A 57,671-nucleotide genomic window follows, 5' to 3' on the forward strand; every position below is an offset into this window, starting at 1 on the left:
GACGATCGTCGGCGACATCGAGGTCGCCATGCGTTTGCCCGGCGCGACGACGTTCGGGCCGTCCTTCGAGAAGCCGCCGAGAGCGTTGCCGAGCAGGACGCCCGTGCCGGGCACGACGACCTTCGCGCCGAACCCGGCCGAGAGCGTGTACGTGCAAGCGACGGCGTTGCCCTCGGCATCGACGACCGAGAAGTGCGTGGTCTCGGGTGACTCCTTCGCGGCCTCGGGCATCGCCGCGGCGAGCGTGGCCGAGGGCGTGGCGCGCGTCGGGTCGATCGCGGGCTTGCGGGTCGCGAGGTGCACGCCGGAGAGGAGCTCGTGGAGCTTCGTGTCGAGGTCCTTTGGCCCGAAGTCCGGGTCGGCCCCGACGAGCCTTCGATCGGCGTAGGCGCGGCGCGCGGCCTCGACGAAGAGGTGGAGCGCGTCGGCCGAGCCGGGCTTCTGCTCGTGTGCGCGCGCGCGTTCGAGCGAGAGCATGATCTGCGCGAACGCGATGCCGCCCATCGACGGCGGAGGCGCGGTCTCCACCGAAAAACCTCGGTACGAGAAGCGCAGCGGCGCGCGCTGCTTCGCGCGGTAGTCGGCCATGTCCTTGGCCGTGATGTACCCGCCGCCCTTCTTCATCCATTCGTCGATCGCGCGCGCGAAAAATCCTTCGTAGAAGGCGCGCGGGCCTTCCTTCGCGATCGACTCGAGCGTGCGCGCGAGGTCCGGCTGACGCACGCGTTCGCCCTCGGCGAGTGGTTTTTTCCCTTTGCCCCAGATCGCGCGGGCCGCGGGGTCGTGCTTGAGCTTGTCCCAGGCCCACGCGAGCGTGAGCGCTTGCCGCGGCCCGAGCGCGTGTCCCTTCTTCGCAAGCTCGATGGCGGGCGCGACGAGCTCCGCGAGCGGGCGCGTGCCGAACCGTTCGAGCGCAAAGGACAAACCCGCGACGGTGCCCGGAACGCCGGCCGAGCGCAGGCCGATGCCGCCGTCGTGATCGAGCATCGCGAGCACCTTCTCGGTCGTCGCGCCGGCCGCGGGCGCGGTCTCGCGGAAGTCGACGAAGTGCGTCTCGCCGCTCTTCAGGCGGATCATCATCACGCCGCCGCCGCCGATGTTTCCCGCTGAGGGATGCGTGACGGCGAGCGCGTACGCGATGGCCACCGCGGCATCGACGGCGTTGCCGCCGCGGCGCAGCACGCTGACGCCGATGCGCGTGGCGTTCTTCTCGACGGAGGTGACGAGGCCGGCCTCGCCCTGCACGGCGCGCTTGCCGCCCGGGCGAAGAGCGACGGGCGGAGCGGGCGGCGGCGGGGCCGGGTAAGGGTCGGGCGCGGGCGCGCTCGCAGCGGCGGAGGTCGCAGGGACGACGGCCGCAGACGCGCTCGTGGAGGCGCTCGGCGCGGCGGACGTCACGGAGGGGGGAGGGGGCGTGGCGTCGTCGCGCGGCGCGGGCGTCTGGGCGACGCAGGCCGAGACGAGCGCCGCCGCGAGGAGGATGGTTCTTCTCGGACGCGCGGGCATCGGCGGGGGGACTCTATCCCAAGCCCCCGGTTGACGCTTGGGGGCTTTGCTCGGACGAGCCGAGCGCCGCCCCCAAACCCCCGAGGTCGGCGACTACTTCTTCTGGTTCTTGCGGCGGCCGAGCGCGAGGCCGAAGGCCGCGATGGCGCCGAGGATGCCGGCCGCGCTGCCCGACGTGTTGCCGGCGCTCTGCGCGCAGGAGACGCCCGCCTCGCCCGAGGCGGTGCAGCGGCCGCCGCTGCAATTCGCGTCACCGCGCACGTAACCCTCGACCTTGATCTCGAGCAGGCTCTCGAGCTGCGCGACGCAATTGTCGATCTGCTCGCCGACGTCGACGTACTGGCCGTCGCAGAAGAGCGCGCCTTCAGGCCTCTGGCAGGCGACCTCGCAGCCGCCCTTGAGCTCGGCCTCGCAGTCGACGAAGCCCTTGGCCTGGCAGTCGATCTGGCAGTCGATGTTGGCCTGCGCGTCGCAGGAGCCGGTGCAGCACGCGGAGCACTGCGCCTTGCAGTCCGCGCTGGGCGGCGTGGCCTCGCAGCGCGCGTCGCACTCGCCGCCGCACGTGGCCTCGCAGGAGGCGCGGCAGCGGGCGCTGTCCGGATCGGCGGCGCAGGAGGCGTCACAGCTCGCGCCGCAGTCCGCGCGGCAGGAAGCGCCGCACTCGAAGCTGCCGGGGTCGACGTTGCACTCGGCCTCGCAGCTCGCCGCGCAGCTCGCGGTGCACGAGGCGCTGATGTTCGCGTTGCACTGGCCGCTGCAGCCGACGTAGAGGTCGGCGGCGCACTGGACCTGGAAGCTCACGGGCTCGCACGCGGCGGTGCAGCCGCCCGAGACGCGCATCTCGCACTGGGCGTTCGCGGCGAGCTCGATGCCGCCGCAAGCGCTGATGGTCTTTGCGTCGGCCGAGGAAGCAAAGCCGAAGGTCGTGGCGGCGGCGAGCGCGGCGGCGGCGAAGATCGGGGCAAGGGAAGTACGCATGAGTTCGTTCTCCTGTGTGGACGAGGGGTCCCTCGATCGCGGCGCCCCCGGTGCAAGGGGGCGACCATCCGCGAGGGTACGTCCTGCGTTTGACGATCCGCCGAGGATTTCGAAACGGTCGAGCTCCGCCGTTCACGCCGCCTCGGGCGGGGCTGTCATACCGGCGGTCGCTCGTCCGACCAGGTCGAGCTCACGGAAGGATTTGACTCGTGATCCTGCCTGGGCCGTACCGCGCCACGATGCCCTCGCGCGCCGCGCCCGGCATGCTGCTCGTCACGAAGTTTCCTCCAACGGCCCAGTACGTGCCAGTGCCATCGGCCCAGGCCGCATGCAGATCGGCATAAGGTGGCACTTCGAACTCGTCCACCCAGGCGCCCGCGTCGAGACGCTGCTTCGAGCCGCCGAAGCCCACGACGACCACCTCGCCGGGCGCGTTGCAAGCCACGCCGTTGACGCCGTTCGTGAGCGCGACGTCGAGCTTCTGCCACGTCGCGCCGTCCGAGCGGAGGACGTCGAACGTGCCGACGGCGTAGACCTCGTTCGAGCCGCAGCCAGCCACCGTGAAGAGTGTGCCACTGGCGAGAGGCGGGTCCGATTCGAGGGCCCATTCCGCGCCTTTTTTATGCCAGATCGTGCCGTACTCGCCGACCACGTAGAGGTCGTCCGAGCTCGTGCCCCAAACCTTGTAGTGCGCGCGTCCGAGCGGCATGCCGGGCAAGGTCACCGGCGTCCAGGTGCTCCCGTCCCAGTGCAGGATCACGTCGTTCGGGGCGTCGACGCCGCCCTCGGGTGTGCCGCCGACGGCCCAGGCGTCCGTCTTCGAGGCCGCCCAGACGCCCCAGAGCGTCGCCGTGGTGCCGGAATCGTGCTCCGTGAAGGTCGCGCCGTCCCAGTGGGTGATGCGGCCCTCCTCGCCGACCATCCAGACGTCGTCCGGGCCGGAGCCCGAGACCCACCAGTACGTCTGGTCGCCGCCGGGATGGAGTTCGCGGAAGGAGGCGCCGTCGAAGTGGACCACGAGCGACTCCAGGCCGTTTCCGAGCGGGCCGCCGACGGCGAAGACGTCCTTCGGGCCGCTGCCCCAGACGCTGAGCACCGCGCGGTCGAGGTCGCCCCCGTCGAGCGCGACTTGCCACGCGGGCGTTTCCGAGGAAGGCGGCTTGTCCGGCGGCGGATCGGAGCAGCCGGTCGTGAGCGCCACGAGCGTGAGCACGAGCGAGAGGCGATGGTGCTTCACGGCGATCCTCCGGACGCGTCCGGAGGGTCTCCGTCTGCGCCCGCGTCGAGGTCCGGATCGATGGGGCCTGCATCGGGATCGCACTGCATGCCGAGGACGTAGTCGCCGGCGCACATGCAGAGGCACTCGGCTTCGTAGCCGGGTTCGTCGCAGCGCGGGGTCACGGTCATGATCTTCGTGACCTTCTTGCCGTCGCGATCCGTGAGCGAGACCGTGAGCTCGTAGGGTTTGTCGAAGAGGTCCTCCTCGGCCCACTGGTTCGGACACGCCGCGATGTTCGAGAACGTGGAGATGTCCGTCGGCGCGCTGCGCCCGTGGCCGTCGTCCGTGGGCTCGAGGTTGATGATGCGTGTGTCCAGACGAACTTGTTTCGTCACCGGGTCGCGCAGGGCGCCCGCGACGCGGACGGCGCACGGGTCGACGTTCGTCGCCCGCACGCCCGCGAACACGACGCGGCCGCCCTGCGGCGGGAAGATGAGCGAGATGCTCGATCCGTCGCTGATCGGCTGCAGTTCGCCCCCGGGACCGAGCGCGATCACTTCCATGATCGGCTCGGCCGAAGGGTCCCCGAGATACGCGAGCTTGCAGCCCCCGATCGGGCCGGCGTCCGGCTCCGGCGGCGGCGAGGGAGAGCTGCAAGCAGCGAGCGCGAGCACGAGGGCGACCGAGCGTTTGTCCACGGCTAGAAGCAGTTGATGTTGTCGGACTTCGGGTAGTAGTAGACGAAGATGTTGCAGTGCTCGTTGGCCTCGACGATCGGGCCGAACGTGTAGCAGCAGTCGTCGGCGCCCTGCTTGTCGAGCGCGTTCAAGCCGTCGCAGCCGAGCGAGGCCTCGGGCATCTGCCACTGGTACGAGCACGTGTAGAACACGCCGCCGCCCGCGGGGACCTCGCGATCGAGCTCGGGCGACGTGAGCATCGGCGGCTCGTCCCAGGCCTGCGAGGCGTAGAAGCGCTCATCCATCGGCGGCTGGTCGATGCTCACGCCGTCCCACGTGAACATGTCGAACTGTTTGCCGCGGCTGTGGAAGTGGCCGTTCGCGCCGATGATGTGCACGGGCACGTCGCTGTTGAACTGGCAGGAGCCGTCGAAGGAGGGCGTCGGGTTCGAGGCACAGACGCGGATCGACTGCTTCGTCGCGAAGAGCGTTCCGAGCTGCGCCTTGACCTTCTCCTTCGGGATCGTCCAGAAGTTCACGTTGACCTTGCCCTCGCCCGAGGGCGTGCCCTGCGTCGACGCGTTGACGTAGTGCGTCTGGAGCATGAGCCACTCGTCGGGCATGAACTCGTTGGCGACGCCCTCGGGGAAGGTCCAGTCGAGCTGGCCGTCGATCTGCGAGTTCGCGACGAGCGGCCAGTCCGCCCAGTTCGAGCTCTTGAAGCACTCGCCGACGTTGTCCTTGCCCTCCTGGATCGCGCCGTTCGCCGGATCGAGGCCCGTGATCGTGCGGACGCGGAAGACGTTCATGTGGTGCGAGCCCTCTTTCTGGGCGATCTGCACGCGGTTCACGTAGACGGGGCTCTCCGGATCGAGGCCGTTCGCGGCCGCGAGGTCACGGACGCGGAAGAAGTAACAGTCCTGCTTCTCGACGCCGGCCGGGACCTCGAAGGTCTTCGTCTCGATCTGGAAGCCCTGACCCGCCGGGGGTGGGTCGATATGTGCCGGGTCTGCCCCCGTTGTCGGGGGGGGATTCGGCTCGCTCGAGCATGCAAAAAAGAGGGGGGCCGCGAACGCAAGCAAGACGAGAGATCGGAATGCAGACATAGGTTCTCCTCCCCGGGGGTGAGAAAAAGGGGACGGTAAGGACGCTACACGAAAGCAAGTCGTCGGCCATCCGGGCCCTGCTGCCCTCCGCGCGTCCTTTCCCGGGGAAGGTGCGCGCGAGGAGGCGCACACAGGGCGCCTTGCTGCTATTGTCGCCGCACGGAGGATTTTCGTCGATGGCTGGCAACAAGCAGTGCGGAGAGCACACCGAGCTCGCGTCGAACAGCGCCGTGCGCGTGACGCGATGCACGTGCGGCACGGTTCACGTCACCATGCTTCAGAACGGCGTGACGGTGCGCATGTCGGCCGACGCCCTCCGCAACGCGTGGGCAGGGATGAAGGCCGCGATCGATCGGATGGACGAGCCCGTGCCGAGCTTCGGCAGCTCGATCATCAACTGACGTTCGCGAGGATGCGGGAGGGGTAGGGCGCGCGGGGGGAGGCGGCCCTCCCCCCACGCATGCGCGAGGCGCGAGCCTTTCAGCCGCGCTCTTCGAGGGAGATGTAGTTGCGCTCGACCTCGCCGGTGTAGATCTGGCGCGGGCGGCCGATCTTCGTCGAGGGGTTCTCGTTCTGCTCTTTCCAGTGCGCGATCCAGCCGGGCAGGCGGCCGAGCGCGAACATGACGGTGAACATGTTCGTGGGGAAGCCGAGGGCCCGGTAGATGATGCCGCTGTAGAAGTCGACGTTCGGATAGAGCTTGCGCTCCACGAAGTACGGGTCGCTGAGCGCCGCCTCTTCGAGCTTGCGGCCGATGTCGAGGAGCGGATCCTTGATGCCGAGCTTCGAGAGAACCTTGTCCGCCGCAGCCTTGATGATGCGCGCGCGCGGGTCGTAGTTCTTGTACACGCGGTGGCCGAAGCCCATGAGCTTGAAGCCCGAGGACTTGTCTTTCGCGAGCTTCACGAACTTCGTGACGTCGCCGCCGTCCTTGCGGATCTCCTCGAGCATTTCGATGACCTCCTGGTTGGCGCCGCCGTGCAGCGGGCCCCAGAGGGCACAGATGCCCGCCGCGATCGAGGCGAAGAGGTTCGCCTTCGCGCTGCCCACGAGCCGCACCGTCGACGTCGAACAGTTCTGCTCGTGGTCGGCGTGCAGGATGAGCAGGAGGTTCAGGACCTTCACGATGTCCTCGTCGATCTCGTACGGCTCCGCCGGGACCGAGAACATCATGTTGAGGAAGTTCGCACAGTACGAGAGCGAGTTCTGCGGGTAGACGAAGGGCTGGCCGATCGACTTCTTGTACGAGAAGGACGCGATCGTGCGGACCTTCGAGAGAAGGCGCGCGATCGTGATGTCGACCTGCTCGCGGTTGTCCGCGTCGATCGCCTCGGGATAGAAGCTCGAGAGCGAACACACCATCGACGACAGGATCGCCATCGGGTGCGCCGTCGAGGGATACCCCTCGTAGAAGTGCTTCATGTCCTCGTGGATCAACGAGTGCCGCGTGAGCAGCGTCGAGAAGCGCGACAGCTCCGCGCGGCTGGGCAGCGAGCCGTAGATCAGGAGGTAAGCGACCTCCACGAACGTAGACTTCTCACCGAGCTGCTCGATCGGAATGCCCCGATACCGCAGGATGCCCTGCTCCCCGTCGATGAAACAGATCGAGCTCGACGTGGACGCGGTGTTCACGAACGCCGGGTCGAGCACCACACAGCCGGTCTTTGCGCGGAGCGTCGAGATGTCGATGCCCTTCTCGTTCTCCGTCCCGGTCACGATCGGAAGCTCGATCGTCTGCTCCTGTCCATCCTTGTTGAGCGTGAGCTTGGCCGTCTCCTGCACGCGTCCTCCTTTCACCACACCCGCCGCAGCGGCGGCATAAGTACCACGGCTGTCCGACATAAGCCGAGCGGAACCACACGTGAAGTGTCCACGTGCACGCAAATATCGTGGGGACGCCGGAAAACACAGGGTTTCGGCTCTAGGAGTGTTGGTCTGGCCACAAGCAGGGGGCGATCGACGGGGGTCTCTCAGGGCAAACCCCGCGGCGGCCAGGGAAAACTTTGGTAGGTACACGAGGATGGCCGCGCTCGAACCGATGGTCCGGGGCAAGCTCGCCTCCCACCCCGATGCGACTGCGTTCGCCGCCGAGGTCCTCCGGGTCCATCGGCGCTACGCGACGGAGATCGTGCAAGCGTACGCGCTCTGCCCGTTCGTCCGAGATGTGGACGTCGCGTTCGGGAAGTTCTGCGTGATGCTCGACCGCGAGCCCGATCTCGACGCGACGCGTGAAGCGGTCGTTGCGGCGCAAAGCAACGTGCTGCACGTGGTCTTTCCGCTCGCGCTGCCGCCGCCGAACGTGTTCGAGCGCTTCGCTTCGACGCTGCTTGCCCGTTTGCAAGGGTTTTTCCCGGAGGCGCCGGTGATGGCGGCGTTCCACCCCGAGCTCGTCGGTGATCGCGACGCGCCGCATCGTCTCATCGGGCTCTTGCGCCGCGCGCCCGACCCGTTCGTGCAGTTCATCCCCGCAGGCGTGCACGAGGGCGGCACGGTGTTCGCGACCTCGATCGAGGAGTTCGAGGCGAGCGCGGTCGACCGTTCGGAGCTCACGTTCCAGAAGCTGCGCGGCGAGCCGATCGAAGCGCTGCTCGCGCGGGCCCAGGAGATCCGCGCGGATCGGGATCGGGCGTACGCGCGGTTTGCCGAGCTCGCCATCGCGGCGGGCTAGACGGGATGCACAAAAAAGAAAACGGGCCGCGCGCCGGCTTCGCACTGCGAAGACCGGCGTTCCGCGACCCGTGGCCCCGCCCTTCGACTCGAGGGACGGGAGCGAAGGCTCAGCCCATCGCGTCCTTGACCGCCTTGATCGGGCGGGCGCGGACCGTCTTGCTCGCCGGCTTGGCCGGGAACGTCATCGGCTGCTTCGTGAAGGGGTTGACGCCCTCACGCGCCTTCGTGGCCGGCTTCTTCACGACGCGGAACTTGGCGAAGCCGGGCACGGTGAAGATGCCGGCCTTCTTGAGCTCGCGGTGGCCGATCTGCGCGAGGTTGTCGAGGACGAGCTTGACCTGCTTGCGCGTGATCTCGCCCCCCGCCTCCTCCGCAATCGCGTTCAGAAGCGCGCTCTTGCTGATCGAGGCCGCCTTCTTCGTCTCCGTCTTCTTGCCAGCCATGATGTGTTTCCTCCGAGGTAAAAGCCCCTCTCGCGGCCCAAACAACCACAAGGAACGCGCTAGGTCGAGCGGGAAATCGTCGTTCGGAGCGACAAAAATAGGCCATTCGACGAGAGCTCCCTCCCGAGGTCGCGGCCTGATGGGGCCCTCGGCGCGGCCACACGAGGGGCCGAAAGAGCCCTGATTTCCAGGGAAAACGCGCGATCTTCCGGAGGAACCCGAGCGGCGCGGAGCGGAGGATCGCGGCGCGGTGGGAGGTTCGGGTACCACGAAAACGGCGGATCCCGAAGGGTCGGCGCCGATCCGGCTCTTCCGGGGGGCGCTCGCGGCGTGCGCCGGTGCGAGGCGAATTTTTCACGGGACGGCCGGGAGACAGGCCTCCGGAGAGGCAAGCGCGCACGGACGAACCCGTTTTTCGGATCAGCGCGCGTGGTCGTCGCGGGGCGCGGCGCGGCTCGGCGCTTGTGACGGGGGTTCGTCGTGGTCGACGCCCCAGCGCCGCGTGGGCGCGATGCCGAGCACGGTGAGGGCCTCGTTCGCCTGCGTGAACTCCAGGAGATCGCCGACGCCGACGTCGATCGTGCGGTTCGGTCCGTCGATGAAGAGCTTCGCGTCCGTCATCTTGCTGCGCACGACGAGCGGCGTCCCCGGCGCGATGAGCGCGTGCCGCAGCCGGTAGCGCTCGCCGTGCGGGGTGTAGGGCTCGCGGACGACGAGCTGCAATCGTTTGGAGGTCAAAGGAATCACGCGGCCGCCGGCGGAACGCTGCGCCGCGGTGGAGCCGGCGGCGGGGCCGATCCAGAAGCCGCTCGACTTCTGCTCCTCCTCGATGTCGCCGAGCCGGACGAGGTAACGCGAGGTGGCGGCCGGCGAGACGTGACAGAAGAGCGCGTCGTTGAGGACGCGGGCCGCGACGACGCGGCCGTTCACGCAGACCTGCATGCGCGTGAGCACGGCGCGGCGGAGCTCGCCGCGGAGCGCGCGGCCGATGGCGAGCGCGGCCTCGCCGCGGCGCGCGCCGCAGAAGAAGCCGACCGAGTACTCGGGCGCGCTGTTGATGCCGAGGATGGGGACATCCGCGACGGAGTGCGAGGCGCTGAGGAGCGTGCCGTCGCCGCCGACGGTGATGACGAGGTCGAGGCCGCGGGCGTCGAAAGCGTCGCCGACGCTGCCCTCGAACGCGACGTCCACGCCGAGCACGGCGAGCGCGGCTTTGACCTCGGCCGCGGTGGCCTCGTGTTCCTCGTGCGCGGCGCGCAGGTGCGCGACCGTGGGGTCGTGGGCGTCGAGGAGGCGCTGAATGCGGCCGTTCTTTCGCTCCTCCACCTGCACCCGGTAGGCCGAGCGCTTGACGATGAGCGCGACCTTGGGCTTCTTCGCCGCGAGGCCGTTCGAGCCCGCGGGCGCCTTTCGTCGCGCGGACGAGGCGCGCTTCACGAGGCGAGCTCCGCGAGGCGGCGGAGCGCGAGCTCGGTCTTTTCGTCCTCGAGGAGGCCGCTCCGCGCGAGCGCGAGGGCCTCGTCGAGGGAGAGCGCCGCAATCGTGGCCTTGCGTTCGAGCACCGAGCCGTCCTCGGTCGGCGTCGTGCGTCGCGCAGGGTCGACTTCGACGTGGAAGAAGAAGTGCCGCTCGCCGACCATGCCGGGCGCCGGGAACGAGGAAGGACCGAGCGGCGCGAGCGCGCGCGGGTCGACTTCGAAGCCGAGCTCTTCCTGGAGCTCACGCGCGGCGCAAAGCAGGAGGCCCTCGGGGCTTCGCTCCTCGACTTCCACGAGGCCCGCGGGCAGCTCCCAGAGGTTGCCGAGGTCGTCGCGCTCTTCGATGGGCGAGGTCGCGCGGTTTCGGAGCGCGACGGGAGGGCGCACCGAGGAGCGGAGGTAGACGTGGCGGACGCCCTTCTCGTCGCGGAAGTGCGCGGCGATGACCACGGCGTCGAGCCGCTGCCGATCGACGATATCGTAGGAGAAGGGCTCGCTCTGTTCGCCGTCCGGGAAGGTGGCGCGGAGCATGACGCGCTCGACGCGCAGGAAGGCGGGCGAGCCCGGTTCTGCGTGCTGTTCCTGCGTGAGCAGGATGCGTGGCAAGGGGGGCAGCGGCATCGCCGGAGCCCGGAGCATACGCCGAACGGTCCGTGCGTTACAGGACTTTTCCAGCCCAGAGCGTGGCGTTGTACGCGAGCTGTTTGCCCCACGTGTAGCCCGAAGCGAGCGAGCAATCGGACGTGAGGTAATGAAAATCGAGATAGACGACGCGGCCGCTTCCATACGGCCACTTCGCGACTGCGTGCCTCGTGAGATCACCGAGCCACACGACCGAGCTCGTGGCACCGGGCTTGAGCGTGAACTGGACCTCCTCCCAGCCGACGAAGTCGTTGGGCTGGAAGTTGACGCCTTGCAGGAGGACGTCGGACGGGTCGAGCACGGTGACCTTGAGCGGGAAGCTCTGGAAGCTGTTGATGACCTGGCCCGTGACGGGCAGGAGATCGACGAGGTTGCCGTAGTTGCTGTACATCCACGGCGTGGCGATGACGCCGCCGCCGCCCTGCGCGTAGGCCTCGAACGTGGACGGGCTGAAGCAGCTCATCTGGCCGTGGGTGATCACGACGTCGAACTTCTGGAGCGTGGCGAGCGAGCAATCGGTGTTCACCACGGCCGAGCCGATGAAGGGCTGCGTGGCGAGGTGGGCGCGCAGGTCGTCGACGTAGAACGGTCCGCCCATCACGGCGACCTTGAGCAGCTTGCAGTCGTCGTCGGTCGAGAGATCACAACCCGCAGGGCAGCAGCCGTCGCCATGGGCGCAGTCGAGGATCGGCGCGCCGCCGCCGCAGGTGCCGGCGGCGCACGTCTCACCCGTCGTGCAGGCCTTGTTGTCGTTGCACGTGGTGCCCACAGGCACGGGCATGCCGCCGCCGCATGCGCCGGCCGCGCAGACCTCGCCCGCGGTGCAGCTGTTTCCGTCTTCGCACGTGGCGCCGTCGTTGCCCGGGACCGCGATGCAGGTCTGCTTGATCTCGTCGCACTGCGGGTTCTTGCAAGGATCGGCCGTCGGTAGGCAGGGGTTCGGCTTGCCGACGCACTGGCCCGAGATGCAGACGTCCTCCACGGTGCAGAAGAGGTTGTCGTCGCAGAAGACGCCGTCGTTCTGCGGGACGGCGATGCAGCCGAGGACCGTGTCGCATTGGCCGATGGAGCAGAGGCCGTTGAGGAAGGAGCAGTCGATCGGCGGGCCCATCTGGCACGCGCCGGCCTTGCACGTGCCGAGATCGGTGCACGGGTCGCCGTCGTCGCAGAAGCCGCCCTCGTTGACGGGCGCGAACTCGCACGCGTCGTTCGCCTCGTTGCAGCTCCCGATCTTGCAGGACTCGCCGTTCGACGGGCAGAGCTTCGAGGTGCCCGCGGTGCACACGCCGCTCAGACAAACGTCGTTGATGGTGCAGAAGAGGCCGTCGTCGCACGGGCCGAAATCGTTCTTCGGCACGAACTGACAGCCGTTCTCCCCCGCGCACACGCCGTCGCTGCAAGGGCCTTCGAGCGCCACGCAATCGAGGTCCGTGGTGCAGGGCGAACCGGGTGTGACGTCGGGGCCAGCGTCGCCATCCGAGCCGCCCGCGCCGCCTACACCCGTCGCGCCGCCCGCGCCTGCATCACCGCCCGAGCCGGTGCCGGCGTCGGGCATTTGAACGGGATTTGCGCAGGCGAACGGGACCGCGGCGAGCGTGAGCAGCGGAAGCAGAAGAAGCGGAGATGTAAGCGAAGAGATACGCATGGTCGCCATACTTACCGTGACGAACGTGCAGCGTCACGGCGGCGGCGACTTCTCGACGAGGGCGTGTCGAGGACGTGTCAGTCCTGTAGACAAGCGTTGAGCTGTTGCCCGCATTTTTGCTGCACGCAGCCGAAACAGGCCTGACTTGGCTGTCCGCCTTGGCAGGAGCTGGCACACTCGGTCGTGCAGTTCTGCTGGCAGGTGCAGTTGAAGAACTCGCTGAGCAGCACATCCGAGCCTTGGCAAGGCGGATCGTTGCCGCCGCCTTGGAGAATCTCGGAACACGTGCTGCACGCGGAACCGCCGCCGCCCGTGCCGCTCGCGCTGCTGCTCGTGGTCGTGCTCGAGCTCGATGTGCTCGCGCCGTCGCAGTAGCTTCCGCACTGCGCGCTGCACGAGCCGCACGTGCAGTCGTAGACCGGCTGGGCCTGGGGGTACTGCGTCAGGCAATCGTCGACGCAGAGTTTGTCGGTGCAGTTCTGCGCGCAGCTGATGAAGCCCGCACACGTCTGGCCGCAGGCGAAGATCTCCGCCTGGCAAGCGCCGTACGCGCATTGACCGCAGACCTGCGGATCGAAGCCGCCGCCGCCCTGTCCGCCCGTGCCGCTAGCGCTGCTCGAGCTCGGACCCGTGCCCGTCGCGGCGCTGCTCGAGTTCGATGCAGCGCCGCCTTGTCCGCCCGCGCCGCCGAGCCCGCCCTGACCGCCTGCTCCACCGAGCCCGCCTTGTCCGCCCGCGCCTCCGACACCACCGGCGCCGCCGTTTCCGCCCGTCGTGCCGCCGCTCGCGAAGAGCGACTCCACCTCCGCGGCACACGCCGCGACGGAGCCGAGACCGAGCACGATCGCCAAAAGTCCAAGATGAAAAGAAGTACGCATGAAGGCACCTCGCGGGCGCATGGTAGCTCTCCCTGCGTCGTATGTCGTCGCCCACGCTGCCCTATCCCCCCGAACCCATTCCGCGTGCTTCCATCGATGCGCTCACCGCCACGAGCACGCTCTTCGCGCAAATTTGCAGTGCGACGTCATCGCGGCTGGTCTCGTACCTCGAACACGTCGTGCTCCCGCCGCAGTCGGTCGTGATGCACGAGGGCGAGGTCGGGCGGGAGATGTATTTCCTCGTGGCGGGCGAAGCGCATCTGCGCCGCGCGGACGTGGACCTCGGTCGCATCGGGCCGGGCGCGCATTTCGGCGAGTTCGCGCTCATCACGAGGCGCATGCGGACGTCGAGCGTGGTGGCGGCGTCGACGCTCACGCTCGCGCGGCTCTCGCACGAGCAGTACGAGCGGATGTCGAAAGAAGACCCGGAGCTCGCGCTCTGCCTGACGCAGGCGCTCGTGGCGTCGCTCGGACAAGAGCTGACGGAGATGACGGAGAGCGTGGGCGTGCTCTTGCGCGAGCGCTCGCTGCCGCGGCGCGTGTTCGTCGACGTCACGGTGAACCGCGCGTGGACACGGGTGCGGACGGGGACGCGGCTCGGCGCGCTCTTGCCGCGCGAGGTCGACGGCGATCCGGTGGTGGCGGCGCTCGTGAACAACAAGGCCGTCGCGCTCGGGATGCCCATCACCTCGGACGCGCACGTCGAGCCGCTCTGCGCGTCGCACTGGGAAGGCAAGCGCGTGTATCGCGCGAGCCTCGGGCTCTTGCTGCTCGAAGCGGCGCGGCGGGCTTTTCCGGACGTCTTCGTGCGGCTCGGGCCCGGCGCGGGCTTTGGTCAGTCGATCGAGCTCTTGCACCCGGGCACGCTCTCGCTCGCGACGTGGGCCCGGCGCGTGACGGGGATGATGCACGAGCTCATCGCGGCGGACGTGCCGTTCCAGCAGGAGCTCTGGACGGTGGACGAGGCGCGCAGCCACTTCGCCGAGGAAGGCGCGCGGGACTTGCTTGCGCTCCTACGCACGTGGCGAACGGGGCACGTGCAGCTCGTCTGCGCGGGGTCCGAGGCGGTGCTGTCGATGACGCCGCTTTTGCCGAGCGCGGGGCACATCGCGCCGTTCCCGTTCCGCATCGAGGTCGACGGCGAGGCGGTGATGCTCCGCTACGGCGACGAATCACGCGTGAAGCCCGAGGGCGGCGCGGCGCCAGCTTCGACGCGCCTGCCCCAGGACATCCAGCCCGAATCCGCGCGGCACGGGGTACGGCAGGACGAGCCATGGCTGACGACGCTGGGGATCACGAGCGTAGGCGCGTTCAACGACGCGTGCGTGCGTGGCAAGACGCCGGAGATCATCCGGGTGAGCGAGGGCCAGCACGAGAAGCGCATCAGCCGCATCGCGGACGCGATCGCGGAGCGCGGGACGATCCGGGTGATCTGCGTGGCGGGTCCGTCGTCGTCGGGCAAGACGACGTTCCTCTCGCGCCTGACGGTGCAGCTCCTCGTGAACGGGATGCACCCGGTGGGTTTGTCGCTGGACGACTACTACGTCGACCGGGAGAAGACAGCGCGCGATGCGCGGGGCGAGTACGACTACGAGTCGCTCGAAGCGCTCGACGTCGGCACGCTGCGTGATCATCTCGCGCGCATCGTCGCCGGGCAGACGGTGAAGACGTCGCGGTACGACTTCGTGACGGGCAAGAGCCATCCGGACGGGGGGCGCGAGGTGACGCTACGCAGCTCGGACGTGCTCTTGATCGAGGGCATCCACGGGCTGAACCCGAAGCTCGTTGATGGAATCCTCCCGCGGGACAAGGTCTTCCGCATCTTCATCCAGCCGATGACGGCGCTGCCGTTCGACCGGGTGAACCGCATCAACGTGTCCGACGTGCGTCTGCTCCGGCGCATCGTGCGCGACCGTCACGGGCGCGGGACGAACGCGGCGGCGAACATCCAGCGCTGGCCGTCGGTGCGCGCGGGCGAACGCACGAACATCTTCCCGTTCCTCGCGCAGGCCGACGCGATCTTCGACTCGTCGCTCGTCTACGAGCTCGGCGTGATCAAGGTGTTCGCGGATCGCTACTTGCTCGAGGTGTCGCAGGAGCATCCCGCGTTCGTGACGGCGTATCGGCTAAGGCAGCTCATCGACAAGGTGGTGACGATCTACCCGGATCACGTGCCGCCGACGTCGATCCTGCGGGAGTTCATCGGGGGGAGCGGGTTCGAGTACTAGGAGGTCAAACGGAGTCGGGATCGACGCCGAGGGCGCGGAGCACGACGAAGAAGTCGGGGGCACCGAACGTCTCGCCAGCGAGGTGCTTGGCGTTGAACTCGAACGACGATGTCCGCCGTGGCAAGCGGGGGCCCTTAAGGCGTCGTGCTTCCGCTCGCGGCGTCCGCGCCGGCTTCGACCGTGTCCTCGGGCTCGGGCAAGCCGGCCCTGCGTCGCGCCGTGGGCCGGACGCGCTCGGCCAGGGCGGGGCGGCCGGCGAGGAGGAAAAAGGCAGAGGCTGCGTCCGCCACGCCCGAATACGACGTTCCCCAGGCGGCCATGGCCTCGTTCTTGGCGGTCTGCGTGAGCTGCGCCTCGCGCTTTTCGCGATCGACATCGCCGAGCGCCGTCTTCAATGCGGAGGCGCTGGCTTTCAGGTCGTCGGCGGCCGCGATGGGGTCGATCTTCAAGCTCTTGTTCTTCGGCGGCTCGGTGAGCGGGCGATTGCGAAGCTGATTCTCGACATTGTCGGCGAGCACGAGGACGGTATGCGGGTCCTCTGGAATGGGGGCGCCGAGACCATAAGCACCGGCGACGACCTGGCCATAGTTGCGACCGAGGCCGGAGCGAAGCGTGCCGAGGAAGTCCCGCGTCTCGGCGGTGCATTCGTCGCGCTTTGCGCGGTAGCCGTCGTCGTCGGAGAGCTCGACCATATGGGTACGGTCGGCAATGACGAGCTGGTCGGCACGCGCGCGGAGGTGGGCGCCGAATGCGGCGAGGACCTTGGCAATCGTGAGGTCCGGGGGGACGCCGTCAGGGAAGAGAATCTTCTCCAGGGTGGGCGCGATCTCGGGGCCGTGGATGTCGATCGCGGCGACCACGGTGTTGGTGATCGAGACGCGGTCGGAGACCATGCGGGAAGCTTTGGCTTCGCTCATGGGATGTTGGTATCCGAACGGAGCCCCGTTGGGAAGGGGGATTGCGGGAGTGTTCGGGACGGGAGCTTCAACTTGAAGATGGGGCTCCAGGGACGAACGGGGTGCGACGCTCGGGCGCGCGGAGGGGGGCAGGGGCGGCGGGAGGCGAGATCGAGCGGCGTGGTGGGCGGGGAAGGAAGGCGGGGAGGGGGTTTGATCGGTGCGGGTGAGGTAGGAAGAGGCGGGGAGGTGGTTTGGTGGGGGAGGGGCGTGGCGGGCGAGCCGGGAGGGCGGTTCCGAAGGAAACGAGGCGCAGCGGCGCGGGGGAGGTGAAGCGTAGGGATGAAAGGTGCTTCGCCGGGGGGCATGATGCGCGCGGGGGACGTGGTAGGTTGCCTCCCATGTCAGCGGCTTGGCCGAAGATGTATCGCACGATGGTTCCGGAGGATCCGTCAGCGAAGCCTGCGGTTCCGGCGGTGGGGACGGCGGCGAACATGCTCGGCGTGCGCGTGCCGCCGCATCCGACTCCGGATGTTCACCCGGATAGCGCGGGGAACGTGGGGCCTTGCGGGGAGGGGCTCTCGGTGGCCCCAAGCCTCGCCGTCCTCCCACAACGGCTCGTGCCCGCGCGGCTCCGTGACAAGCGACGTGGCGCGCGAGGCCCTGACGATCTCCATGTGTTTCGCCTCGGGGAGGCGAGCTTCCGGCGCGCGCCGGTAGGGGGCTCGCTGGAACTCCAGCCGACCTCCGACACGCATGGCGTGCTTCAGCCCCTCCGGCAAACCTCCGTCGCGCAATACCAGCTCGATTTGGGGGCCACGAAGACATCATGGGTCGACGAGGGGTGACGAAGATGTCCCAATCGAACCGAGCCAAGTACGAAGCCCTGCTCGTCGCCCTTCACCAGGAGATGCGCGCCGGGCGACGCGAGGGTCAGCGGGCGGCAGAAATCGAGGGCGAGATGGATGCGCCCTGGTACGCGCTTTCGGATGACGAGCGTGCTCTCTTCGATGACCTCTCGGAGGACCTGTATATCATCGAAGGGAAACGTCGGATCGAACCGCTTGCGGAGGGGGAAACGCCAGTGTCCGTAATGCAGCAACTCCCCGCTGCATTCAAGGCAAAAGACGACCGCCGGACGCTCCAGCTCCTCCGGAAGCTCCCGACGCTCGAAGCCCCGCACGTGTATGTGATGGGGCGCTGCTGGGACCGGCAGGAGTTTTTCTGGGGCGCTGTCTGTTTCTACGACTTCGCCAAGGAGCTTCAACCCAAGGATGTCTACGAGGTTTCAGCGCTCGAAGCGCTGGTGCGTGCCGGTTCAATCGAGCAAGCCGAGGAGCGTGCTCGCGGAATCGAGACCCGCCCCATTGTGTCGGGCACGCTGCTCCTTCAGGCTGCTTCCATCCTTCATCGTGCCGCCACGCGTCTTGAAGAAACCGAGCGTCGTTCGACCCTGGGGCGCGTGACGAAGTTGGTCGAGTGCGCATGGGATGACGCCACGGCGCTGCCTTCGGTTCGTGCTTCGGGACTTCTCGCTGCAGGTTTTGCGTATGAGCACCTGGGCGACAGGGAAAAGGCATTACGCTCGTTCGAGCGGGCTGTGACGGTACATCGCTCTGAAGCTCCGCTGCTCGCGCGCGGCCTCGCGTTGCTGCACTCCGATCGGCCCCGAGCGATGCGCGACTTCATCGAGGCTGCCAGATCCAAGACGAAACTCGACTGGCCCTACCTCTACGCTACGCATCACGCACTCCAGGCAGGCCGCTATGCCGAAGTCGAGCGGTTCTGTGAAGACGGGCTTGCGGTATCCACCCGTAGTGAGGTGCGTGGGCGCCTCCTGGAGTGGTGGGCCATCGCCGCCGCGATGCTCGGTCATCCTGCACAACTGGTGAATGCTCTCTTTGAGCAGGCGATGACAGAGCTACCGCTGGACCCGCAAATCCGTCGCAACGCCGAGCGGTATCGGGAGGCGCTCTACTTCCAGAAAGCCACGCCTGCGAACGACTGGGAGCTGTCGACGGACATCGACGAAGCACAGGCGTGGGAATCCCTGCGGCAGCTCGCCGCCTGATCCCAACCCGCTCTACTTCGGCTGATCGTCGTCCGTCATGATCCGAAACCCCGGATCCTCCTCCGTCGGCCCCTTCGGCTTCTGGCCCGGCGGGTACCGCGGCGGATCACGATCGTCGCCCTTGCGCTCGTCTTCCGGCTCGGGCTCGCGCTTCTTGTCCTTGTCCTTCGATCCGAACAGGATCTCCGTCCCGAGCCGGCTCACCACGTTGTTCGCCGCCCGGTAGATCTCGCGACCCGCGACCTCGACTTGCTTGCCCACATCCGAGCGGTCGAGCTCCTTCTTGATTCCGCTCGCCGCCATCGTGGCCGCGCGGAACAAGTGGCCGAGCCCTTGCACCAGGTGCGTCCTCGCCCGCTCCGACTGCTCGTTGCGGTCGTCCCGATCGTCGTTCGCGCTCATGCCTAGAGTGTATGGGTCGTGTCAGCGCGCTCGCAAGCGTCAGGCAGCGTGTTGCGCTTTCGAGCCGGCCGCGCGGGTAGGCAAGGCCGCGTGGGCGGTCACGCGGTTTCTGCCCCCGCGCTTCGAGGCGTAGAGGGCCTCGTCCGCGGCCTTGAACAGGTCGTCCCAGGTCTCGCCGGCCTCGGGGAAGCTCGCCACGCCGATCGAGCAGGTCACGCGGATCGTCACGGGCTGACCGTCCGGGCCGGGCTTCGGCGCGTGGAAGATCGTCTTGCCGAGCTCCTCGCGCACCCGCTCGGCCAGGAGCATCGCGCCGCGCGCATCCGTCTCCTCGCAGATCACCACGAACTCTTCGCCGCCGAACCGCGCGATGGCGTCGGTCGCGCGCCGCTCGCGACGGAGCACCTCGCCGAGGCCCTTGATGATCACGTCGCCCGCGTCGTGCCCGTAGGTGTCGTTGACCTTCTTGAAGTGGTCGATGTCCGTCACGAGCACGCTGAGCTTGCGGCCGAAGCGCTTGGCCGCCTTGATCTTCTGGTCGGCGATCTCCAGCATCGCGCGCTTGTTGTAGAGGCCCGTCATGCCGTCGAGCGTGGCCATCTCCTCGAGCCTGCGCATCATGCGGGCGTTCGCGAGCGAGACGGCGACGTGGCTCGTGAGCACTTCGAGCGTGCTGCGCGCGGCGTCGCCGAACGCGGCCCGGCGGCGCGAGCCGAGCACGAGCGTGCCGAGGGGTTTGTCGTGCACGAGCATCGGCAGAACGATCATCGAGGGCATGCTCGGCGGCGCGAGCTTCTTCGTGAAGACGATCTGCCGCTTCTCGTCGTACTCGCCGCGGTAGGGCAGCGGGTGCTTGTTTTCGAGCGCCATCGAGACGAGGCCGGCGTTCTTCTTGTACTGCTGGCCGACGAGGTTCGCCTCGTCGCCGCCGCTGACGGCGCGGATCTCGTGCGCCTTCTGCGACTCGTCGTAGAGCGTGACCGCGGCGAAGTCGACGCTCGTGATCTCGCGCGCCGTGCGCAGGCCCGCCTCCACGACCTCGGCCTCGGTCGTCGCGGCGTTGAGGCTCTCGACCGCGCGGTAGAGCCGGCCCTGCTCCACCTTCGCGCGCTCGAGCTGCACGAACACGCGCTCGTTCTGGATGGCCCGCACCGCGTAGCGGCAGGCTTCCATGGCGAGCTCTTGTTCTTTGAGGCCAAAGGGTTCGTCGGCGATGCGGTCGAGGACGAGCACGCCGCGGATGGCGCCGTGCTCGAAGACCGGCAGCGCGAGCGCGGCGCGCACGGGGCAGGGGCCCGTGTAGTAGGGGAGCTTGTGGCGCGGTTCGAGGCCGCGGAGCGCGACGGCCTCGCGCTGCGTGATCGCCGCGCCGAAGATGCCGTCGCCCGCGAGGAAAGGGCCCTCGGCGACGTTCGGATCGTCCGTCGAGAGCTCGCTGATGCGCAGGTGCGTCCCGGCGTCGTTTTGCCAGAGCAGGACGGCCGTGTGCAGGTTCATCGCCTGCCGCAGGAGCCGCAGCGCGAAGAGCACGGACTGGTGGATCTCCTCCACGCCCGAGCGCACGAGCCGCTCCTCGTCGTTCGCCCGCGACGCGTTGCGACCGCCGGCCGGCGCGCCGAGCAGTCGGTAGCTCCGCGCGTCGTCACGAAGTTTTTCCACCTCGGCCTGGATGCGCTCCTTCAGCGCGCTGCGGGCCCGCGCGATCTCGGCGCGAAGGAGCAGCGCGTTGAACGAGGCGAACACGACCATGAACGCGCCCGAGTAAGCGAGCCGCTCGAAGCTCGACGCGACCATGGCCCAGTGCCGCACGGACGCGTCGAGGCCGAGCGCGAAGGCGAGGAGGAGCACGGTGGCGATCGGTCGCGCGAACGCGCTCACGAGGCCCACGCACACGTAGACGAGCGGGTAGAGGCGCCCGTCGAGCGCGCCGTCGCTGCGCGTCACGATCGCGTAGACGAGCACGGTGAAGAGCGCGCCGACCTCGAGGTCGAGGCGGAGCGTGCCCTCGATCGCCCGGGAGCGTCGCGACGCACGCGCCGCGAGCAGGCCGAGCAGGAGCGCCGAGGCAGGCGCTTCGATCCAGAGCGAGAGCGGGCTCGCCGTGGACGCGACCACGACCGCGCCGAGGGCGATCGCAGCGGTGAGCGGCAAGGCCGCGCGGCCAAGGCGCCGAAGCTTGAGCACGAGGACCACGAGCGGAGCCATGCGGGTGCGGGGGTTCGGGGGCGCAGCTCGGCTCGTCCGAGCGAAGCCCCCGAGCGTCGACAACGCCCCGTATCAGAGCTGATCGGACCGGGCCTAGTTTTGGGAGAAGACGGCTACCCTAACGCCTGTGCGCCCCGGCATACGGCTTCAGCTCCTCGTCGCGCTCGGCACGCTCCTCGTCCTCGCTTTCCTGCCTTTGTTCTTCGCCGTCGTCAGCTTGCACCGGGCCAGCATGGCGGGGGTCATTCCCACGGCGCCGCTCATCCGGCTCCTCGCCCTCTACATGGGCATCTTCGCCCTCGCGCTGCTCATCTTCATGTACCTCGCGATGACGCGGCTCGTGGTCGATCCGATCGAGCGCCTCTCGCGCGCCGCGGGCCGTGTGGCAGAGGGCGCGCGGCGACTCGAGTTACCACGCACGGGCGCGCGTGAGCTCGCCGAGCTTGCCGAGAGCGTGTCGCGCATGACCGAGCGCCTGCGCGCCGACGAAGAGAGCCTGCGCGTGAAGATCGAAGAGGCCACGCGGTACGCGAAGGAGCTCGAGCGCGCGCAGGAGCGACTCGTGCGTTCGGAGCGGCTCGCCTCCGTGGGACGTCTCGCGGCCGGGCTCGCGCACGAGATCGGAAACCCCATCGCGGCGCTGCTCGGCTTCGAAGAGCTTCTCCTCGCCGGCGGCCTCGACGAGACCGATGAGCGCGACTTCCTGCAACGCATGAAGCGCGAGACCGAGCGCATCCACCGCATCCTGCGCGACTTGCTCGACTTCGCGCGCCCCGCCACGAGCGTGCGTGACGGACGACCCCCCGAGGCCTTTGGCTCCTTCACGCAAGCGCTCGACGCCGCGCTCGCCCTCGTCAAACCGCAGAAGGCCCTGCGCGACGTGGACATCACGATCGACGTCGAGAAAGACCTGCCGCTCGTCGCGCTCTCCGAACCGCGCCTCGTGCAGGTCCTTCTGAACCTGCTCTTCAACGCGGCCGACGCCGTCCCCAAGCCCGGAGGCCGCATCGAGCTCCTCGCGCGCCGCGCGCCCGAGGGCTTGCGTGTCGAGGTCCGCGACAACGGCCCCGGCGTCGCGCCTGCGATCCGCGATCACCTCTTCGAACCCTTCACCACGACGAAGGACGTCGGCAAAGGCACGGGCCTCGGGCTCGCGGTCTGTCGCGGCCTGCTCGAATCCGTGGGCGGATCGATCGGCGTCGAGCACGGCGAGGAGGGCGCGGGCGCGCGCTTCTCCTTCACGGTCCCGCTCGCGGCGAAGGACCTCAGTTGAACGAGCGGTGCGCGCTTGGCCGGGCGAGGATCGCGCGGCTGCCGCCGAGACGCTCGAGCTCGCGGGTGAGCTCCGGCGACGGCGCGATCGCCACGAGATGCTCGAGCACGTTGCGCAGCCGCTCGTCGTCCCCCCGCGACGCGTGGATGCTGCGGAGGTTCGAGAGCATGCGGGCCAGGATCTGACGCTTGCTACACGGTTCGAGCAGGCGCGGATCGACCCGCGGGCCCGCGCCCGTCACGCGCGCGTGCAGCGCTTCGAGCTCCGTGTTGCCGAGGATCCGACCGTGGAACGGATCGATCACCAGGTTGACGTTCGGGGCTCCGAGCCGCCTGACGGCGCGGTTCTCCAACGCCAATCGCGACGCTTCCTTCTCCCGCTCCCCCGCGCCGACCAGGAAATGCCCCGGGAACGAGATCCCTTTCGCGTCGATCCCCGCGCGTGTCGCCACGTCGAGGAGGATCACCGCCAGCGTGATCGGGATGCCCTTCTTCCGATCGAGCACCTCGTTCAGGTAGCTGTTGCGCGGGTCGTAATACTCCTCGGCGTTCCCACGGAAGCCTTGCGAGCCGTAGAGCCATTCGAGCACCACGCGCACTCGCTCCTCCGTCGTCCCGTGCGGCGCGGCTTGCGCGATGCGACGGGCGGCGGCGCGGCCGAGCCCTTCGAGCGTCGCCACGTACCGCGCGACGTCGAGCGACGGGTACTCGCTTTCGGCGAAGACGAGCGCGGCTTGGACGAGGTCGATCTCCGACTCGGGACGCGAGACGAGGTGGGCGAAGAGGGTCAGGCTCGGACGAGAAGGCACCATGACGATCCGTCTTCGTTCGTAGCGCTCTTCGGGGCCCTAGGCCGCACCTTCCTCGCGGCTTCCTTCCACGAAATCCGTGACCGCCACGCCGACGAGGTTCCTCGCCCGCATGCCTTCGAGGATCGCGGGCAGCGCGCCGAGGCTCGCCGGCACGTGATCGTCACGCTCGGCCGCGTCGTGCAGAAGCACGATCGCCCCGTCTTCCAGGCCTCGCACGACGCGCGCCGCCACCTTCGTCGCGTCCGCCGAGGCGAGCCCGTCGATCGCACGAACCGACCAGCCGACCACCGTCAGGCCAAGCTCGGTAACGACCTTCGCGATGCGCGGGTTCGTGTGCCCGATCGGCGGCCGGAACAGGGTCGGCTTGCTCCCCGTGATCTTTTCCAGCACCACGAGCGAGCGCTCGATGTCCGCGCGCACGGCGGCCGTGGACAGCATGGCGAACGTTCGCGGATGCGCGTAGCCGTGCGAGCCGAGCGTGTGACCTCGCGCCACGATGTCGCGCACGAGCTCCGGATGCGCCTCGGCCTTCTTGCCGATCACGAAGAACGTCGCCTTGATCTTCGCCCGATCGAGCGCGTCGAGCACCTTCGGCGTGTGCGTGCGATTCGGCCCGTCGTCGAAGGTCAGGGCCACGCCGCGCGCGTCGTCGGGCCCGCGGCAGACCGCGTCGACGAACATGCGGAGGCGCAAGAAGAGCACGCCGGAGAAGACGATCGCCGTGTACGCGGCGAGCGCGGTGAGCGTGATCCACGTAGGCACGGGCCCGATGAGGAGCGAACGCGCGACGAGCGCGAGGGCTCCGAACGTCGCCATGTAGAACAGGATCCGCGCGGGCGGCACTGCTCTACTTCTTCGCCTTTTTCTCGTCCGCCGACGTGTCGAAATCCTCGTCGAGCTCGTCCTCGGCCGGCTGCGCGATGCGCTTTTGCGGCCCAGCCTTCGCCGGCGGAGCTTTTGTCTCTTCTTTTGCTTCTGCTTCGCCCTCGGGCCCGGGCGTGTTGTCGGCGTCGTAGAAGCCGCCGAGCACCGCGGCGATGGTCGCGAGCGAGGTGATGGGGAAGTAGCCGAACCGGATCGCCTCGCTCTTCGTCATCACGCCGATCTGGCTCAGCGGCTCGGTCGGGAGGTACATCGTCAGCCACTTGCGCGCGGCGAACATGAGCCCGGCTCCGAGCAGCGCGCCGACGACGGCCTTCATCCCGGCCTCGATCTTCGCGTCCTTCGCCCAGATGGGTTTGCCCGCGATGAGGCCGATCACGACGCCGGTGATCGCGGCGGCGATGTACGCCAGCCAGGCAGGTAGTAGGGCAAATCCGAGCTTCACGAGCCCGAACCCGATGAGCCCGCCCACGATGAGGCCTTTGAGGATCCCTACGATCAGGCGCCCGAGCATCACCGTAATCCTTGGCACGGCAGCCCGCGCCGTTCAACATGCGGCCCGCTCGTGAACTTCATCAGCATCGAGTACGCGGTTTTCTTCGCCGTTGCGTTCGTCGGTTGGTGGGGCCTTTCGACCCTCAAACCGTCGTTCGCCACGTCCGGCGGGCGCCTCCTCGCCTCATGGCCGCGCATCGTCTTCCTCCTTGCGATGAGTTACGGCTTCTACGCCGCCTGGGACTGGCGGTATCTGCCGCTCATCTTCGGCTCGTCGACGGTCGATTTTTTCCTCGCCCGCATCATCGCGAACGAGACGAGCCCCTCGCGCCGCAAGGCGCTCCTGACGATCACCGTCGTCCTGAACCTCGGCTTCCTGGGCTTCTTCAAGTACTGGAACTTCGGCGTCGAGAACGTCGAGCTCCTCCGCGCGTGGCTCACGGGCACCACGCCGAAGACGAGCGACGCGATGCGGGTCCTGCTCCCGCCCGTCGGCATCTCGTTCTTCACGTTCGAGTCGATGAGCTACGTCATCGACGTCTACCGCGGCGATCTCCCGGCCCACCGGAGCTACCTCCGCTACCTGCTCTTCGTCTCGTTTTTCCCGCACCTCGTTGCGGGCCCGATCGTTCGCCCGCGTGACCTTCTGCCGCAGCTCGAAGCCGTCCCTTCGCTGCCGAGCCGCGTGGGCGCCGAGGCCATGTTCCTCATCGCGACAGGCCTCCTGAAGAAGGTCGTCTTCGCCGATCAGCTCGCGATCCACCTCGTCGATCGGGTCTTCGAGCGACCGGAGAACTACTCCGCGGTCGAGGTGCTCGCGGGCGTCTACGGCTACGCCGTCCAGATCTACTGCGACTTCTCGGGCTACAGCGACATCGCGATCGGCTCGGCGCTCCTGCTCGGCGTGCGCTTCCCGCCGAACTTCGACGCGCCCTACACCTCGTCGAACCTCGCCGAGTTCTGGCGCCGCTGGCACATCTCGCTGTCGAGCTGGCTGCGCGACTACCTGTACATCCCGCTCGGCGGAAACCGAGGTTCGAACCTCGCGACGTACCGCAACCTCATGCTCACGATGCTCCTCGGCGGCCTCTGGCACGGCGCGTCGTGGACGTTCGTCTTCTGGGGCTTCCTCCACGGGCTCGGCCTCGCCGTCACACGCGCCTTCGAGCGCGCCGGGGGCAAGAGCGCGGGCAAGTCGAAGCGCTTCCTCCCGAAGCCGATCGGCGTGATCCTCACGTTCCACTACGTCTGCCTCGCGTGGATCTTCTTCCGCGCCCCGACCTTCGACATCGGCACGCGTGTCCTCAAGCAGATCTCGACCGGGACGACCTTCCACCCGAACTTGCCGCCGATCGTCGCCGCTTTGCTCGCCCTCGGGATCGCCGTGCACCACACGCCGCGTGTGATCTACGATCAGCTGCGCGCCGCGTTCACGGCCCTGCCGGCCCCCGCGCAAGGCGCCATGCTCTTCCTCGTCGCCGTCGTGCTGCACGAGGCGGCGAGCGTGAAGGCCGTGCCGTTCGTGTACTTCCAGTTCTAGCCATGCGCCCTTTCGCCCGGATACTTCCCTTCCTCGTCCTCGTCGGCTGCCTCGACAACGTCAACGGGCGTGGCGCGGCCAGGCCGGTCGTGCTGATGCACGCGGAGAAGGACCTCGACTGCCCCAGCGAGGACATCCGCGTGAGCGAGGAGTTCGGCGGGGTCTACAAGGCCGTCGGCTGCGGCCGGAAGGCGTACTATCAGACGCTCTGCGAGCACCTCTCCTGCGAGGTGAAAGGCGAGGGCGACGGGCCCGTCGGCTGGAAGGATCGGCCCGATCAGAACACGCCCGTCCTTCCGAGGTAGACATCGAACCTTCGCATTGCGACAGGACCGAACGATGAGCGAGACGAACGAGGGCGCGGATCCGCAGGGCGAGGCCGAAGAGCCGAGCGAGGCCGCGCGCCCCAAGAAGAAGCGCAAGAAGAAGGCGAAGGCGCCGCGCGAAGGCGTGCCCTCGTTCGCGCAGCGGTTCCCGCGCGACGAGAGCCTCGACGCGTTGCTCGCCGCCTTCGACCGCGGCGACTACGCCCGCGTCCGCGAGGACGGCGCGCGCCTCGTGAAGAGCACGGACGACCCGGCCGTGCGCCGCGCCGCCGAGGAGCTCCTGCGTCGCATCGAGCCCGATCCGCTCGCGAAGTACATGCTCTTGGCCGCGTGCTTGCTCCTCGTCTTTTTCACGGTCTGGTACTTCTCTCACCGGCTCTCGCCCACCCCATGACGTCGAGGCCGAGCGCCCTCGCCCTCGTCCTTTCGGGCCTCGCGCTCGCCGCGTGCGGGTCTTCTGCGCCCGAGCCGCGGCCTTCGTTCACCACGCCCGGCGAGGGCATGGTCGACGCGTCGTCCGGCATGCCGATCGAGCGGTATTTTCCGCTCGTGCACGGAAACCTCTGGCACTACGAGACGACGAGCGACGATGGCGAGCGAGGCCTCTTGCTCGTCCGCGCCCGCCGCACGAGTGCGATCGAGGGCGAGCTCGTCACGCCCACGGGCGCGCGCCGCGTCGCGTTCACGAGCGAGGGCGTCGCGCTGCTCGGCCGTTCGGTCTACGTGCTGCGCGCGCCGATCGCCGTCGGCATGAGCTGGACCGGCGAGCATGGCGGCTGGACGCGGATCGAAGCGGTCGGACAGAGCGTGACCGTGCCGGCGGGGCGCTTCGACGGATGTGTCGTCACGGTCGAAGAGCGCGGCGGCGATGTACCCATCCGGTACACGACCACGTTTTGTCCCGATGTCGGCATCACCGTTCTCGACGTCGAGGCGCGTATGGGCCACGAGCGCGCTGAACTCCGGAGTTACGGGCCACCCGTGAACATCGGACCCGAGGGCACGAGCTTCACCACGACGCCCTGATCCCGAGGCCGACGTTACGTTAGCGGCGGCCGTGGGCGCTCTTCGAGCGCGCGCCTCGTGACTTCCGTTTTCGCGCGTGGGCAGTAGACTCGCCTCGCGTCAAGGAGCCGAGGCATGCGCAACTACTGGGACTACATCAAGGTCGAAGAGCTCCTTTCGCTGCAGGGCGGCTTCGACAACGACGAGAGCAAGCTTTCGAACGACGAGGTCGTCTTCATCGTCGTCCACCAGGTCTACGAGCTCTGGTTCAAGCTCATCCTGCGCGAGCTCGAGACGGCGCGCGATCTCTTCCGGCAGAACCCCGTGCCCGACATGAAGCTCGCGAACGCGGCGACCTCGCTCCGCCGCGTCGTGGCGCTCTTCGAGCAGGCCGTGCCGCATTTCCGCGTGATGGAGACGCTCACCACGCGCGACTACCTCGACTTCCGCGACCGGTTGATCCCGGCGAGCGGCTTCCAGTCGGCGCAGATGCGCGAGATCGAGATCCTGCTCGGGCTCGACGACACCCTGCGCATCCCGCTCGGTCGCGAGGGCAGCTACATGGCGGCGCTCCGCTCCTCGGACGGTTCTCCTTCGGCGGCGCTCGCCCGCGTCGAGCAACGCAGGCAGAGCGGGCCGAGCTTGAAGAGCGTGCTCTACGAGTGGCTCGCGCGCACGCCGATCGACGGCCCTGCGACGCAGGAGTCGGCCGATCGGTTCGCGAAGGCGTTCATCGCGGGGCACGAGAAGGAGATCGAGAACCGCGTTCGCCTCGCCAAGCAGAACGCGCTCACGGCGGACGACATCACGCGGCTCGAGGAGCGTTACCGCGCCGAGATCCGGTTCGCCGAGCGGTTCCTCCGGGCCGAGGACGAAGAGGGGCTCGACGACGAGGCGCGCGCCTTCCGCCGGCGCGTGCGGGCGGCGATCGTGTTCCTGGAGAGCTACCGCGAGCTGCCGCGGCTCGCGTGGCCGCGCGAGGTCATCGACCTCGTGATCGCGGTCGAGCAGCAGATGATCATCTGGCGCCAGCGCCACGCGCGCATGGTCGAGCGTGTGATCGGGCGGCGTACGGGAACGGGGGGGTCTGCGGGCGTCGATTATCTCGATCAGACGGCGCTTCGGTATCGCATTTTCAACGACCTCTGGGCCGTGCGGACGATCTTGCTCCGCAAGCCGAGCGTCCCGTTGCTCTCGCACGAGGACGAGTACCGATTCCGTGTCGAGGATTGACGTGGGCAAACGAATTCTGTCGAGCTTCCTTACAATCGACGCCCGCTCCCTGGGGCTCTTTCGCATCGCGATGGCCCTCGTCCTTCTGGGCGACCTCTTTCGTCGCTGGCCGTGGGTGCGCGCGTTTTATTCGAACGAAGGCGTCCTTCCGAATCACAACCACATCTTCAACCTGCGCGACAAAGGCCAGGTCTGGAGCATCCTCCACGCCTTTTCGAGTGTCGGGGAGAACCACCTCGCGTTCGTCCTGATCCTCCTCGTCTATCTCGGCTTTCTCCTCGGCTGGAAGACGCGCATCTTCCACGCGCTCTCGCTGATCTGTCTGGTCAGCCTCGGCTCGCGGAACATCCTGCTCGAAAACCAGGGCAACTACGCGGCCGTCGCGCTCCTCTTCTTCACGCTCTTCTTGCCGCTCGGCAGCCGCTTCTCCGTCGACGCCCTCGCCCGCTCGTTCGCGGATCGCGACGAAAAGACCGACGCGGATTTGAACGATCGCCCGCGGCCCACGGAGGCCGAGCTTTCGGTCACGCGCGGGCCCGGCTGGTCGCCGCTCTCGTTCGCGGCGCTCGCCGTCACGCTGCAGATCGTGATCATCCTCGTCGCGTCGGCGGCCTGGCATTTCGCTGGGTCGTGGCGGGACGGCAGCGGCCTTTATTATGCGCTCCACGTCGAGCGCTGGGTGAGCGATTTCGGGGTGCGGCTCCAGCACGCGCCGGCCGGCGTCTTGAAGGGCCTCTCGTATTTGCTCCTCGCGGCGGAATGCGCCGTCCCGCTCCTCGTGCTCGTCCCCGTGGCGCGAAGGCCGCTCCGCGGCATCGCCGTCGGGCTCCTCGTCGTGTATTCGCTCGCGCTCGGCCTCCTGTTCTCGCTCGGCCTTTATGCCTGGACGCTGCTCGCCGCCGCGGCGCTGCTCCTACCGGAGGAGAGCTGGGACGCCTTCGAGCGCCGTTTTTCCCCGGAGCGCGCGCGCAGCGTCGTCTACGACGAGGATTGCGGCGTTTGCTTGTGGCTTGCGCGCCTCGCCAAGCGCCTCGACGCCCAGCACCACCTCACGTTCCAGGGCAATGGCGACCTCTCGGGGCTCCTCCGCGGCAAGGCCGACGGCACGGTCGAAAAGGTCGACCTGCCGGCGGACATCACCGAGGAGCTCGTGCAGAACACGATCGTCGTCGTGGACGCAAAAGGCACCGTCCTCACGCGGAGCCGCGGCATCGCGGAGATCGTGCGGGCCTTGCCGTTCGGGCGTCCTCTCGCCTTCGTCATGCGCCTGCCGGGCATCTCGAACCTGCTCGACGTCTTCTATGACGCCTTCGCCAAGCGGCGCGCCGACGTCAGCGTCCTCCTCGGCATGGACGCGTGCGGCGTCCCCGCGCCGAAAGACGAGGCCGAACCCGATGCCGCCGAGGCCCTCGACGTCCCGTCCGCCGTACGCACCCAGCGTTTCTTGACGGGTGGCCTTCGCGAGGCGTTCGTCTTCGTGCTTTTCGTCGCGGCGCTCGCGCAGGCGACCAAGGAAAACCCGCTTCGGTTCTCGATTCCCCAGGGAAAACTCCTCTCGGCGGCCGTCGCGTGGCCGCGCATGATGGAGCGCTGGGACGTGCTCGCCGTGAACGGGGATGAGGACGGAGTCTTCGTGATCGACGGTCAGAACCGCAAGGGCGCGAGCATCGACCCGCTCACGGGCGCCCCGCCCGCGATCACCCCCGAGGCCTTCAACGCGCGCAAGCTCGGCCAGCTCTGGAACGATTACCTGAACCGCGTCCGCCTGCGCGAGTACGAGCCGTTCCAGAAGGCCCTGCGTGATTACCTCAGCAAGGGCGGCCCCGCGCTCGAGGGCCGCACGCCGGACGAGCAGCTCTCGGGCTACGACGCGTACTGGGTGAAGTATTCGATCGCGAAGCCTGGCGAGAGCCCGGCGCGCGTCGAGAAGGATCGCGAAAAACTCTTCACGCATTCGCGCGGCGGGCGCATGGCGGCCGACCGGCTCCCGATCATCAAGCCCGACGTCCGCCGGCAGGAGTAGGGTCGTGGCCGAGATAGCCGCCGAGGGCGAGGTCACGGCCGGACGGCCCGAGGACGCGCCGCGAGAGGACAAACCCGCCAAACCGCGGTTTTCAGGCCTCCGCGCCGCGTTCGCCTGGCTGCGTGACCATTACATGACGATGGACCCGCGCACGCTCGGGTTTTTCCGGCTCGTCATCGGGTTCCTCGTCACCGCCGATTGCATCAGGCACTGGAAGGATGCGCGCTGGTTCTACTCGAACGAGGGCGTCCTCACGAACCATTACCACCTCTTCCGTCCGAGCAGCGGCTTCAACTTCAGCCTCTTCCACGCGTTCTCCTCGCTCGAAGAAGTCCACGTCGCTTTCGCGATCGCGACGTTCTGCCATTTCTGCTTCTTCATCGGCTGGCATACCCGCATCTTTTCGGTCCTCTCGTTCCTCTTCGTGACGAGCCTCGACAACCGGCTCGTCATGGTCGAGAACGGCGGGTACGTCGTGGAAAACCTGCTCATCGGCTGGGCGATGTTCATGCCCACCGGCCAGCGATTCTCCGTCGACGCGCTTTTGCGCTCGTTCCGCGAGCGCAAGGAGCGTTCGTCCGCGGAGCTCAACGCGCGCGCGCCCTTCGCCTGGGCCACGAAGCCCTACGTCTCGTTGATCGGGCTCCTCACGACCCTGAACATCGCGGTCATTTATTATTTCAACGTCGTCAACAAATCGGGAAATATCTGGCGCAAGGGCGACACGGTCCATTACGTGCTCCACCTCGATCGCATGATCACGGGGTTCGCCGTGCCGTTTCGCGAGTACATGCCGATCTGGATGATGCGGCCTGTCGCCTGGAGCGTGCTCGTCGTCGAGGCGATCCTCGTGCCGCTCATCCTCGCGCCCGCCGGCCGCCGCGTCACGCGGCCGCTCGCGATGCTCCTGATGACCGGCCTGCACGGGAGCTTCGGCGTGATGATGCGCCTCGGCCCGTTCTCCTGGTTCATGATTGCCTGGAGCTTCCTGTTCCCCCAGCCCGTGCACTGGGAGATCCTCGACCGTTGGTACACGAAGAAAGCCCGCGCGTGGGTCGTCGTGTACGACCGGCGCTCGCCGCTCGCGTTTTTCCTCTGTCGCCTCTTCGCGCGCCTCGACCACTGCGAGCGCCTCACGTTCGAGGAGAGCCCCGAGGACGAAGCCACGCCGAAGCTCCTCCGCGTCCGCGATCCCGCGACGAACGAGGTCCACGACGATCACGCGGCCCTCGCAGCCCTCGCGCGCTCGCTCCCCGCGGGCCGCTTTCTCTGGCCCGTCTTCCGCGTCCTCACGCTGGGCCTTTCGGGGCCGCTCTTCGGCTACGTCGCGCGCCGTCGCGACGCCGTCGCGCGCGCCTTCGGCCTCGGCACGAAGCCCCGCGGCCGCTCGGCGAGCGCTGTGCCGTCCCCGCTCGCCGAGCGCGCCTCACGCGTGCGCGCGGGCCTGCGGGAGGCGCTCGTGGCCTGGTTCTTCCTCTGCGCGGTGAGCCAGACGATCAACGAGAACAAGTCCGTCCCTGCGCCCCTCAAGCACACGCAGCCGTGGCTCATGCAGGCGACCCTCGGCTACCCGCGCCTGTACCAGGGCTGGGGTATGTTCGCGCCGAACCCGATCAGCGACGACGGTTCGATCACGATCGACGCGATCACGATCAGCGGCCGCCACGTCGATCCTTTCACTGGCAAGGAGCCCGACCTCAATCTCTCGGACGCGCGTGGTCTCGGCCTGAACCAGATCTGGCAGGATTACTTCAACCGCATCCGGCTCGATCGGAACAAGGTGTTCCGTCATGGTCTCAAGGAGTACCTCCTGCACTGGCACGAAGAGACCGGTCGCCCCGAAGACGAGCTCGTCGCGTTCGACGTGTACTGGCTGCGAGACCAGTGTCCGCTGCCTGGACAAACGCAGCCATACAAGCATGAAAAGATTGCGATCTTGACATATCGCAAGCCTGGATACAGGCCGCCGCCAGGCAATCCGCCGCTTCCGCCCGAACCCAAGGTCGAGAGCGCAGGCAACTGAGCGGAGCGGGCGCAACATCCCGGCGTCGCGTGATTCTGTGTGCGACACGCGTGGGCCGTCCGGAGCGCTCTCGTTTTCGTGTTGCCGGTGTGTCCGTGCGGGCTGGCTTGCATCGCAGCCGTCGAGCACCGAACGTGCGATGGGCAAACGGTTCGGCTTCGTTTAGGATTCTCTGGACTGTATGCGCGACGTCCTCCCTGCTTCGGTCGAGCTTCGGCGGGGATCCGAGGGCCACGGGCGCCGATGCCCTCGCCGCGGGGAGGCTCGCCGCCATGGTGCTCGCGAGGCGCGCTCGTCTGGGTGGGCGAGAAACACGCGATGCGGGCTACCTCGTGCGTCGCTTCGCCACCTCGGGGTATATGCTGCTCCCGGGAGCGCGCCGCGAGGCGTGCTTCGACCGTTGGAGCAAGGTTTCAAACTTTCCGTGGCACGTGAGCACGACGGGCCGCGACGAGGTCGAGGGGCTTTCAGGAGACGAGGTCGGGTTACGCGTCGATGACTCCACCCAACGCAGAGAACCTTTCGGCCTGGCTGGTCTCCCGCCTCGCCGAGCTTCGGGGGATCGATCCGCGGACCATCGACCCACGCGAGCGGTTCCATCGCTACGGGCTCGACTCCCTCGGCGCGACGAAGCTCCTCGCGGATCTGGGCAAGCACCTCGGTCGTAGCCTCTCACCGACCCTCGTCTGGGAGTACGCGACCCCCGCGTCGCTGGCGAAGTTCCTGGCGTCGAACGCGGGTTCGTCCACGTCGTCTGGGTCGTCGTTGCGCCCCCCGCCCGTGCCTTCGCCGGCCCATCGCGCGTCTGCGGGAAACGAGCCCATCGCGATCGTGGGCATGGCGTGCCGCTTCCCCAAGGCGCCGGACCTCGACGCGTTCTGGCGGCTCCTGCGCGACGGCATCGACGCGATCACCGAGGTGCCGAGGGATCGCTGGGACGCATCGGCGCTCTACGATCCGGACAACGCCGCCGTGGGCAAGGTGAACACGCGCTGGGGCGGGTTTCTCGACCACGTCGAGGCCTTCGACCCGCAGTTCTTCGGCATCTCGCCGCGCGAGGCGGTGCAGATGGATCCGCAGCAACGGCTCACGCTCGAGCTCGCGGTGGAGGCGCTCGAAGACGCCGGGATTCCGCCGTCCGCGCTGAAGGGCAGCCGCACGGGCGTCTTCGTCGGCGCGCTTTTCCTCGACCACGCGCTCCTCCAGGATCGCGCGGGGCGCGAGTCGATCTCCGCGCACACGAGCACGGGCGGCGCGTCGTGCATCATCGCGAACCGGCTCTCGTACGCCTTCGGCCTCGAGGGCCCGAGCATGACCGTGGACACGGCGTGCTCGTCGTCGCTCGTCGCCATGCACCTCGCCAGCCAGAGCTTGCGCAGCGGCGAGTCGAACGTCGCGATCGCGGGCGGCGTGAGCTTGATGCTCGTGCCCGAGACGACGATGGGCTTCACGAAGCTCAATGCGATGAGCCCCGACGGTCGCTGCCGCGCCTTCGACGCGCGCGGCAACGGCTACGTGCGCAGCGAAGGCGCGGGGCTCGTGATCCTGAAGCGCCTTTCGGACGCGCTGCGCGACGGCGACCGCATCTACGCGGTCATGCGCGGCAGCGCCGTGAACAACGACGGCGCGAGCAACGGCCTCACCGCGCCGAACCCGCTCGCCCAGCAGTCGATGCTGCGGGACGCTTGCCGCTCGGCAGGCGTCTCGCCCGCGGACATCCAGTACGTCGAGGCGCACGGCACGGGCACGCCGCTCGGCGATCCGATCGAGGCGGGCGCGCTCGGGGCCGTGATCGGGCTGGAGCACTCGCCCGATCAGCCGCTTTGCATCGGTTCCGTCAAGACGAACATCGGGCACCTCGAAGCGGCCGCGGGGATGGCGGGGCTCTTGAAGGTCGCGCTCGCGATGCAGCACGACGCGTTGCCGCCGACCCTGCATTACGAATCGCCGAACCCGAACATCAACTTCGAAGCGCTCAACCTGCGCGTCGTCACCAAGGTCGAGCCCTGGCCCGCGCCTGAGGGCGCGCTGCGCCGCGCGGGCGTGAGCTCGTTCGGCTATGGCGGCACGAACGCGCACGTGATCCTGGAGAGCATGGCCCGCTCGACGGCGAGCGTCGCCCTGCTCGAAGCGGGCGCGCCGGAGGCGATGGGCGCCTCGATCGGGCTCGCGCTCGAATCGATCCGAGGCGAGGAGGTGATCGCCGGGCGGGTCTTGCGCGGCCCTTCGGCCGGCGTGGGCCAGAGGCTCGCGGTCGTGGCGAGCACGAAGAGTGGCCTCGAAGCGCGGCTCGCCGAGGCGCGCAGCGGCGCCGAGGGGCGAGGCATCTTCCGCGGCGTGGCCCGCGGATCCCGCCGCGTCGTGTGGGTGTTTTCGGGGCAAGGATCGCAGTGGGTGGGGATGGGCCGATCGCTCGTGCTCTCGGAGCCGAGCTTCCGCGCGGCGCTCACGCGTTGTGATCGTGTGCTCGCGCCGCTGCTTGGCTGGTCGGTGCTCGACGAGATCATGGCCGGCTCACCGCGCGTCGCCGCCGATCGCATCGACGTCATGTGGCCCGTGCTCTTCGCGTTCCAGGTCGCGCTCGCGGAGCTCTTGCACGACCTCGGCCTCGAGCCGGGCGCGGTGATCGGCCACAGCATTGGCGAGGTCGCGGCGGCGCACGTCGCGGGTGTTCTCTCGCTCGAGGACGCGGCGCGCGTCATCGCGCATCAGGCCACGCTCGTGCAGCGCTCGGCGGGCCAGGGGATGATGCTCCTCGCGGGTGTCGGCTGGGACGAGGCGCAATCGATCGCGGCGTCCTCGGGCGGCCGCATCCACCGGGCCATCGCGGCGAGCCCGACCTCCACGGTCTTCTCCGGGGACGGCGGCGCGCTCGCGGGCATCGCGGCGTCGTTCGCCTCCCGCGGCGTCTTCGCGCGCCCGGTCAACACCGGCGCCGCCGTGCATGGGCCGCAGATGGCTTATCTCGTGGACGAGCTCCCGTCGCTGCTCGGGGATCTCCACCCCATGAGCGCGCGGGTCCCCGTCGTCTCGGCGCTGACGGGCGAGCGCATTCGCGGCGAGGACCTCGACGTCGCCTACTGGTCGCGCCAGCTCTCCGAGCCGGTCCGGTTCGCGAATGGGATCCAGCGCCTGCTCGACGACGGGCTCGCGGTGTTCCTGGAGATCGCGCCGCACCCCATCGTCAAGCATTCCATCGAGGAGTGCATTCGCCACGTGGACAAGCAGGCGACGGCGGCGGCCGTGGCGGCGCTCTGGCGAAACGAGGACGAGGGCCGCTCGATCCGCGAGGCCGTGGGTCAGCTCTTCGTGCACGGCGCGAGCGTGATCGATCGCCGCACCGAGTCCGACGCGACCGAGACGGGCCACGTGCACCTCTTGCCCGTCTCGGGCCAGACCGAGACGGCGATGCGGGACGCGGCGCGGCGCCTCGTCCGGTTCATCGACACGTCGAGCGAAACCGCGCTGCGGGACGTCTGCTTCACGATGAGCGTCCGCCGCGCGCACCACCGCACGTGTGGGGTCGTCGCGGCGCGGAGCCGGGCGGAGGTGCTCGATGGGCTGCGCGCGATCGCCGACGGGCGTGATCATCCCCTCTCGCGGGTCGGCGCGGTGCCGATCGGCGGCCGGCGCGGCCTCGTCTTCGTGTTCCCCGGGCAGGGCTCGCAGTGGGTCGGCATGGGCCGCGCGCTCTTCGTGCAGAAGCCGGTCTTCCGCGAGTCCATCGAGGATTGCGACGCGGTCATCCGGCGCGAGGCGGGTTTCTCCGTCATCGAGGAGCTCCTCGCGGACGAGACGCGCTCGCAGCTCGGCCGCATCGACGTCGTGCAGCCCATGCTCTTCGCGATCGAGGTCGCGCTCGCCGCGCTCTGGCGCGCGTGGGGCGTCGAGCCCGACGCCGTGATTGGCCACAGCATGGGTGAGATCGCGGCGGCGCACGTCGCGGGCGTGCTCTCGCTCGACGATGCGGCGAAGGTCATCTGCCGCCGCAGCAAGCTCCTTCGGCGTGTGGCGGGGCTCGGCGGGATGGCGCTCGTCGAGCTGGCGATGTCCGAGGCCGAGCGCGCGCTCGTGGGGTACGAGGACAGGCTCAGCGTCGCGGTGAGCAATGGCCCGCGCTCGACCGTGATCGCGGGCGAGCCGGCCGCGCTCGACGAGGTCGTCGCGATGCTCGAAGGGCGCGGGGTCTTTTGCCGCCGGGTGAAGGTCGACGTCGCCTCGCACAGCCCGCAGATGGACGTGCTCAAGCAGGACCTCTCGACCGTGCTCGCCGATCTCCGGCCGCGGGCGACCAAGGTCGCGATGCGCTCGACTGTCACGGGCGAGCTCGTCTCGGGCGCGGAGCTCGACGCCTCGTACTGGGTGAAGAACCTCCGCGCGCCCGTCCTGTTTGGCAGGGCCGTCGCGAAGGCCGTCGAGGAGGGACAAACCCTCTTCGTGGAGATCAGCCCCCACCCGATCTTGCTCCATTCGATCGAAGAGACGTTGCGTGCCCTCTCGAAGGAGGGGGCGGCCATTGCGTCGCTCCGGCGCAACGAGGACGAGCGCCATTGCCTCGTCGACGCGCTCGGCGCGCTCCACGTGAAGGGCCACGAGCTCGCGTGGGGCAGGCTCTTTCCGCGCGGCGGCCGTTGCATCTCGCTCCCCACGTATCCGTGGCAGCGGGATCGGTATTGGCTGCCGGACGAGGTGAAGTCGCGGATGCCGCAGTCGCGACCGTGGCTCTCGCAGGCTTCTCACCACGAGCCCGACGTGCACCCGCTGCTCGGCCCGCCGGTCCACCTCTCCGTCGAGCCCACGCTCCATTTCTGGGAGCAATCGCTGAACATGACGGCGCTCCCCTACCTCGCGCACCACCGCGTGCAGAACGATCCCATCTTCCCTGGCGCGGGGTACGTGGAGATGGCCCTTTCCGCCGTCGCCGAGGTGCACGGCAAGGTCTCCGTCGCGCTCGAGGAGGTCACCTTCGACCGGATGCTCCCGGTCGGCAAGGACCCGGAGCGCCGTGTCCAGTTCGTCCTCGTGGACGAGGAGGCGGGGCGCGCGTCCTTTCAGGTTTCGAGCCGCGAGGCGGGCGCGAAATCGTGGACGCGGCACGCGGCGGGCAAGGTGCGGACGGGCGTGGGCGCGCCGGGGGCGCGGATCTCGCGCGAGCGTCCTCGCGTGCTCCAGGCGCGTTGCCCGACGGTGGTCGACGCGGAAGCATTTTATCGCCGCATGGAGGAGGGCGGGCTCTTTTATGGCAGGAGCTTCCGCGGCCTCGAGCAGATGTGGCTCGGCAACGAGGAAGGGCTCGCCCGCGTCTTCTTGCCGGCCGACGTCGCGGTGAACGCGGACCAGTATCAAGTGCACCCGGCGCTGCTCGACGCCTGTTTCCAGACCCTCGTGCAGGTCCACGTCGCGTCGGAGACCGAGCCGCTCGGCACGTACGTGCTCTCCGGCATCGATCGAATTCGGCTCCATCGCTCGCTCGGGCAAGAGGTATGGGTCCACGCGCAGCTCCACGCGAGCGACGACAAGACGAACCCCGCGGGCGACGTCTACGTCATCGACGCGGACGGCCGGGTGCAGGCGGAGGTGCAGGGGCTGCGCATCAAGCGGCTGGAGAGCGGGAAGTCGGCGTCGGCGAACGCGCTCGACGACGCCATTTACGCGATCGAGTGGCGCAAGAAGGACCTCGACGGCGAGTCCATGCGGCTCAAACACGCGGGGAACCCGGGCGCGTGGCTGCTCTTCGTGGACGAGGGCGGCACGGCCGCGTCGATGGCGTTCCTCTTGCTCGCGCGCGGCGAGGCGTGCGTGCGCGTGCGCGCCGGGTCGCGGTTCTCCCGCCTCGAAGCGGGGCTCTTCGAGATTGACCCGACGAACCCGGAGCATTACCAGCGCGTCCTGCGCGAGGCGTTTGGCCGCGAGGTCCATTGCCGTGGGATCGTGCATCTTTATGCGCTCGACGCGACTCCGTGGGAGCGGATCACGAACGACACGATCGAGCGTGACATCGCGCACGGCTGCCTGAGCGCGCTTTACCTCGTCCAGGCCGTGATCCGCCAGGGCTGGCGCGACATGCCGCGGCTCTGGCTCGTCACGCGCGGCGCGCAGGCCGTGCTCGCGACCGGGACGCCGCTCTCGATCGCGCAATCGACCCTCTGGGGGCTCGGCCGCACGATCGCGCTCGAGCACCCGGAGCTCGAATGCACGCGCATCGACGTCGATCCGAGCCGCAGTGTCGACGAGGCTTCGGCCCTGCTCCGCGAGATCTCGGTGCGCGACCGCGAGGATCAGGTCGCGTATCGCAAGGAGGGCCGGTTCGTCGCCCGGCTCGTACATAGCTCGTTCGACGCGGCCGAGGCGGCCGGGGGCAATGCGCCCCCCGAGCCCGCCAATGGCAGGGCGTTCCAGCTCGAGAGCCAGGAGCTCGGCGTCCTCGATCGGCTCGTTTTGCGGGAGATCCCGCGGCGTCCTCCCGGTCCGGGCGAGGTGGAGATCCAGGTCGAGGCGGCGGGCCTCAACTTCATCGACGTCATGAAGGCCATGGGCGTTTACCCCGGCATGACGCCTGGGCCTTTGCAGCTCGGCCTCGAATGCGCCGGCCGCGTGGTCGCCGTGGGGGCGGGTGTCGAGCAGGTCCGGGTCGGGCAGGAAGTCGTCGCGTTCGCCGCGGGCTCGTTCGGCTCGCACGTCACCACGCACGTCGAGTTTGTCGCGCCGAAGCCCTCGAAGCTGAGCTTCGCCGAGGCGGCCTCGGTGCCCGTCGTCTTCATGACCGTCTATTACGCGCTGAACAAGCTCGCGCGCCTCGGCCATGACGAGCGGGTCCTGGTCCACACCGCGACCGGCGGCACGGGGCTCGCGGCCATTCAGCTCGCGCGCTTTCTCGGGGCCCAGATCTTCGCGACGGCGGGCAGCGAGGACAAACGCGCGTACCTGCGCTCGCTCGGCGTCGAGCACGTCATGGATTCCCGGACGCTCGATTTTGCCGGGCAGGTCCTCGAGCAGACCGGCGGCCAGGGCGTCGACGTCGTCCTCAATACCCTCACGGGCGATGGGCGCACGCGCAGCCTGGAGATCCTCGCGCCTTATGGTCGATTCGTCGAGCTCAGCAAGCGCGACATCTACGACAACGGCCAGCTCGCGATGACGCCCTTCCGCAAGAGCCTTTCGTATGCGGCCGTGGACCTCGCCGGGATGTCGGTCGAGCGTCCGGCGCTGCTCGGCGCCCTGCTCCAGGAGGTCATGCAGCTCTTCGACATGGGCGTCTTCCAGCCGCTCCCGGTGAAGGAATTCCCGGTGGAAGAGGTCCGCGACGCCTACCGCCTCATGGCCCAGGCCAAGCACGTCGGGAAGATCGTCGTCAAGATGAACGACCCGACGGTCCGCATCCTGCCCGTGGAGGAGCCGAAGCCGACCATCCTCGCGAATGCGACGTATCTGGTCACCGGTGGCCTTGGGGGCCTCGGTTTGTCCCTCTCCCGGTGGATGGTCGATCGGGGGGCGCGCCACCTCGCGCTCGTCTCGCGCGGCGCCCCCTCCGCGGCTGCGCGGGAGGCCATTTCGGCCATGGAGAAGGCCGGGGCCGAGGTGGCCGTGCTCGCGGCGGACGTGACGCGCGAGGACCAGGTCGACGCCATGCTCGCGGAGATCAAGAAACGAATGCCGCCCCTGCGCGGCATCGTTCACGCCGCCGGCTTGCTCGACGACAGGACCCTCCTCGAAATGGACGAGGAGCGGTTCACGCGGGTGATGGCGCCGAAGGTCCGCGGGGCCTTCAACCTGCACACGCGTACCCTCGATCAGAAGCTCGATTTCTTCGTGCTGTATTCGTCTTCCGCGTCGCTGCTCGGCGCCCCTGGGCAGGGCAATTACGCGGCGGCCAATGCGTTCCTCGACGCGCTCTCCCACGCGCGCAGGCGCACGGGCCGCCCGGCGACGAGCATTCACTGGGGGCCGTTCGCCGACATCGGCCTCGCGGCGGCCCAGGACAACCGCGGCAACCGTCTCTCGCACCGCGGGATCGAGAGCCTCTCGCCTGCGCACGGGCTCCTCGCGTTCGGCAAGCTGCTCGAACGCCCGCGCGCCGAGATCGGCGTCTTGCGCCTCTCCGTGCGCCAGTGGGTCGAGTATTACCCGCAGGTCGGCGACATCCCCTTCTGGTCCGAGCTCCAGCGCGATCAAAAGGCCACGGACCGGCCGCCCTCGAGCCGGATCTCGTTCCGGAGCCTGCTCGAGCGCAGGCCGCCGCAGGAGCGGCTCCCCATGCTGGAGAAGCACATTCTCGAGCACGTGGGCCAGGTGCTCCGGCTCGATATCGGGCGGATCGACCGGCTCGCCTCGTTCACGAGCCTCGGCATGGATTCGCTCTTGAGCCTGGAGCTCCGCAATCGGCTCGAATTGAGCCTCGGCGTGCGGCTCTCGGCGACGCTCCTCTTCACCTATCCGAACCCCGCGTCGCTCGCCGATCACCTGCTCGACCGGATGAGCCTTGCGCAGGGCAAGCGCTCGACGGACACGTCGCCCCCGTCGATGGCGGCGCCGCGGGCGGAGCGCTCGTCGGCCCTTCCCGCGAGGCCGAGTGAACCCATAAGGGTGCAGTCGCCCAGGCACATAACGCAGTCGGAAGCCGAGATCCTGCTCGAACTCGAGGAGGAGCTGGCCCGCTCGGAGGACTACCTGTCGTGAGCACGAGACGCCCCGACCCTCCCGCGACCATGACGACGCAGCACGAGGAAGAGGCCCCGCCCGCGTCGGGGCTCTCGTCGATGCAGCGCGCGATCATGACGATCCAGAAGATGCGCGCCAAGATCGAGAACCTCGAGCGCGCGCGCGTCGAGCCCATTGCCATCATCGGCATGGGTTGCCGTTTTCCGGGGGGCGCGAATACACCGGAGGCTTTTTTCCGGTTGCTCGAGGACGGCGTCGACACCATTCGCGAGGTCCCGCCCGAGCGATGGAGCCTGGAGCAGGCGGGGCCCGAGCAGGACGCCGAGGCGCGGGCGCTCCGGTGGGGCTCGTTTCTCGACGACGTCGATCGGTTCGACGCGGCCTTTTTCAACATCTCGCCGCGCGAGGCGGAAAGCCTCGATCCGCAGCAGCGGCTCTTGCTCGAGGTCTCGTGGGAGGCGCTCGAGCGCGCGGGGCAAATGCCCGAGCGGCTCATGGGCAGCCGGACGGGCGTGTACATCGGGATCTGGGCGCTCGATTATCAGCAGCGCGTCCTCGCATTGAGCCCCGATCAGCTCGACGCCTATTGTTTTACCGGGAACGTCATCAGCACGGCGGCGGGTCGCCTCTCGTACGTCTTTGGACTGCAGGGGCCGGCCGTGTCCGTGGAGACGGCGTGCTCCTCATCGCTCACCGCGATTCACCTCGCCTGCCAGAGCCTGCGGAGCGGCGAGACCAACCTCGCGCTGGCGGGCGGCGTCAATTTGATGCTCTCGCCCGCGACGACGAAGCTGCTCAGCAAGACGCAGGCCCTCTCGCCGGACGGGCGATGCAAGAGTTTCGACGCCCGCGCGAATGGGTTTGTCCGGGGCGAGGGGTGCGGCGTCGTGGTGCTGAAGCGCCTTTCGGACGCCGAGCGCGATGGGGATCCGATCATCGCGGTGATCCGCGGCTCGGCCGTGAACCAGGACGGTCGATCGACGGGCCTGACGGCGCCGAACGTGCTCTCGCAGCAGGCCTTGCTGCGGCAGGCGCTCGAGAGCGCGCGCGTCGCGCCGTCCGACGTCGGGTACGTCGAGGCGCACGGGACGGGGACCTCGCTCGGCGATCCGATCGAGGTCGAGGCGCTGAAGGCCGTGCTCGGCGGGCCCCGCGAGAGGGGGTCGAGCTGCGTGCTCGGCGCGGTCAAGACGAACATCGGGCACCTCGAGGCCGCGGCCGGCGTGGCGGGGCTCATGAAGGTGGCGCTCTCGATGCAGAACGATCGCATCCCGGGCAACCTGCATTTCCGCTCGCTGAACCCGCGGATCGATCTCCGCGGGACGTCGCTCGAAATCGCGCAGCATGCAATGCCCTGGAAGGCAGGATTGCGGCCTCGCATCGGCGGCGTCAGCTCCTTCGGCATCAGCGGGACGAACGCCCACGTCGTCCTCGAGGAAGCGCCGCGGAACCTCGAGGAGCAGCTCGCGAAGGATCCGAGCGCGTATCTCTTGCCCCTCTCGGCGAAGACCCCCGAGGCGCTGCTCGACCTCGCCCGATCGTACCAGCGAACGCTCGCGAGCGCCGACGGGCCGCGCCTGCTCGACATCGCGTACACGGCGAGCGCGCGGCGCAGCCATTTCGAGCACCGCCTCGCGGTCGTGGGCGGCAGTAAGGACGAGCTCGCCGGGCTGCTCGGCGGATTCTTGCGCGGGGAGCAACCCAGCGGCGTCGTGCAAGGAAAAGCCACGCCCGCGCGGGCGAAAGTCGTCTTCGTTTTTTCGGGCCAGGGATCGCAATGGCTCGGCATGGGGCGCAAGCTTTACGACGAGGAGTCGGCATTTCGATCGGTCATCGACTCCTGCGACGCGCTCCTCACGGGGCGGCTCGGGTGGAGCATCCTCGACGAGCTTTATGCGATCGAGCCGATGTCGCGCCTCGCGGAGACGCAGGTGGCGCAGCCGATGCTGTTCGCCATTCAGATCGCGCTCGTGGAGCTGCTCCGTTCGTGGGGGATCGCGCCGGACGCGGTGATCGGGCACAGCGTCGGCGAGATCGCGGCGGCGCACATCGCCGGGATCCTCTCCCTCGACGAGGCCATTCGTCTCGTCGCCATTCGTGGTCGTATCATGCAGAAGGCCACCGGCGCCGGAAAGATGGTCTCCGTCGCGGCCTCGCCGGACGCGGCGAGGACGTTCCTCGCGGGGTACGAGGATCGCATCTCGATCGCCGCCGTGAACGACCCGAATTCCATCGTCCTGGCGGGACAAACCCAGGCGATGGACGAGGTCGTGGCGCGGATCGAGCGCGAAGGGATCTCCTGCCGACCCTTGCGGGTCAACTATGCGTTCCACAGCCCGCAGATGGCGCCGTTCGCCGCGGAGCTCGTCGAGCGACTCGTGCGGGTCGACGCGCGGCGGGCGACCCTCGCGATGTACAGCACGGTGCTTTCGGAGTGCGTCGAAGGCAAGGAACTCGATGCGCGATACTGGGGGCGCAACGTGCGCGAGACCGTGAATCTGGCCGGCGCCGTCGGCGCGGCCATTCATGACGGGTATCAGCTCTTCCTGGAGGTCGGGCCCCATCCGGTGCTCGCGAGCAACGTCGACCAGTGCCTCGCCGCCAAGGAGGCGGGCGGGCTCGCCGTATATTCGATGCGGCGAGGCCAGGACGAGCGTCGCGCGCTGCTCGAAGCGATCGGCGGGCTTTACACGCGCGGCTGCTTCCCGGAATGGGCGCGGCTCGTGCCGACCGGGGGGCGGTGCGTGCCGCTGCCGACGTACCCATGGCAGAAAAAGGTGTACTGGATTCCGGAGCCGGGGCATCGCGCTCCGGCCGCCCCGCGTGTGGTGGCGGGTCGGGACGTCACCTACGAGGCGCAATGGCAAAACAAACCCCGGGCCCGCGCGGGGGACGGCAAGCCGCGGCCGCGCGGCGCGGGGGCGTGGCTCGTCTTTTCGGACCAGCTCGGCACCGGCGCCGCCCTCTGTGAGGCTTTTCGCGCGCGTGGCGAGACGTGCGTCCGCGTCGTCGCCGGGGACCGATACGAATCGGTGAGCCCCGATCTCTACCGGATCGATCCGGCCGATCGCAGCCATTACACCGAGGTCCTCGGCGCGGCGCGCCCGAAGGGAATGGAATGGGCAGGGATCGTGCATTTGCAATGCGCCGACGATCCCGCCTGGGGCAAGGAGCAGGAAACGGCGCTCGCGCGATCGACGGGGGCCGAGAGCCTGCTCCATCTCGCGGGCGCGCTCGCCACGCAGGGGCTCCGGACGAACCCTCGCATCTGGCTCGTGACGCGTGGCGCGCAGGCCGTCGGCGCGTGGCAGGAGTATATCGCGCCCGTGCAGGCCGCGGCCTGGGGTTTGTCGCGGACCCTCGTGCTGGAGCACCCCGAGATCGAGATCTTCAACGTGGACCTCGATCCCGGCGCCGCCGTGGGGGACGTCGAGGCGTTGCTCGAGGAGCTCGGCGCCGGCGAGGAGGAGGATCGGGTCGCCCTGCGGAAGGACGGTCGATTCGTCTCGCGCCTCGCCCGCAGCGCCCTGGAGAATGCCCCCGGCCGCGGGGAGAAGGTGCGCGCGGACGCGCGTTATCTCGTGACCGGCGCGTTCGAGGGACTCGGCCTCTTGACCGCGCAATCGCTCGTCGGCTGGGGCGCACGCCACCTCGTCCTCGTCGGGCGCAAGGAGCCCTCGGAGGCGACGAAAACAGCCATTCAGGCCCTGGAGGAGGCCGGCGCCGAGGTCGTGGTGACAGTGGCCGACCTCCGGCAGCGCGCGGGCGTGGACAAGGTCCTCACCCAGATGAAGGAACACGAAGCGCCTCCGCTCCGCGGGGTCTTTCATGCGGCATTGGTGGCCGAGGAGCCCACGCGCGACGCGGATCTCGAGAGCCAAAGGTTCGGCGACGAGCTCTCGTCGGGGCTCGTCGAAGCCCGGCACCTCCTCGAGATCGCGCAGGGCTCGACGCTCGACGCAATGGTCCTTTATTCGTCGGTGTCGGCGATTCTCGGGTACGTCGGCCGCGCGAGTTATGCCGCGACGAGCGCCTTTCTCGATACGCTCGCGGGATGGCTCCGTTCGCGGGGCGTGCCTGCGACCGCGGTCGAGTGGGGGGCGATCACCGGGATCGGGCTCGCCTCCGGGGCGCGGAGCAGCGCCGCCGCCGGGCTCGAAGGGCTCTCGCAGGAGGAGGCGATGGCCGCGCTCTCGGCGCTGGTCGGGCAACACCGCGTGGTGGCCGCGCTCATGCGGCTCGATGTCCGGCAATGGCTCGATATCTTCCCCCAGCTCGCGTCGAGCCCCTTCTGGGCGGATTTGCGTCAGGCTCGCGCGGCGTCGAAGGGCGCCGCCCCGGAGGGCAAGCAATTCCGGCAAACGCTCGAAACCACGCCCGCCGCCAAGCGTCTCGGGCTCCTGGAGACGCACGTCGCGGAGCGCGTGGCGCGCGCGCTGCGCATGGATCCGACCCAGATCGGGCGCGCGGAGCCGTTCCGTTCGCTCGGCGTGGACTCGCTGATGAGCATCGAAGTGCGGAACGTGCTCGAGCGTGACCTCGGCAAGCGATTGCCAGCGACCCTGCTCTTCACGTATCCCCACGTCGCGGCGCTCGCGGAGCATCTGCTCGGCGAGCTCGATCTCCCCGTCGAGCAAGAGCGAATCGTGGAGCCGGCGCCGCCGACCCCGCGGACGGGCGAGCTGCCGGCGAGCCTCGCGGGCGTCGAGGGCGACGAGCTTCTCGCGATGCTCGACGAAGAGCTGGCCAACGCGCGCAAGGGATCGCCTGGATGAGCGGCAACGCACCCGATTATCTTTCGAAGCTCCGGGAAACCCTCGTCGTTTTGAAGACGGTCCGCGCCGAGCGCGACGCGCTCCTGCGCGAGAAGACCGAGCCGATTGCCATCGTCGGCGTGGGCTGTCGATTCCCCGGGGGCGGCCAGGGGCCGGACGCGTTTTTCCGCGTATTGCAGGACGGCGTCGATGCCGTGCAGGAGGTCCCGCCGTCGCGGTGGCCGAAGGACGCGATTCCCGGACAGCGGCCCGACGTACGCTGGGCCGCGCTCTTGCCGGACATTCACGGCTTCGACGCGAGCTTCTTTCGGATCTCGCCGCGCGAGGCGCATAGTCTCGATCCGCAGCAACGTATGTTGCTGGAGGTCACGTGGGAGGCCCTGGAGGACGGCGGTCAAGATGTCGATCGCCTCGTCGGGACGCGCACGGGCGTCTTCGTCGGCATTGCCATCATCGATTACGAGCACCAGCTCGTTTCGTGCGGCATCGACGCCGTGGACGCTTATTCGGCCACGGGCAACATCGGCAGCACCGCGGCGGGCAGGCTCTCCTACGTGTTCGGGTTCCAGGGCCCGGCCGTCACGGTCGATACCGCGTGCTCGTCCTCGCTCGTATCCGTGCACCTCGCGTGTCAAAGCCTGCGCAGCGGTGAGAGTGATCTCGCGGTCGCGGGCGGCGCGAGCGCGATCGTGTCGCCTTTCACCATGCAGATGATGGCGCAGACGAACGCGCTTTCGCCGGATGGCCGGTGCAAGAGCTTCGACGCGCGGGCCAATGGATACGTGCGGGGCGAGGGGTGCGGCCTTTTGATCCTGAAGCGGCTTTCGGACGCGCTCCGCGACGGCGACCGCATTCGAGGCCTGATCCGCGGCTCCGCGGTGAACCAGGACGGCCGCTCCACGGGCCTCACGACGCCGAACGTGCTCTCGCAAAAAGCGGTGCTGCGGCAGGCCCTTGCGAGCGCGCGCGTGCTGCCCGAGCAGATCGGTTACGTCGAGGCGCACGGGACGGGCACGCCGCTCGGCGATCCCATCGAGATGGACGCGCTGAAGGCCGTCCTGGGAAAACCCCGCGAGGATGGCGCGAAATGCGTCGTCGGCGCCGTCAAGACGAACATCGGGCACCTCGAAGGGGCCGCGGGCGTGTCGGGCTTGATCAAGACCATGCTCGCGCTGGAGCACGAGGAGATCCCGCGAAACCTCCATTTTCGCGCGCTGAACCCGCGCATCGAAATCGAGGACACGCCCTTCGTGATTCCCCGGGAGAACAGGCCGTGGCCGCGCGGGGCGACGCCTCGCCTCGCGGGCGTGAGCTCGTTCGGGATCAGCGGGACGAACGCGCACGTCATCCTGGAGGAGGCGCCGCCCCCGGAGGCGAAGCCGCGCGCGAAAGAGGCCTCGAGCTACCTCCTGTCGCTGTCGGCGAGGAGCGCCGAGGCCCTCTCGGCGCTCTCGCGTTCGTATGCGGAATGGTTGTCCGCGACAAACGATATTTCCCTTCCCGACGTCATTTATACCGCGAGCGTGCGCCGGTCGCACCACGAGCACCGGCTCGCGGCCGTTGGTGCGACGCGGGAGGAGCTCGCGGAAGTCCTTTCGTCGTGGGGGCGCGGGGAAGGGCCTGCGCAGGTGGTCGCGGGGAAGGCTTCGGGGCGTCCGAAGGTCGTTTTCGTGTTCCCGGGGCAAGGATCCCAATGGCTCGGGATGGGGCGGCAGCTCCTCGCCGAGGAGCCGGCATTCCGGGCCGCGCTCGAGGCGGCGAGTGAGGCCATCGCGCGCGAGGCGGGTTTTTCGGTGCTCGCCGAGCTCGCGGCCGACGAGGCGCATTCACGGCTCGCCGAGATCGACGTCGTGCAGCCCGTGCTTTTCGCGATCGAGGTGGCGCTCGCGGCGCTCTGGCGGTCCTTTCGAATCCAGCCCGATTGTGTCGTCGGGCATAGCATGGGCGAGGTCGCGGCGGCGCACGTGGCCGGGATGCTCGGCCTCGAGGACGCGGCGAAGGTCATCTGTCGCCGGAGCCGGCTGCTCCGGCGCATTCGTGGCAAGGGCGCGATGGCCCTCGTCGAGCTGACGATGGCGGAGGCGGAGCAGGCCATCGTGGGGCGCGAGGATCGGCTAGGCGTGGCGGTGAGCAATGGTCCGAGGTCCACGGTGCTCTCCGGGGACCCGGCGGCGCTCGAAGAGGTGCTCGCGAGCCTGGAAGCGAGGGGTGTGTTCTGCCGCCGCGTGAAGGTCGACGTCGCCTCGCACAGCCCGCAGGTGGAGCCGCTGCTCGCCGAGCTCGTGGCCACGCTCGGGGACGTCCGCCCCTCGCCCGGCGCGCTCGCGATGCGCTCGACGGTGACTGGGGAGGCGCTCCGCGGCGACGAGCTCGTGGCTTCGTATTGGTCCGACAACCTCCGCCGCCCGGTGCGATTCTCGTCCGTCACGGATGCGCTGTTGAAGGAGGGGCACCACCTTTTCGTGGAGATGAGCCCGCATCCGATTCTGCTGCCGTCGATCGAGGAGAACCTGAAGGAGGCGAAGATCGACGGAGCCGCGATCGCGTCTTTGCGACGGCACGCGGACGAACGCCGGTCGATGCTGGAAGCGCTGGGATCGCTGTACGTGCGCGGCTGCGGCGTGGCGTGGGGAAAGCTTTCCCCCGACGGCGGGAGCATCGTCACACTTCCCGCGTATCCGTGGCAGCGGGAGGATTACTGGCTCGAAGCGAGCACGCGCAAGCCGCGGGCAGCGCGACGCGAGGGGGGCCACCCGCTGCTCGGCGCCGGGCTCGTCCCTGCGGCGCAGCCGGAGCTCCACGTATGGGAGCAATGGGTGAGTGTCGAGGGATTCCCTTACCTCGAGGACCATCGCGTCCAGGGAGAGGTGGTGTTTCCGGGCGCTGGATACGTGGAGCTCGGGCTCGCGGCGGCGGCAGAGGTCTACGGGGAGCGCGCGACGCGCCTCGAAGAAATGTCGTTCGAGCGAATGCTCGCCTTGCCCCGCGGCGGCGAGCGGCTCGTGCAGGTCTCGCTCGTGGAGGAGGGCGGCGGGCGCGCGGCCTTGACGATCGCGAGCCGCGAGGCGGACGCGAAGGAATGGGTGACGCACGCGAGGGGCAAGCTGCGCGTGGCGGCGCCGAAGGCCGCGGCGCGGGCGGGGATCGATTTCGGCGAGGTGGAGGCGCGTTGCCCCGAGGTCGTCGAGTCGCGCGCGCATTACGCGCGTATGGAAGCGCGTGGCCTCTCGTATGGCGCGCATTTCCAGGGCATCGAGCGGCTGCGGCTCGGGGAGGGCGCGGTCCTCGCGCGTGTTCGATTGCCGGACGATCTCGGCGACGACGTATCCGCGTATCATGTGCATCCGGTCCTGATGGACGCCTGTTTCCAGGCGGGAGGCGCGGCGTTGCAATCGTCGCTGGGGGAAGGCACGTTCGTCCCGGTCGAGGTGCGAGGCTTGCGTTTGTCCGGGCGGCCCGGCGGGACGGCGTGGGTCCACGGCCGGGTCGTGAAGACGGAGGGGGGCGCCGATCCCATTCTATCCCTCGCCATCCTCGACGACGCGGGCCATGCCTGGGTCGAGATCGACGATCTCCGGGTGCAGAGGCTTGCGGAGGTCGAAGAGCCCGCCATCGATCCGTTCGCTGATTGTGTCTTCGAGGTCGCGTGGCAATCGAAGCCGCTCGCGGCGGCGGCGTCCACGGGAAACCCGGGGGCGTGGCTCGTGCTCGCCGACGAGCGGGGGCTCGGCGCGGCGCTCGCGGAGCGAATTCGAGCGCGCGGCGGGTCGTGCGTGGAGGTGCGGGCCGGCGACGGATATGCGCGCCTCGGCGAGGGGCGATTCCGGCTGGACGTGACGAATGCGGCGCACTGGGACGAGGTCTTGCGGGGAGCCTTCGGCAAGAACGGTTGTCGTGGCGTGATTCATTGCGGGGCGCTCGACGGCGCGGGCTTCCACGACACCACCGAAGCCACGCTCTCCGCAGACCTCGGGCGCGGCCTCGCGAGCGCGATGCGCCTCGCCCAGGCGCTCTTGCGTCAAGGTTTTCGGGACGTCCCCCGCCTGTACCTCGTGACGCGCGGCGCGCAGGCGGCCGGTACGGGCGCGGGGCCGCTTTCGGTCGCGCAATCGACGTTGTGGGGGTTCGGGCGAGCGATCGCGACCGAGCAGCCCGATCTCGGGTGCGTCCGGATCGACCTCGCGCTGGAAGAACAGCCGGACGAACTCGAACATCTTTGGGGCGAGATTCTCTCCGGAGACGACGAGGATCAGGTCGCGTTGCGGCCCGACGGCAGGTACGTGGCGCGCCTCGTGCGAGGCAGCCTCGGCCATGGGAGCGCGGCGGAGCGCAGGGAGCGGGCGGCGGGTCGTTCCTTCCGGCTGGACATTCGTGAGCCCGGGATGCTCGAAAAGCTCTCGCTCCGCGCCATGACGCGCAGGCCCCCGGGTCCCGGCGAGGTGGAAATCGAGGTCGAGGCGGCGGGGTTGAATTTCCTCGACGTGATGAAGGCGATGGGCATCTACCCTGGAATGGATCCGAGCGCGATCCTGCTCGGCGGGGAATGCGCGGGCACGATCGCCGCAATCGGCGAGGGGGTCACGGGGTTTGCCGTGGGGGATGCGGTCGTCGCGTCGGCGCCCGGGAGCTTCGCGAGCCACGTGGTGACGCGCGTGGAGTTCGTCAAGCCAAAGCCACGGCGCCTCTCCTTCGAGCAGGCTGCGGGCATTCCTGCCGTTTTCATGACGGTCGCGTGGTCGCTCGACCACGTGGCGCGACTCCGGCGCGGCGAGCGCATCTTGATTCACGCGGCGACAGGCGGCATCGGGCTCGCGGCCATCCAGTATGCGCGGGCCGTGGGGGCCGAGGTGTTCGCGACCGCAGGCAGCGAAGAAAAGCGCTCCTACCTCCGCGCGATGGGCATCGAGCACGTCATGGATTCGCGTTCGCTCGCGTTCGCGGACGAGGTGCTGGGACGCACGGGGGGGCGGGGCGTGGACGTGGTGCTGAACTCGCTTTCGGGGGAGGCGCTCGATAGAAGCCTGGAGGTCGTCGCGCCCTACGGGCGGTTCGTCGAGCTCGGCAAAAAGGATATTTATCAAAATACGCGCCTCGGCCTCTTGCCATTTCGCAAGAGCCTGTCGTACACGGCGGTCGATCTCGCCGGGATGGCCGAGGAGAAGCCGGAGATGTACGGCGCTCTGCTCGACGAGGTCATGGCGCGCTTCGAGGACGGCACGTTCCAGCCGGAGCCGGTGCAGGTCTTCGCGGCGAGCGCCGCCGCGGATGCCTTTCGGCTCATGGCAAAGGCAGGGCACATCGGCAAGATCGTGGTGCGCATGGAGGACGACGCCGCAGAGGTCACGGTGTCGGAGGAGCCTGGGCGCGCGCGGATCCGCGCCGACGGGACGTACCTGATCACCGGCGGCCTCGGGGGCCTCGGTTTGTCCCTGGCGACGTCGCTGGTCGAGCAGGGGGCGCGGCACCTCGCGCTCCTCGGGCGAAGCGCCCCGGGCGACGCGGCGCGAGCGGCGATCGGGGCCATGGAGGCATCCGGGGCGCGGGTCCAGGCATTGCGTGGTGACGTCTCCAAGCGGGCCGACGTGGACGCCGTCGTCCAGGAGATCGAGCGTACGATGCCGCCACTCTGCGGGGTCGTGCACGCGGCGGGGCTCCTCGACGATGCGACGCTGCCGAACATGAGCGAAGCGCAGCTCTACCGGCCGATCGAGCCCAAGGTGTTCGGCGGATGGAACCTGCACGCGGCGACGCGGGGGCGCGCGCTCGATTTCTTCGTGGCGTACTCCTCGGTCGCGGGGCTCCTCGGATCGCCGGGACAAACGAATTACGCGGCCGCCAATACGTTTCTCGACGCGCTTTGCCAGGCGCGCGCGGCGGAGGGTTTGCCCGGGCTCAGCATCCAGTGGGGCGCGTTCGCGGACGTCGGGCTCGCGGCGGCGTCGGACCTCCGCGGCAAGCGGGTCGCCTCGCGCGGCGTCGACGGGATGACGGCGGAGGAAGGGAGCCTGCTTTTCGGCCGCGCGCTCGCGCATCCACGGCCCGAGGTCGCGCTCATGCGCTTCGCCCTGCGGCAATGGGTCGAGTTTTACCCGCAGATGGCGGGCGCGCCCTTCCTGCGCGAGCTCGAAGCCGAGAAGAATGCGGCTCCGGGCGCGCCCGACAAGAAGGGGACCTTCCGGGACGTCCTCGAGCGCGCGAGCGCCGCCGAGCGGCTCGGGCTCGTCGAGTCCCACCTGGCCGAGCAGCTCGGCCGGGTGCTCCGGATGGAGCCGGAGCGGATCGACAGGCGCGCGCCATTCACGAATTACGGGATGGATTCCTTGCTGAGCCTGGAGCTACGCAATCGGCTGGAGGTGAGCCTCGCGCTCAAGCTCTCGGCGGCCATTCTCTTCACGTACCCGACGGCGTCGGCGCTCGCGGCGCACCTCGCCGAACGAATGTTCCCCCCAAAGGCCCCCACCGAGGCCGCCGAGGTCGCGCCTCCGGGGCCGGCGGAGGTCGACGACGCCCTGATCGCGCCGGCCGAGGGCGAATCGACCTCGGAGGAGGACGAAGCGAGCCTCGTGGACAAACTCCAAGCGTTCGAGGAGTATCTCGGATGAGCAACGCAGACGAATCTGCGAAACTCCCGCGACCCGCGGCCGGTGAGCCGAGCGCTCTCCAGCGGGCGATCACGGCGCTCGAAAAAATGAAAGCGCGCCTCGACGCGGTCGAGCGCGCGGCGAGCGAGCCCATTGCGATCGTGGGCGCCGGATGCCGTTTTCCCGGCGGCGGAAACGGGCCCGAGGCATTCTGGCGTTTGCTCGAAGAGGGCGTCGACGCCGTCCGCGAGATCCCGCCCGATCGATGGCCGCCGGACGCGATTTCCGGCAATCACCCGGAGGCGCGCTGGGCCGCGCTGCTCGACGACCTCCGCGGCTTCGACGCGGCCTTTTTCGGCATCTCGCCGCGGGAGGCCGAGACGCTGGATCCGCAGCAGCGGATGCTCCTCGAGGTGACGTGGGAGGCCCTGGAGGACGCGGGGCAGCGGCAGGATCTGCTCGCGGGCGGCAAGGTCGGCGTCTTCGTGGGGCTTTGCGGCAACGATTACCAGCAGATCGTGGGGGACGCGCTGCTTGGCCGTTACGACGCCTATTGCGCCACGGGGAACCTGTTCAGCACCGCGGCCGGACGCATTTCGTTCGCGTTCGGCTTTCAGGGGCCGGCCCTTTCGATCGATACGGCTTGCTCGTCGTCTCTCGTGGCCGTGGCGCAGGCATGCCAGAGCTTGCGGGAGCGTGACAGCGATCTCGTCGTGGCGGGCGGCGTGAACGCCATTCTCTCCCCGCGGATCATGGCCATGGCCGTGGAGACGCGGGCGCTCTCGTCGGACGGGCGGTGCAAGACGTTCGACGCGCGCGCGAATGGCTTCGTGCGCGGCGAAGGGTGCGGCGTGGTGGTGCTGAAGCGCCTCTCCGATGCCTTGCGCGACGGCGATCGTATTCGAGGGCTGCTTCGCGGCTTCTGCGTGAACCAGGACGGGCGTTCGACGGGCCTCACGACCCCGAACGTGCTCGCCCAGCAGGCCATGCTGCGGCAAGCGATTGCGCGGGCCCGGGTCTCGCCGTCGGACATCGGGTACGTCGAAATGCACGGGACCGGGACGTCGCTCGGCGACCCCATCGAGGCCGAGGCGCTGCGGGAGGTGCTCGGGGCGCCGCGGTCGGACGGATCGACGTGCGTGCTCGGGGCGGTCAAGACGAACATCGGGCACCTGGAGGGCGCGGCGGGCATGGCGGGCCTGCTCAAGGTTTTGCTCTCGCTCGAGCACGGCAGGATCCCGAAGAACCTTCATTTCCGCCGATTGAACCCGCGCATCGTGCTGGACGGGACGCCGTTCGTCGTCCCGACGGAGGCCGTACCGTGGCCGCGCCGGGACAAACCCCGCTTCGCCGGCGTGAGCTCGTTCGGCATCAGTGGGACGAATGCGCACGTGATCGTGGAGGAGGCGCCGGTCGAGAAGGCGAATGCGGCGCGGGCGGCCTCGAGCCATCTGCTACCGCTCTCGGCGAAGAGCGCTCCCGCATTGCGGGCGCTCTGTCGTTCGTATGCGGAATGGCTCTCGGCGGCGAACGACGTTCCGCTCCATGACCTTTCGTACACGGCGAGCGTGCGTCGGGTGCACCACGAGCATCGGCTCTCGGCGGCATTCGGGACGAGGGAGGAGCTCGCCACGCTCCTTTCGTCGTACGGGAAAGGCGAGCAGGCCTCGGGGGCGCTGCACGCGCACGGGCCCGTGAAGGATCGGCTGAAGGTCGTGTTCGTGTTTCCCGGTCAGGGTTCGCAATGGCTGGGGATGGGGCGGCGATTGCTGGTCGAAGAGCCGGCGTTCCGCGCGGCGATCGAGGCCTGCAACGAGGCCATCGAGCGGGAGGCCGGCTTCTCCGTCCTCGCGGAGCTCGGCGCGGACGAGGTCGCTTCGAGGCTCGCCGAGATCGATGTGGTGCAGCCCGTGCTCTTCGCGATCGAGGTCGCGCTCGCGGCATTGTGGCGATCCTGGGGCGTGGAACCCGATTGCGTGGTCGGCCATAGCATGGGCGAGGTGGCCGCGGCGCACGTGGCGGGGATGCTCGGCCTCGAGGACGCGGTCCGGGTGATATGCCGTCGCAGCCGGCTGCTCCGGAGGATCAGCGGCAAGGGCGCGATGGCGCTCGTCGAGCTGCCGATGACGGAGGCCGCGCGTGCCCTCGCGGGATACGAGGATCGCCTGGACGTGGCGGTCAGCAATGGCCCGCGCGCGACGGTGCTCTCGGGGGATCCGGGGGCCCTCGAGGAGGTGCTCGCCGCGCTCGAAAAGCAGGGCGTGTTCTGCCGGCGCGTCAAGGTGGACGTGGCGTCCCACAGCCCGCAGGTGGATCCGCTGCGCGACGAGCTCCTCGCGGCGCTGCGTGACGTGCGTCCGTCGCCCGGCAAGGTGGCGATGCGCTCGACGGTGACGGGGAGGGCGCTCCGCGGCGACGAGCTCGTCGCATCGTATTGGGCGGACAACCTGCGGCAACCGGTGCGGTTTTCGCAGGTGACGCAGGAGCTCTTGAAGGAAGGACATGGGCTCTTCGTGGAGGTGAGCCCTCACCCGATTCTGCTTCCGTCGGTCGAGGAGAACCTGAAGGAGGCGAAGAGCGCAGGCGTGGCGATCCCGTCGATGCGGCGGCAGGCGGACGAGCGTCGTTCGATGCTGGACGCGCTCGGCGCGCTTTATACGCACGGATACGAGGTGGCCTGGGACAAACTCTACCCCGAGGGCGGCCGCGTCGTCTCCTTGCCCGCATACCCCTGGCAGCGGGAGCGGTACTGGGTGGAAGGCGTGACGTACGCCCGGCCCACGGTCGAGGCCACGAAGGAGCCGCTGGACGAGCAGGTTTACGAGGTGCAATGGAAGCTCGCGCCACGCGCGGGATCCGCCGGGAGGCCGAGGTCCGCCGGGGGCGCGTGGCTGGTGTTCGGCGATCGCGGCGGCGTCGGCGCCGAGCTCGCGGCGCGGCTGCGTGCGCGAGGAGATGGCTGCGTGTTCGTCGAGGCAGGAAGCGAATACGCGCGTACGGCCGACGACGCATACCGACTCTGCCCATTTCACCGCGACGCGTACGGCCGGTTGCTGGAGGATGCCTTCGGCCCAGGGGAGCCATGCCGCGGCGTGATTCACCTGTGGAGCCTGGACACGACGCCGTGGGACGAGACCACCGCGGAGACGGTCACGACCGATCAGCGAATCAGCTCGATCTCGGCGCTGTACCTGTCGCAGGCCTTGCTGCGGAAGAACTTTCGCGAGCGGCCGCGGCTCCACCTCGTCACGCGCGGCGCGCAGGCGGCCGGGAATGCGCGCGCGCACGTCTCGCCCGCGCAGGCGCCGCTCTGGGGGCTCGGGCGCACGCTTTCGCTGGAGCTGCCGGAGCTCGAATGCGTGCGGATCGACCTGGATCCCGTGGACACGTCGGCCGGCGCGCCGGCGCTCCTCGCAGAGATCGATGCGACGGACGGCGAGGACCAGGTCGCGCTGCGGAAGGACGGTCGGTACGTGGCGCGGTTCGTGCGAAGTCGCTTCGACGCGGCGCCTGCGCGCGCTTTCCAGATCCGGCCGGACGCGACGTACCTGGTCACGGGCGGCCTCGGCGGGCTCGGTCTCGCGGTCGCGGCGTGGGTCGTGGAGCAGGGCGCGCGTCACGTCGTGCTGGTCGGGCGCCGGGCCCCGACGGGCGCCGCGCAGGAGCAAATCGCGTCGATGCAAGCCGCGGGCGCGAAGGTGCTCGTGCTCTCCGGCGACGTCGCGCGCATGGACCACGTCGACGCGATCTGGGCCGAGCTCGACCAGAAGATGCCGCCGCTCGCGGGGATCTTCCATGCAGCCGGCGTCGTCGGCGAGCTGATCCCGACAATGCACGCGGAGGAGAAGGCGTTTCAGGAGGTCCTCGCGCCGAAGGTCGCCGGCACCTGGAACCTCCACGCGAAGACGAAAGACCGGCCGCTCGACTTCTTCGTCGCGTATTCGTCGATCTCGGCCGTGCTCGGGCTCTCGCTCGCGGCTGCGTACGCGGCCGCCAATGCGTTCCTCGATGCCATGGCCCAGCGCGTGTTCGGCGCTGGGACGGCCATGATCAGCATTCAATGGGGCACGATCGGGGACGTGGGCATGGCCGCGCGGCACGCGGCGCTCGGCGGAGCCGCGAACCCCTTCTCGCGCGAAATCGCGCCCCGGGTCGCACACGCGGCGCTGTCGAGGCTGCTCGCGCGGCCGCGCCCCTGCGTCGCCATGGTGGATTTCTCGGTCGATCGATTCCTTCAATATTTCCGCGAGCAGGAAAAACTCGCGTTCTGGTCCGAGCTCACCTCACGACGAGCGGGCGGGGCCTCGGCGCAGGTCTCGAGCATCCGAGAGACGCTCGAAGCCGCGCCCCTCATGGAACGGGGGCGGCTCCTGGAGGAGTATGTCATTGGCCAGGTCGGCAAGGTGCTCCGCCTGGACAGCGCGCGGATCGACCCGAGCGCGACGTTCTCCAGCCTCGGGATGGATTCGCTCATGGGCGTCGAGCTGCGCAATCGATTGGAGCCGGAGCTCGACCTGAAGCTCTCGGCGACCTTGATCTTCTCGTATTCGTCGCCCGCCGCGCTCGCCGAATACCTGCTCGAGCGGATCTCGGGCCCCGGGGACGATGCCCCGCGAAACGAGCCGTCCCCCGAGCCCCACCCCGAAGCCGAGCCCGTCGCCGCGGCCCTCTTCGCCGAGGACGATGTGGAGGCGCGCCTGGCGGCGAAGCTCGCGTCCCTCGACAAACTCCTCGATTGAGGGGAGCGCCCGCTCAGCGCCCGTCGAGCTCGTCGAGCACCTGCCGCAGCGCCCGCGCGGTCTCCGTGACACACGGCGCGAGGAACATCGTGTAATGGTCGCCCGGGACATCCAGGACGCGCACCGTCTGCGTGCAGACGGTCTGCCAGCCGAGCGACGGGTCGTCGGGCGAGACGCCCGTGCGCGCCTGCGATCGGGCGCTCTCCTGCGCCCGGAGCAACGTGACCGGGCCGTCGTACGGCGAGGGCACATAGGCTGCGACA

General features: G+C 68.9%; 35 protein-coding genes (2 of these 35 only partly in view). 17 read left to right on the forward strand and 18 right to left on the reverse strand.

All coding sequences use genetic code 11. The annotated features are described in order from the left end of the window. The 5 genes from ggt to KEG57_RS09945 all read right to left on the reverse strand — a co-directional run. Window positions 1–1,506, reverse strand: the 5' portion of a protein-coding gene (gene ggt / locus KEG57_RS09925) for a gamma-glutamyltransferase (RefSeq protein ID WP_272419421.1). It extends 384 nt beyond the left edge of the window; the window shows 1,506 of its 1,890 coding nt (coding positions 1–1,506); the start codon lies at window positions 1,504–1,506; its stop codon lies beyond the left edge, outside the window. Between the two features lie 93 nt (window positions 1,507–1,599). Continuing rightward, entirely contained in the window at window positions 1,600–2,484 is an 885-nt protein-coding gene (locus tag KEG57_RS09930; protein ID WP_272458403.1) for a hypothetical protein, read from the reverse strand. A 190-nt stretch (window positions 2,485–2,674) separates the two neighbouring features. Next, complete coding sequence (locus KEG57_RS09935; protein WP_272458404.1) at window positions 2,675–3,721, reverse strand: beta propeller repeat protein; 1,047 nt, start codon at window positions 3,719–3,721, stop codon at window positions 2,675–2,677. Then, the gene (locus tag KEG57_RS09940) at window positions 3,718–4,401 is read right to left on the reverse strand and encodes a hypothetical protein (RefSeq protein WP_272458405.1); all 684 of its coding nucleotides are present in this window, start codon (window positions 4,399–4,401) and stop codon (window positions 3,718–3,720) included. Before KEG57_RS09940 ends, KEG57_RS09935 begins: the two co-directional genes overlap by 4 nt. Window positions 4,402–4,403: 2 nt before the next feature. Beyond that, a complete protein-coding gene (locus KEG57_RS09945; RefSeq protein WP_272419426.1) occupies window positions 4,404–5,486 on the reverse strand; it encodes a hypothetical protein in 1,083 nt (360 codons plus the stop codon). A gap of 176 nt (window positions 5,487–5,662) precedes the next feature. Between KEG57_RS09945 and KEG57_RS09950 the strand changes: the two genes are divergently transcribed. After that, the gene (locus KEG57_RS09950) at window positions 5,663–5,887 is read left to right on the forward strand and encodes a hypothetical protein (protein ID WP_272419427.1); all 225 of its coding nucleotides are present in this window, start codon (window positions 5,663–5,665) and stop codon (window positions 5,885–5,887) included. A 79-nt stretch (window positions 5,888–5,966) separates the two neighbouring features. Here KEG57_RS09950 and KEG57_RS09955 read toward each other — a convergent pair whose 3' ends face one another. Beyond that, the gene (locus KEG57_RS09955) at window positions 5,967–7,328 is read right to left on the reverse strand and encodes a citrate synthase (protein WP_272458406.1); all 1,362 of its coding nucleotides are present in this window, start codon (window positions 7,326–7,328) and stop codon (window positions 5,967–5,969) included. Window positions 7,329–7,506: 178 nt separating this feature from the next. Between KEG57_RS09955 and KEG57_RS09960 the strand changes: the two genes are divergently transcribed. Then, on the forward strand, window positions 7,507–8,154 hold the full coding sequence (locus KEG57_RS09960; protein ID WP_272419430.1) for a hypothetical protein: 648 nt from the start codon (window positions 7,507–7,509) through the stop codon (window positions 8,152–8,154). Between the two features lie 109 nt (window positions 8,155–8,263). Here the strand turns inward: KEG57_RS09960 and KEG57_RS09965 are convergent, their stop codons facing one another. The 5 genes from KEG57_RS09965 to KEG57_RS09985 all read right to left on the reverse strand — a co-directional run bounded on the left by KEG57_RS09965 (window position 8,264) and on the right by KEG57_RS09985 (window position 13,242). Then, the gene (locus KEG57_RS09965; RefSeq protein WP_272419432.1) at window positions 8,264–8,599 is read right to left on the reverse strand and encodes an HU family DNA-binding protein; all 336 of its coding nucleotides are present in this window, start codon (window positions 8,597–8,599) and stop codon (window positions 8,264–8,266) included. Between the two features lie 420 nt (window positions 8,600–9,019). Next, entirely contained in the window at window positions 9,020–10,036 is a 1,017-nt protein-coding gene (locus KEG57_RS09970; protein ID WP_272419433.1) for an NAD(+)/NADH kinase, read from the reverse strand. After that, window positions 10,033–10,716, reverse strand: a complete 684-nt coding sequence (locus KEG57_RS09975) for an NUDIX hydrolase (RefSeq protein WP_272458407.1) — start codon at window positions 10,714–10,716, stop codon at window positions 10,033–10,035. The genes KEG57_RS09970 and KEG57_RS09975 overlap by 4 nt, the downstream gene beginning before the upstream one ends. 19 nt (window positions 10,717–10,735) lie before the next feature. Beyond that, complete coding sequence (locus KEG57_RS09980) at window positions 10,736–12,364, reverse strand: hypothetical protein (RefSeq protein ID WP_272419436.1); 1,629 nt, start codon at window positions 12,362–12,364, stop codon at window positions 10,736–10,738. A gap of 77 nt (window positions 12,365–12,441) precedes the next feature. Next, window positions 12,442–13,242, reverse strand: a complete 801-nt coding sequence (locus KEG57_RS09985) for a hypothetical protein (RefSeq protein ID WP_272419438.1) — start codon at window positions 13,240–13,242, stop codon at window positions 12,442–12,444. 41 nt (window positions 13,243–13,283) lie between these two features. Between KEG57_RS09985 and KEG57_RS09990 the strand changes: the two genes are divergently transcribed. Then, window positions 13,284–15,470, forward strand: a complete 2,187-nt coding sequence (locus KEG57_RS09990) for a cyclic nucleotide-binding domain-containing protein (protein ID WP_272419440.1) — start codon at window positions 13,284–13,286, stop codon at window positions 15,468–15,470. A gap of 134 nt (window positions 15,471–15,604) precedes the next feature. On the opposite strand, the gene KEG57_RS09995 is transcribed toward KEG57_RS09990, so the two are convergent. After that, complete coding sequence (locus KEG57_RS09995; RefSeq protein WP_272419442.1) at window positions 15,605–16,387, reverse strand: hypothetical protein; 783 nt, start codon at window positions 16,385–16,387, stop codon at window positions 15,605–15,607. A 380-nt stretch (window positions 16,388–16,767) separates the two neighbouring features. Here KEG57_RS09995 and KEG57_RS10000 point away from each other — a divergent pair, with 380 nt between their 5' ends. Together KEG57_RS10000 and KEG57_RS10005 are read left to right on the forward strand one after the other, a co-directional pair. Continuing rightward, a complete protein-coding gene (locus tag KEG57_RS10000; protein ID WP_272419443.1) occupies window positions 16,768–17,214 on the forward strand; it encodes a hypothetical protein in 447 nt (148 codons plus the stop codon). 5 nt (window positions 17,215–17,219) lie between these two features. Next, window positions 17,220–18,437 carry a hypothetical protein gene (locus KEG57_RS10005; RefSeq protein ID WP_272419444.1) on the forward strand — a complete coding sequence of 406 codons (1,218 nt, stop codon included), beginning with the start codon at window positions 17,220–17,222 and terminating at the stop codon, window positions 18,435–18,437. Between the two features lie 12 nt (window positions 18,438–18,449). Here KEG57_RS10005 and KEG57_RS10010 read toward each other — a convergent pair whose 3' ends face one another. Next, complete coding sequence (locus tag KEG57_RS10010; protein ID WP_272419445.1) at window positions 18,450–18,839, reverse strand: hypothetical protein; 390 nt, start codon at window positions 18,837–18,839, stop codon at window positions 18,450–18,452. Window positions 18,840–18,878: 39 nt separating this feature from the next. Beyond that, window positions 18,879–21,044 carry a sensor domain-containing diguanylate cyclase gene (locus tag KEG57_RS10015; protein WP_272419446.1) on the reverse strand — a complete coding sequence of 722 codons (2,166 nt, stop codon included), beginning with the start codon at window positions 21,042–21,044 and terminating at the stop codon, window positions 18,879–18,881. A gap of 127 nt (window positions 21,045–21,171) precedes the next feature. Between KEG57_RS10015 and KEG57_RS10020 the strand changes: the two genes are divergently transcribed. Next, the gene (locus tag KEG57_RS10020) at window positions 21,172–22,317 is read left to right on the forward strand and encodes a sensor histidine kinase (protein ID WP_272419447.1); all 1,146 of its coding nucleotides are present in this window, start codon (window positions 21,172–21,174) and stop codon (window positions 22,315–22,317) included. On the opposite strand, the gene KEG57_RS10025 is transcribed toward KEG57_RS10020, so the two are convergent. From KEG57_RS10025 to KEG57_RS10035, 3 genes are read right to left on the reverse strand one after another with little or no spacing between them, the layout of a single operon-like run. Next, the gene (locus KEG57_RS10025) at window positions 22,310–23,128 is read right to left on the reverse strand and encodes a SirB1 family protein (protein WP_272419449.1); all 819 of its coding nucleotides are present in this window, start codon (window positions 23,126–23,128) and stop codon (window positions 22,310–22,312) included. The genes KEG57_RS10020 and KEG57_RS10025 overlap by 8 nt on opposite strands. 36 nt (window positions 23,129–23,164) lie before the next feature. Continuing rightward, entirely contained in the window at window positions 23,165–23,971 is an 807-nt protein-coding gene (locus KEG57_RS10030; protein ID WP_272419450.1) for a polysaccharide deacetylase family protein, read from the reverse strand. A 4-nt stretch (window positions 23,972–23,975) separates the two neighbouring features. After that, complete coding sequence (locus KEG57_RS10035) at window positions 23,976–24,524, reverse strand: hypothetical protein (RefSeq protein ID WP_272419451.1); 549 nt, start codon at window positions 24,522–24,524, stop codon at window positions 23,976–23,978. Between the two features lie 51 nt (window positions 24,525–24,575). On the opposite strand from KEG57_RS10035, the gene KEG57_RS10040 reads away from it, so the two are divergent. The 11 genes from KEG57_RS10040 (at window position 24,576) to KEG57_RS10090 (ending at window position 57,408) form a co-directional block, all read left to right on the forward strand. After that, entirely contained in the window at window positions 24,576–26,045 is a 1,470-nt protein-coding gene (locus KEG57_RS10040) for an MBOAT family O-acyltransferase (protein ID WP_272419452.1), read from the forward strand. A gap of 2 nt (window positions 26,046–26,047) precedes the next feature. Further along, a complete protein-coding gene (locus tag KEG57_RS10045) occupies window positions 26,048–26,350 on the forward strand; it encodes a hypothetical protein (RefSeq protein ID WP_272419453.1) in 303 nt (100 codons plus the stop codon). A 34-nt stretch (window positions 26,351–26,384) separates the two neighbouring features. Further along, entirely contained in the window at window positions 26,385–26,765 is a 381-nt protein-coding gene (locus KEG57_RS10050) for a hypothetical protein (protein ID WP_272419454.1), read from the forward strand. Further along, window positions 26,762–27,397, forward strand: a complete 636-nt coding sequence (locus tag KEG57_RS10055; protein ID WP_272419455.1) for a hypothetical protein — start codon at window positions 26,762–26,764, stop codon at window positions 27,395–27,397. Before KEG57_RS10050 ends, KEG57_RS10055 begins: the two co-directional genes overlap by 4 nt. 114 nt (window positions 27,398–27,511) lie before the next feature. Next, on the forward strand, window positions 27,512–28,609 hold the full coding sequence (locus KEG57_RS10060; protein ID WP_272419456.1) for a tryptophan 2,3-dioxygenase family protein: 1,098 nt from the start codon (window positions 27,512–27,514) through the stop codon (window positions 28,607–28,609). Window position 28,610: 1 nt separating this feature from the next. After that, entirely contained in the window at window positions 28,611–30,632 is a 2,022-nt protein-coding gene (locus KEG57_RS10065; protein WP_272419457.1) for a DCC1-like thiol-disulfide oxidoreductase family protein, read from the forward strand. 4 nt (window positions 30,633–30,636) lie between these two features. After that, the gene (locus tag KEG57_RS10070; RefSeq protein ID WP_272419458.1) at window positions 30,637–32,655 is read left to right on the forward strand and encodes an HTTM domain-containing protein; all 2,019 of its coding nucleotides are present in this window, start codon (window positions 30,637–30,639) and stop codon (window positions 32,653–32,655) included. Between the two features lie 495 nt (window positions 32,656–33,150). Continuing rightward, window positions 33,151–41,331, forward strand: a complete 8,181-nt coding sequence (locus tag KEG57_RS10075) for a type I polyketide synthase (RefSeq protein ID WP_272419460.1) — start codon at window positions 33,151–33,153, stop codon at window positions 41,329–41,331. A 29-nt stretch (window positions 41,332–41,360) separates the two neighbouring features. Beyond that, window positions 41,361–46,088: a type I polyketide synthase gene (locus KEG57_RS10080; protein WP_272458408.1), complete on the forward strand. Its 4,728-nt coding sequence runs from the start codon at window positions 41,361–41,363 to the stop codon at window positions 46,086–46,088. Beyond that, a complete protein-coding gene (locus KEG57_RS10085) occupies window positions 46,085–52,690 on the forward strand; it encodes a type I polyketide synthase (RefSeq protein ID WP_272419462.1) in 6,606 nt (2,201 codons plus the stop codon). Before KEG57_RS10080 ends, KEG57_RS10085 begins: the two co-directional genes overlap by 4 nt. After that, complete coding sequence (locus KEG57_RS10090) at window positions 52,687–57,408, forward strand: type I polyketide synthase (protein WP_272419463.1); 4,722 nt, start codon at window positions 52,687–52,689, stop codon at window positions 57,406–57,408. Before KEG57_RS10085 ends, KEG57_RS10090 begins: the two co-directional genes overlap by 4 nt. 13 nt (window positions 57,409–57,421) lie before the next feature. On the opposite strand, the gene KEG57_RS10095 is transcribed toward KEG57_RS10090, so the two are convergent. Then, window positions 57,422–57,671: the final stretch of a type I polyketide synthase gene (locus KEG57_RS10095; protein WP_272419464.1), read on the reverse strand. The gene runs 5,660 nt beyond the window's last position; only the last 250 of its 5,910 coding nucleotides appear in the window; its start codon lies off the right edge, out of view; it ends in the stop codon at window positions 57,422–57,424.

This window comes from Polyangium jinanense (genome assembly GCF_028435365.1).

Excerpts from the sequence above, each read along its gene's own strand:
- KEG57_RS10075 (WP_272419460.1), top strand. The coding sequence starts at position 33,151 with ATGACTCCACCCAACGCAGAGAACCTTTCGGCCTGGCTGGTCTCCCGC.
- KEG57_RS10060 (WP_272419456.1), top strand. The coding sequence starts at position 27,512 with ATGCGCAACTACTGGGACTACATCAAGGTCGAAGAGCTCCTTTCGCTG.
- KEG57_RS09930 (WP_272458403.1), bottom strand. The coding sequence starts at position 2,484 with ATGCGTACTTCCCTTGCCCCGATCTTCGCCGCCGCCGCGCTCGCCGCC.
- KEG57_RS10055 (WP_272419455.1), top strand. The coding sequence starts at position 26,762 with ATGACGTCGAGGCCGAGCGCCCTCGCCCTCGTCCTTTCGGGCCTCGCG.
- KEG57_RS09965 (WP_272419432.1), bottom strand. The coding sequence starts at position 8,599 with ATGGCTGGCAAGAAGACGGAGACGAAGAAGGCGGCCTCGATCAGCAAG.
- KEG57_RS09960 (WP_272419430.1), top strand. The coding sequence starts at position 7,507 with ATGGCCGCGCTCGAACCGATGGTCCGGGGCAAGCTCGCCTCCCACCCC.
- KEG57_RS09980 (WP_272419436.1), bottom strand. The coding sequence starts at position 12,364 with ATGCGTATCTCTTCGCTTACATCTCCGCTTCTTCTGCTTCCGCTGCTC.
- KEG57_RS10015 (WP_272419446.1), bottom strand. The coding sequence starts at position 21,044 with ATGGCTCCGCTCGTGGTCCTCGTGCTCAAGCTTCGGCGCCTTGGCCGC.
- KEG57_RS09955 (WP_272458406.1), bottom strand. The coding sequence starts at position 7,328 with ATGTCGGACAGCCGTGGTACTTATGCCGCCGCTGCGGCGGGTGTGGTG.
- KEG57_RS10005 (WP_272419444.1), top strand. The coding sequence starts at position 17,220 with ATGTCCCAATCGAACCGAGCCAAGTACGAAGCCCTGCTCGTCGCCCTT.
- KEG57_RS10050 (WP_272419454.1), top strand. The coding sequence starts at position 26,385 with ATGAGCGAGACGAACGAGGGCGCGGATCCGCAGGGCGAGGCCGAAGAG.
- KEG57_RS10090 (WP_272419463.1), top strand. The coding sequence starts at position 52,687 with ATGAGCAACGCAGACGAATCTGCGAAACTCCCGCGACCCGCGGCCGGT.
- KEG57_RS10025 (WP_272419449.1), bottom strand. The coding sequence starts at position 23,128 with ATGGTGCCTTCTCGTCCGAGCCTGACCCTCTTCGCCCACCTCGTCTCG.
- KEG57_RS10000 (WP_272419443.1), top strand. The coding sequence starts at position 16,768 with ATGTCAGCGGCTTGGCCGAAGATGTATCGCACGATGGTTCCGGAGGAT.
- KEG57_RS09995 (WP_272419442.1), bottom strand. The coding sequence starts at position 16,387 with ATGAGCGAAGCCAAAGCTTCCCGCATGGTCTCCGACCGCGTCTCGATC.
- KEG57_RS10035 (WP_272419451.1), bottom strand. The coding sequence starts at position 24,524 with ATGCTCGGGCGCCTGATCGTAGGGATCCTCAAAGGCCTCATCGTGGGC.
- KEG57_RS09950 (WP_272419427.1), top strand. The coding sequence starts at position 5,663 with ATGGCTGGCAACAAGCAGTGCGGAGAGCACACCGAGCTCGCGTCGAAC.
- KEG57_RS09975 (WP_272458407.1), bottom strand. The coding sequence starts at position 10,716 with ATGCTCCGGGCTCCGGCGATGCCGCTGCCCCCCTTGCCACGCATCCTG.
- KEG57_RS10045 (WP_272419453.1), top strand. The coding sequence starts at position 26,048 with ATGCGCCCTTTCGCCCGGATACTTCCCTTCCTCGTCCTCGTCGGCTGC.
- KEG57_RS09945 (WP_272419426.1), bottom strand. The coding sequence starts at position 5,486 with ATGTCTGCATTCCGATCTCTCGTCTTGCTTGCGTTCGCGGCCCCCCTC.
- KEG57_RS10010 (WP_272419445.1), bottom strand. The coding sequence starts at position 18,839 with ATGAGCGCGAACGACGATCGGGACGACCGCAACGAGCAGTCGGAGCGG.
- KEG57_RS09985 (WP_272419438.1), bottom strand. The coding sequence starts at position 13,242 with ATGCGTACTTCTTTTCATCTTGGACTTTTGGCGATCGTGCTCGGTCTC.
- KEG57_RS10085 (WP_272419462.1), top strand. The coding sequence starts at position 46,085 with ATGAGCGGCAACGCACCCGATTATCTTTCGAAGCTCCGGGAAACCCTC.
- KEG57_RS09990 (WP_272419440.1), top strand. The coding sequence starts at position 13,284 with ATGTCGTCGCCCACGCTGCCCTATCCCCCCGAACCCATTCCGCGTGCT.
- KEG57_RS10080 (WP_272458408.1), top strand. The coding sequence starts at position 41,361 with ATGACGACGCAGCACGAGGAAGAGGCCCCGCCCGCGTCGGGGCTCTCG.